The sequence below is a fragment of the Aeromonas sp. Y311-2 genome, assembly GCF_027706025.1.
GTDB classification, from domain to species: domain Bacteria; phylum Pseudomonadota; class Gammaproteobacteria; order Enterobacterales; family Aeromonadaceae; genus Aeromonas; species Aeromonas veronii.
This window is the reverse complement of record NZ_JAPDCL010000019.1, coordinates 54735-98143: the sequence shown is the minus strand read 5'-3', so window position 1 is coordinate 98143 and position 43409 is coordinate 54735. Positions and strand designations below refer to the sequence as shown.

The 43409-nt window shown below is 53.4% G+C and carries 37 protein-coding genes and 2 tRNA genes; 19 read left to right on the top strand and 20 right to left on the bottom strand.

What is annotated here, in order from left to right:
* Positions 1-767 precede the first annotated feature (767 nt).
* The 3 genes from OKC42_RS16835 to OKC42_RS16825 are packed head-to-tail and all read left to right on the top strand — an operon-like array spanning position 768 to position 3755.
* Complete coding sequence (locus OKC42_RS16835; RefSeq protein WP_270820295.1) at positions 768-1289, top strand: hypothetical protein; 522 nt, start codon at positions 768-770, stop codon at positions 1287-1289.
* Between the two features lie 46 nt (positions 1290-1335).
* Positions 1336-1827: a hypothetical protein gene (locus OKC42_RS16830; protein WP_157162468.1), complete on the top strand. Its 492-nt coding sequence runs from the start codon at positions 1336-1338 to the stop codon at positions 1825-1827.
* Positions 1815-3755, top strand: a complete 1941-nt coding sequence (locus OKC42_RS16825; RefSeq protein ID WP_157162467.1) for an AAA family ATPase — start codon at positions 1815-1817, stop codon at positions 3753-3755. Before OKC42_RS16830 ends, OKC42_RS16825 begins: the two co-directional genes overlap by 13 nt.
* Positions 3756-3883: 128 nt before the next feature.
* Here OKC42_RS16825 and OKC42_RS16820 read toward each other — a convergent pair whose 3' ends face one another.
* From OKC42_RS16820 to dnaB, 7 genes are all read right to left on the bottom strand, one after another.
* The gene (locus OKC42_RS16820) at positions 3884-4765 is read right to left on the bottom strand and encodes an FRG domain-containing protein (protein WP_157162466.1); all 882 of its coding nucleotides are present in this window, start codon (positions 4763-4765) and stop codon (positions 3884-3886) included.
* Between the two features lie 1174 nt (positions 4766-5939).
* On the bottom strand, positions 5940-7979 hold the full coding sequence (locus tag OKC42_RS16815; protein WP_157162465.1) for a hypothetical protein: 2040 nt from the start codon (positions 7977-7979) through the stop codon (positions 5940-5942).
* A gap of 3 nt (positions 7980-7982) precedes the next feature.
* Positions 7983-9731, bottom strand: coding sequence for a hypothetical protein (locus tag OKC42_RS16810; protein WP_270820293.1), 1749 nt, complete (start codon positions 9729-9731; stop codon positions 7983-7985).
* A complete protein-coding gene (locus OKC42_RS16805) occupies positions 9724-11004 on the bottom strand; it encodes a tyrosine-type recombinase/integrase (protein WP_270820292.1) in 1281 nt (426 codons plus the stop codon). The genes OKC42_RS16810 and OKC42_RS16805 overlap by 8 nt, the downstream gene beginning before the upstream one ends.
* A 69-nt stretch (positions 11005-11073) precedes the next feature.
* Complete coding sequence (locus OKC42_RS16800; RefSeq protein ID WP_270820291.1) at positions 11074-11445, bottom strand: secondary thiamine-phosphate synthase enzyme YjbQ; 372 nt, start codon at positions 11443-11445, stop codon at positions 11074-11076.
* Positions 11445-12518: an alanine racemase gene (alr, locus tag OKC42_RS16795; protein WP_203118731.1), complete on the bottom strand. Its 1074-nt coding sequence runs from the start codon at positions 12516-12518 to the stop codon at positions 11445-11447. The genes OKC42_RS16800 and alr overlap by 1 nt, the downstream gene beginning before the upstream one ends.
* Before the next feature lie 191 nt (positions 12519-12709).
* The gene (gene dnaB, locus OKC42_RS16790; protein ID WP_026035132.1) at positions 12710-14104 is read right to left on the bottom strand and encodes a replicative DNA helicase; all 1395 of its coding nucleotides are present in this window, start codon (positions 14102-14104) and stop codon (positions 12710-12712) included.
* 363 nt (positions 14105-14467) lie between these two features.
* Between dnaB and OKC42_RS16785 the strand changes: the two genes are divergently transcribed.
* Positions 14468-15328 (top strand): Tim44 domain-containing protein, encoded by an 861-nt coding sequence (locus tag OKC42_RS16785; RefSeq protein WP_236303093.1) that lies wholly within the window; start codon positions 14468-14470, stop codon positions 15326-15328.
* A 426-nt stretch (positions 15329-15754) separates the two neighbouring features.
* Here OKC42_RS16785 and slyD read toward each other — a convergent pair whose 3' ends face one another.
* Both slyD and OKC42_RS16775 read right to left on the bottom strand, forming a co-directional pair.
* Positions 15755-16426 carry a peptidylprolyl isomerase gene (gene slyD, locus OKC42_RS16780; protein WP_270820289.1) on the bottom strand — a complete coding sequence of 224 codons (672 nt, stop codon included), beginning with the start codon at positions 16424-16426 and terminating at the stop codon, positions 15755-15757.
* Between the two features lie 143 nt (positions 16427-16569).
* A complete protein-coding gene (locus OKC42_RS16775) occupies positions 16570-16773 on the bottom strand; it encodes a YheV family putative zinc ribbon protein (protein WP_005335287.1) in 204 nt (67 codons plus the stop codon).
* A gap of 39 nt (positions 16774-16812) precedes the next feature.
* Between OKC42_RS16775 and OKC42_RS16770 the strand changes: the two genes are divergently transcribed.
* The 3 genes from OKC42_RS16770 to OKC42_RS16760 all read left to right on the top strand — a co-directional run bounded on the left by OKC42_RS16770 (position 16813) and on the right by OKC42_RS16760 (position 19577).
* Positions 16813-17472 (top strand): hypothetical protein, encoded by a 660-nt coding sequence (locus tag OKC42_RS16770; protein WP_270820288.1) that lies wholly within the window; start codon positions 16813-16815, stop codon positions 17470-17472.
* Positions 17473-17624: 152 nt separating this feature from the next.
* Entirely contained in the window at positions 17625-18524 is a 900-nt protein-coding gene (locus OKC42_RS16765; protein WP_005335289.1) for a chemotaxis protein, read from the top strand.
* A 66-nt stretch (positions 18525-18590) separates the two neighbouring features.
* Complete coding sequence (locus OKC42_RS16760) at positions 18591-19577, top strand: hydrolase (protein ID WP_270820286.1); 987 nt, start codon at positions 18591-18593, stop codon at positions 19575-19577.
* Here the strand turns inward: OKC42_RS16760 and OKC42_RS16755 are convergent.
* Positions 19556-20707: a GGDEF domain-containing protein gene (locus OKC42_RS16755; RefSeq protein ID WP_270820285.1), complete on the bottom strand. Its 1152-nt coding sequence runs from the start codon at positions 20705-20707 to the stop codon at positions 19556-19558. The two genes, OKC42_RS16760 and OKC42_RS16755, sit on opposite strands and share 22 nt — an antisense overlap.
* Before the next feature lie 97 nt (positions 20708-20804).
* Here OKC42_RS16755 and OKC42_RS16750 point away from each other — a divergent pair, with 97 nt between their 5' ends.
* Genes OKC42_RS16750 through OKC42_RS16740 form a run of 3 tightly spaced genes read left to right on the top strand, consistent with a single transcriptional unit; the run spans position 20805 to position 22501 of the window.
* The gene (locus OKC42_RS16750; RefSeq protein WP_005335298.1) at positions 20805-21029 is read left to right on the top strand and encodes a YheU family protein; all 225 of its coding nucleotides are present in this window, start codon (positions 20805-20807) and stop codon (positions 21027-21029) included.
* A gap of 52 nt (positions 21030-21081) precedes the next feature.
* Entirely contained in the window at positions 21082-21951 is an 870-nt protein-coding gene (locus OKC42_RS16745) for a phosphoribulokinase (RefSeq protein ID WP_005335299.1), read from the top strand.
* Positions 21952-21967: 16 nt separating this feature from the next.
* Entirely contained in the window at positions 21968-22501 is a 534-nt protein-coding gene (locus OKC42_RS16740) for a DUF4136 domain-containing protein (RefSeq protein WP_005335300.1), read from the top strand.
* Between the two features lie 141 nt (positions 22502-22642).
* Here OKC42_RS16740 and OKC42_RS16735 read toward each other — a convergent pair whose 3' ends face one another.
* Together OKC42_RS16735 and OKC42_RS16730 are read right to left on the bottom strand one after the other, a co-directional pair.
* The gene (locus tag OKC42_RS16735) at positions 22643-22939 is read right to left on the bottom strand and encodes an MliC family protein (RefSeq protein ID WP_040067985.1); all 297 of its coding nucleotides are present in this window, start codon (positions 22937-22939) and stop codon (positions 22643-22645) included.
* 93 nt (positions 22940-23032) lie between these two features.
* Positions 23033-23437, bottom strand: coding sequence for an OsmC family protein (locus OKC42_RS16730; RefSeq protein WP_270820302.1), 405 nt, complete (start codon positions 23435-23437; stop codon positions 23033-23035).
* 300 nt (positions 23438-23737) lie between these two features.
* On the opposite strand from OKC42_RS16730, the gene crp reads away from it, so the two are divergent.
* The 4 genes from crp to OKC42_RS16710 all read left to right on the top strand — a co-directional run bounded on the left by crp (position 23738) and on the right by OKC42_RS16710 (position 27559).
* Positions 23738-24376, top strand: coding sequence for a cAMP-activated global transcriptional regulator CRP (gene crp, locus OKC42_RS16725; protein ID WP_005335304.1), 639 nt, complete (start codon positions 23738-23740; stop codon positions 24374-24376).
* A 125-nt stretch (positions 24377-24501) separates the two neighbouring features.
* Positions 24502-25302 carry a putative RNA methyltransferase gene (locus OKC42_RS16720; RefSeq protein ID WP_270820283.1) on the top strand — a complete coding sequence of 267 codons (801 nt, stop codon included), beginning with the start codon at positions 24502-24504 and terminating at the stop codon, positions 25300-25302.
* Positions 25303-25643: 341 nt separating this feature from the next.
* Positions 25644-26750 carry a porin gene (locus OKC42_RS16715; RefSeq protein WP_043820833.1) on the top strand — a complete coding sequence of 369 codons (1107 nt, stop codon included), beginning with the start codon at positions 25644-25646 and terminating at the stop codon, positions 26748-26750.
* 173 nt (positions 26751-26923) lie between these two features.
* Entirely contained in the window at positions 26924-27559 is a 636-nt protein-coding gene (locus OKC42_RS16710; RefSeq protein WP_088868584.1) for a murein L,D-transpeptidase catalytic domain family protein, read from the top strand.
* Positions 27560-27636: 77 nt separating this feature from the next.
* Here OKC42_RS16710 and OKC42_RS16705 read toward each other — a convergent pair whose 3' ends face one another.
* Entirely contained in the window at positions 27637-28068 is a 432-nt protein-coding gene (locus OKC42_RS16705; protein ID WP_005335309.1) for a universal stress protein, read from the bottom strand.
* A 189-nt stretch (positions 28069-28257) separates the two neighbouring features.
* Here OKC42_RS16705 and OKC42_RS16700 point away from each other — a divergent pair, with 189 nt between their 5' ends.
* On the top strand, positions 28258-29001 hold the full coding sequence (locus OKC42_RS16700) for a hypothetical protein (protein ID WP_270820301.1): 744 nt from the start codon (positions 28258-28260) through the stop codon (positions 28999-29001).
* A gap of 120 nt (positions 29002-29121) precedes the next feature.
* Here the strand turns inward: OKC42_RS16700 and OKC42_RS16695 are convergent, their stop codons facing one another.
* Entirely contained in the window at positions 29122-29574 is a 453-nt protein-coding gene (locus tag OKC42_RS16695; protein ID WP_005335311.1) for an RNA methyltransferase, read from the bottom strand.
* Between the two features lie 204 nt (positions 29575-29778).
* Here OKC42_RS16695 and OKC42_RS16690 point away from each other — a divergent pair, with 204 nt between their 5' ends.
* Positions 29779-30870, top strand: a complete 1092-nt coding sequence (locus OKC42_RS16690; protein ID WP_267512144.1) for a PfkB family carbohydrate kinase — start codon at positions 29779-29781, stop codon at positions 30868-30870.
* Positions 30864-31772 (top strand): pseudouridine-5'-phosphate glycosidase, encoded by a 909-nt coding sequence (locus OKC42_RS16685; RefSeq protein ID WP_267512143.1) that lies wholly within the window; start codon positions 30864-30866, stop codon positions 31770-31772. The genes OKC42_RS16690 and OKC42_RS16685 overlap by 7 nt, the downstream gene beginning before the upstream one ends.
* 86 nt (positions 31773-31858) lie before the next feature.
* On the opposite strand, the gene OKC42_RS16680 is transcribed toward OKC42_RS16685, so the two are convergent.
* The 4 genes from OKC42_RS16680 to OKC42_RS16665 form a co-directional block, all read right to left on the bottom strand.
* Positions 31859-32584, bottom strand: coding sequence for a carbonic anhydrase (locus OKC42_RS16680; RefSeq protein ID WP_267512233.1), 726 nt, complete (start codon positions 32582-32584; stop codon positions 31859-31861).
* Positions 32585-32934: 350 nt separating this feature from the next.
* Entirely contained in the window at positions 32935-34209 is a 1275-nt protein-coding gene (locus OKC42_RS16675) for an alpha/beta fold hydrolase (protein WP_267512142.1), read from the bottom strand.
* A 426-nt stretch (positions 34210-34635) separates the two neighbouring features.
* Positions 34636-34711 (bottom strand) — tRNA-Asn (locus OKC42_RS16670).
* Between the two features lie 8 nt (positions 34712-34719).
* Positions 34720-34795: transfer RNA gene (locus OKC42_RS16665), tRNA-Phe, on the bottom strand.
* A gap of 265 nt (positions 34796-35060) precedes the next feature.
* On the opposite strand from OKC42_RS16665, the gene rraB reads away from it, so the two are divergent.
* Complete coding sequence (rraB, locus tag OKC42_RS16660; RefSeq protein WP_026034893.1) at positions 35061-35396, top strand: ribonuclease E inhibitor RraB; 336 nt, start codon at positions 35061-35063, stop codon at positions 35394-35396.
* A 63-nt stretch (positions 35397-35459) separates the two neighbouring features.
* On the opposite strand, the gene OKC42_RS16655 is transcribed toward rraB, so the two are convergent.
* Positions 35460-37415: a sensor domain-containing protein gene (locus OKC42_RS16655; protein WP_005335328.1), complete on the bottom strand. Its 1956-nt coding sequence runs from the start codon at positions 37413-37415 to the stop codon at positions 35460-35462.
* A gap of 185 nt (positions 37416-37600) precedes the next feature.
* Here OKC42_RS16655 and OKC42_RS16650 point away from each other — a divergent pair, with 185 nt between their 5' ends.
* Positions 37601-38095 (top strand): hypothetical protein, encoded by a 495-nt coding sequence (locus OKC42_RS16650; protein ID WP_005335330.1) that lies wholly within the window; start codon positions 37601-37603, stop codon positions 38093-38095.
* 70 nt (positions 38096-38165) lie between these two features.
* Here OKC42_RS16650 and OKC42_RS16645 read toward each other — a convergent pair.
* Positions 38166-43409: VCBS domain-containing protein (locus OKC42_RS16645; protein ID WP_270820281.1), on the bottom strand; the 5244-nt coding region annotated here is incomplete at its 5' end.

The window sequence follows — 43409 nt, the reverse complement described above, 5'->3', positions numbered from 1 at the left end:
CATATCTGGAAAAGGTATTGGATTCAGGGCTGGCTGAATTGAAGTCAATTTAACAATATGTTCACGCTCTCGCCCTGCGAGTCAGAGCGGTTCATCGACTTTTAAATCTCATCAAGAAGTTAGGAAAGAAGACCTGTTACTGTGCAACTGAATTCATTGAAGACTCTGCAACCTTAACCGTTAACAATGGTCTTGCAACTATTGAAATAGAAGAAAATAAAAATTATTCAAGCGGATTAAGTTTCAATTCAGAAGCAATAAAAAATACAATTGTAGCTTTTTCTGATCAATACATAAGTCACCTTAATGATTCTAAGACTCTTGATTTTTCAATATTTTGTCATGCACAACTTTCAGATGAGAGAATAGACAATCAAACACTGCGTTTCGTTGCACCTAATTTTCCGTTAAGCCAAACAAAAACCACTAAGCTAAATATATTAAAAAAATTAGTAAAAAAAGAAACCTTAACATCAAATGAAATTGAAATTGCCAGACACCTATTTGTAGAAGAATATAAAACTCAATACGCTGTTTATGCTGACAGAGAAAAAAGAATAATAACTTCTTACGCTGGAAATTATAAAATAATATCTCAATGGGACAAAGACACCTTCTACTCATTTTTATCTTCCATTGATTTTATTATAACTGATTCTGATAATGATTCATATGATGATGAAGTTTTAAGATGTATTAAAGACTGTCAATTCTATGATCATCGACATTATGGCCTCGAGAGTATAATCCTTGGCGCCCTGGAAAGTTTGTTTGATCGAAACCAACAAGACGAACGAAAATTTGGCAGATTTGTTAGTCGTGAAATGGTTCAAGTAATATTCCTACAAGCTGCTTCAAATCAGAGTGAAATAAAACCTATTGATCCAGCATGGAAGGTATTCGAAACACTAGATATTAGTGATCAACGAAATCTAGAGGAAAAAATAACGGTTGTTTGCAATGACATCAAAGTAAAAAAAGTTCAACGTTTAAGCTTTACAGCCACAAAAGCAAGAACCAATGAAGAGTTATTCGGACAAGAGTATATAGCATTAAGATGCAATTTTTATGAATGGTGTAGTGATTATATTGAAAGTAATCTTTCACAATTAGAGTATACTACAAATGATTTAATGCATCATTTAGACCAGATGGTCGATTTATGTTACGAAAACATACAACAATTAAAAAAGACGTATCGAATGAGCATTGATGACAAACTAACGATCCGTGGTATAATCTTAACATTAGTTGATGATTGCTATTTGGCATTCGATGAAGATATATAACATGAATATAAACAAGAACAATGATAAGCTAAAGAGAATAAGTTTCGTGTCTGGTGAAGACTTCTATTTCTTAACCTATTTGATTATCATTTGCCTCAAAGAATTTTCTAATAAAAAATTAATATTCAAAGATCATAGAAAGCTAACATACCTGATGCAAATTATATCCAGTTCAACCGCAGTAAAAATATTAATAGAAAATCACAATGAAGAAAATTTAAAGCCTTTCGATAAAGAGTTTTTATTTGATATTTATGTGAAAGCATCCCTACACCAAAGAGAAGTATATAAAATAGTTAGAAGTCTTGAGAAAAATGGCGTGATTTCTGTTATTGATACAGATAAAGTTGATTGTTATAACATTCAAGTCATGGATAAAATGTGGTTAACCTCTTTTTTTGACACCAATATATTTGAAAAAGAGTTAAATAACTCAGCCATATTAAAATCTTATTTCAAATCTATAAACTCACTTGGGCTTGATGGTTTGATTGGAAAGGTCTTCATTAAGTACGGATTGAATCTATGGGCCAGCTAAAAATACATAAAATGCACTATGAGGGAAAAAGTTACAATTTCAGCTCCCCCGAACTAGATCGCTTTAAGATCAATATAATTGAGGCTCCTAATGGTTGTGGAAAATCCACTTTTTTCGATCTCATTTATTATGGTCTCGGTGGTAAAGTACCTCATTTTAATAGCACAGAAAAAGAAAAACATAAAGAAATAGTAAATGACAAATCAAATTTTGTCGAACTAGAGATTTTCTTAAACAATACCAAATTAAAATTAATAAGGAAAATTGGTGAAAATCTTATAACAATTCTCTCTGACGTTCCTTTTTTAAACAAAGAAAAAGAACTTGTCGATTTTTTATGTTTAGCCATCAATAGAAACAAATCTGAAGACTATATCTTTTCTGACTGGATTCTAGAAAAACTTAACATTCCTAGCATTGAAATTTTCCATGCAGGTAAAAATTTCAAGATAGGTTTTAATGACCTATTACGCCTCATATACCATAACCAAGGCTCGGATGTTAACGGCATATATAAGCCTGCGGATAATCAGAACTATGTTAGTGATTCGGTTTTTCTTAGGAAAGCTATTTTTGAAGTATTAATGGGGAAAACTTTAGTAAAGTTATATGAGGCTTATGGGATTCTAAAACGTAAGCAGTCTGAGCACGATAAAGCAAATGCAATACTTTCAGAATATAGAAATATTGTTTCAGATATGTACAAACAGCTTGGTTTTAAAGAGGTTATTAATGATTACCATCTAGCTAAAGAAATTGAAGAGCTAGAGTCAACCGTTGAAAACTTAATCGCATATCGGACAAAGAAATTAACATCTAAAATAAGTGAAAATGCGGGAATTGCTCACACACGGAAATTAAAGGAAGCATATGGCAGAACTGAGTTAAACATTATTGACTTACAGAAAAAAATTGATCTTAAGCTTAAGGATATTGACTCTCTTAGTCGTGTTATTCGGCAAACGAAGGAAGATGCATTTCGGCTTCAAAAAATAATTCATACCCATAGACAATTGGAAATGTTTACACCTGATACATGTCCATATTGCCTGAAGAATGTTGATAGACCAAGCGACAAATGCGTTTGCGGTCATGACATTGATGAAAATGACTATAGAAGATTTTTCTATGACCCTAGTGAATATTACACTTTACTCAAAAGCAAAGTTAAATCACTTGAAACAATGGAAATAGCGCTAAAAACAACCCGTAATGAACTCAAAGAGCTTGAGAGTGATTTTGAAAAATTAAATATAGAAAATATAAAAACAAAGAATGAGCTTTCAACTGCGCTAAGTGAAATAGAATATATAACAGATCTCGATGAGATCGATGATTTAGAAGATCTTCTACTTATAAAAAAAGAGAAAATTAGTAGTCTGAAGCAAGCTCTGTTACTTGAAAAAAACCTCCAAGCTTATCAAGGAGTGAAAGACTCTGCGAAAAAAGAAATGGAATATGCCAAGAATGATGTCGAAAGATTGGAGGCCTCATCAGAAGCTGAGCTTATAGAAAAGGTCGAGAGATTTAATACATATTACAATCGCTTTATGAAGGCATCATTAATTGACTGTAGAGTCGCAGAAATTAATAGTGATGACTACATGCCTCTAATCAATAATGGCGATTATAAAGAGGCTAGCGCAGCAGTTCACAAAAGATTTCTATACTATGTAACTCTGCTTCAGCTTTCACTTTTGGATGAAATTCCTTTTCCTCGGTTGTTATTAATTGACACTCCGGAAAATATTGGTATTGACAACATAAATTTGAATAGGATGATCGCCTGCTTGGATATGCTTGAAAACCCTAACAATTTAGACTATCAAGTAATATTATCTACAGGTAAAAATAAGTACCCTGAAACAATGAAAGATAACATTGTTATAAAATTGGATGACGATAGAAAATTACTTGATGAAAAGTAAAAAAATAGACCGCCTTGCGTGAAGGCGGTCTATGTTCCGTACTTCAATATAAAATAAGAGTGAACTCGGACCATTATTTTATTGAGAACGACATATATTCATATAATAGTATGGACTCAACATTTTTCTCATATAAATCTTGAAGCTGAATCTTTAGGTAGATTCCCCGTAAGATATCGAGCGGCTCTTTCAATATCAGGGAACATTGTTTTCTCATTGACACCAAGTTTGTCCAACTCTAAACGTATATTTTCTTTTGCATCTCCAGAGATATTGATACGTTCAATTTTTATACCCGCGTCACTACCCTCAATTATTTCTTCATCAAGACCAAAGGCAAAAAATGCGCCCGCCTGAGCTATAATACGCTTATTATTTTGCTTGGGCTTTACTAAAAATATAGTATTAAGATCTCTTGGGTTTATCTCAGGTAAGAAACCATTCTTCTCTTGGCGAATAAAATGGAGCAATCTTTTTGTCGGAGTAGTTTCATTAAATGCCTTTTGGTCAAGCTTTGGGTCTAGCCTAGATTTATATGCATCAGAAAGTCGAGCTAGGTTTGTGACACAACTGACAGTGTCACTGTCGAAATACTTTACTCGGCGCTTGGAGACACTGAGAACTATTACATGACCGTCCATTTCAACCGTCTTGGTTACTCGCCGCCCATTTCTAATGGTTGAGGTTCGCTTTTTCACACTTTCACAAGCAAAATAAAGAGCAACCAGAGGGTTCAATGAAACATCAAGCAGCCTCGTTGGGAGGGAGTAGTGTTGCATTCGCACTAATATTTCGAGAGCACTTGTATCGCCAGTGAAATCTTCGGGATGCGCTGCGATCAATTCACGAAGTAGAATATGTTCATTTTTCTTGATTGATGCCCCTCTAAATATTGAGGGTCGAAGTTGATAATCAACGCTCCCATGACCTCGATACGAAACTAGAGTACGCTCAGACGTAGTTCTCCCGAGGATTTTCTCTATAAAGTCAGATACGCTTTTGACTGTCATTGTCCCCTCAATTTATAAAATCCCACTCGCGAAAATCAATAAACATCAACTTTAAACAAATATAAAACCTAGCGTTTTTCCCTTCTTACTATTTATTGATATGCAGTATATCTTTTCCATATTCGCTTTAGCATAAAGCTGTCCGTGTAAACTAAATATTGCTATAAACGAAGAGCACTGACCAGTTATTAAGTTAACTTTTGGGATTGATGTCACTTCACACGATTAGTTGAGACTGCAACACTGGGTTCTAGCAGTGAGCCGCTGTGAATCAAAAATTGTAACACCTATACAACACTGACCAATCCATCGAAGTAAGAGCAGTGCTGACTCGGTTTGATAACGCAGCAACCATAACGGTATAGACAGCGATATAGGATAACAACCGGGCTGTATCCATTCCTATAGGCCGTTAGAGTGGCCATTACCATTCTCTGTTCCAGCCTGACGAAGGACTATCTGGTGGATCCGTACGGGGTTTGATATCGAGGCATAGTTCCAGTGAGGCGAGGATTTTGAACAATGTATCCAGCTTGGTTGACCCAGGGCAGAGCTCGAAACTGGAAACTGTGTCTTGCCTGATTCCTACCTTGTCGGCTACCTTGCCCTGAGACTGCTTTTGCAAAAGCCTAGCATCTTTGACATAGGCACTAAGTTGCTTAGCGCTGGTGACTTTCATAACTCGAACCATCCAATTATTGACACCATCCAACTTTACACGCTGTAGCAGGTATTTCAATTAATACACGCTATAACAGGTAGCACGTTAATCTAGCTAACACTAATCCTACAAACCAACTACAGTTCCCTCCTGAACTTAACCTCCTTATCCACTGAAAGGCGGCTTACTTCGTCTTTTAACTCCTCAATCAATGTCTGTTGAGAATGGCAAATTGACAGAAGATGATCTCGCTGTCTTTGGCAGTCTACAAGCCGTTGCTTTAACGTACGGTTGCGGCTCTTACCTAAAGAGGACTCGCTTGATGTTTTTTTCTCTCTGGCTGATGCCATATAGCCCTTGATGCGTTCGAGCAGTACGGGGTAACGCTCTATCCTCAGCGCAGAAGGGCTCTTGCCTGCCTCTCTAGCTACATTAGAGAGACTCACCGGTGTGCCAGTTGGTAGGTTTACTGGGCGCCCTTGCCTCAGGCGATCAAACGCGGCCTCAAAAAGCTCAACAGCCCGCTTTACTTCCTTCCCGCTCGATGACATCCAGATACACCTCTATGGCATGAATTTCTTGCTTAAGTGCCCCAACTCTCATACTGTCATTCCCCAGTCGCTCCAGAGCTTCCTGATGCGATTTACGTAGCTTCAATAGCTGCTCTTTATTCTTGCGCAAGAAAATCGCATCACCACAGATTCCCCCACCCCCACCCCCGGCACACTTCGAAACAGACTCGATACCACCGTATTCACACGCTCCAGGTTTCATACAAAAACCCAAGAGAGTTCTACGCGCTCCAACCTGGCCATCCCGAATTAGCTTCATTAACTTCTTCTCTTCACCTGCATCAACAAGATTAATGACCATCTCGACTCCCATCATCCTGCCGTGTGGCCTGACGTTATCGGTGTCGTTCTCAATCACATCCACCAAACGCTCATAAACACTGCTGTATGCCTCCAGCACGATTGCCGCCTGTGCCACAGAGTTCAGACGCAACCGAGAGTAATGCCTGCCATAATACAGCGTCATGTTCCGCGACAAGTGTTTCATCTGATGTTGAATAGTACTCACCGAAACCGATTGTGAGGCGAACATATTAACCGCTAGAGTACGTCTCAGTTGATGCATAGCAAAGCGCCAAGGCTTACCGACACCAAACCACTCACGTTCATGGAGGTTTGGTGTCAACGACAGAGCAATACGCGCATCATCTTCCGTGACAATCTGTATGCTTTCATCAAACAGCTTGAGTCCCCGGCGCATCACATTGTCATAATCTAGTGTCTGCTTGCTCACTAACCCACCATGACGTGCCAGCATGCAAGACACTTTACTGGAATTAGAAGACCACAGCTCTGTCGAGGGAAACAGTAAATATGGGTTAGCTCTGTCCTCATGCGATAGCTCGACATCTTCACGTAAAGCTAATAAGCGTAACTTAGCTATCGATACGCAGATATCAACGGCTTTTTTTACCGCATATGGCACAACCCATCGGGCATCAGAATCTTCATCAGTTTTCGTTGTTTCTCCGAGTAAGAAATACACGTCGCCCAGAGAGGGGTCATGCTCAACATGGAAACAATCACTCCGGAGTGACGCAGCTTCCTGCTTGCGCTGTAAACTGAAATTCAGAATGAATAAAATAGCTGCATCACGGACGAATGAGAGATATTTTGAAAAGGCGTGAGTACTGTAGCTGAAGTCATGGACAGATTTTTTCTCTGGCGTAAGCCATTTCCTGAATACATCCAGCAAATTGCGTTCAGCCAAAAAATCGTCAAAAGTACCGTCATAAACCACTCGAATGCTCTGGTGTAAGTGCCGCTCTGAGAAAGGAGATTGGTACTTGGCGGGCACCACATTTAGATTATGCACATACGCTTGGTGCATCCATCTGAAAGCATCCTCTATCGCATTTTGATGAGATTCAAAATCACTAAGGAGCTCATTCAGACGCTCTACTTGATAACTCCAAAGCCGAGGAGGAATATAAGGATGCTGTACCGTTTCATGACCTTGAACGTCTCTGGCAAGCAGTTTCAAAAAGGCATTGCTGGCAATGCAGAATCCCAGCTCATGTTCATACAGCTGAAGTTTGTGAAGCTGCGAAATACGATCCAATATTCTAGCCGACTGAAGTGAGTCTACAACTGCAGGAAATACAGCTGGAAACTTGTGTAGATCACTAATGGAAATACCGTGACAATCACAAACTAACCCAATTTTTACCAGCATGTCTACATAACTACGACAGCTCTTTATCCGTCCTGGGAAAATACCTGGGTGGTACATGACAAATAACGTAGCCTGCTTGATAAGCTCTAGATTACGCCTCGACAGACCATGCTTGCCAAAATGGAAACCATAATACCCAAATGCCGAGAAATCCCAATAGTCGTCACCATAAAATGAAAGCGGATTACCTTGTCTATCAATCGATACCGGCCAATCTTCTGGTGGAGGAAATGAAGGCGGACGATAAGACGCAGACTCTTTCGTCACCAGCGTCGTTGGCTCCATGAATTGTAGAATGAAATCCACCCTCTACGACTCCAAAAAGTCCAATACACTGGCCCAATCAGGGTGATAGTAACCTTCTGCCACCCGTATCTGCGCCTCATTCACCCACTGAGCACGTTCTTCACTCTCTTGCTCGAACCAAGCTATCTTGGCGTTCAGCCGATCAATCACCTTATCAGCTGGGAAAGTCTCATTCCTTATAACGCCTGCTGCTTCCAGTGTTTTAAGGTGCCTAAACGAAGCTAGCGACCAAATGTAATCGAAAGAATCAATGTCTCTCAAACTTTTGCACCACAGACATCCCGACTGGTTGATGCAATTTGGTGCCACAACCCCTCCTGGCCTGTTCTCGATTAACGTCGGCTCTCCAGAACAATGTCCTGCTATCAACGAGCTCTTCAAGAATCCCGTGTCAATTTGATCGTGGCGATGCCAAAAGCGCGTAATTTCGGCAGTTGCGCGTTGCTGGCTGGGAAGCTCATACTTATCCCTTAAAGTCTCCTTAACATGCTGTAGCATTTCAGCCGTTAACGTTAAATCCCCTCCCGACCGCCGTAAAAACCAGTTGGCGCGAGTGTGCCTTAGCATAATCGGCGGAATCCAAGGGATGCCATTTTTCAAGAGCAACTTACGCAGAGACAGGTATAAAACTCTGCTATCAGATGAAGGGTTCCCCCCCCTATCACAAGAAGGAAATAGTAGGTCAGAGCTAGGGAAAAAGTGATCGATGAACCTGAGGTATTCTTGAAGGTGTGGCTTGTAAGACTTATATATACTAAACATCACTTCGCCCCCCCGCCTCCGCTTAAATGCCCTAACTTGCCATTGGTCGCCTGCCGGTTTGTAACGAAATTCTGAACGAGTTAACGCTTGGGCTGTTGTAACGTTCATACCTGTTTGCGCGATGAAGATGAGAAACTCAGCTGTCACCCTGAGTGTGACGAGGTAACTACGCTTTGTGCCTGATATGTGCTCAACAGGTGCGCGCGATTTCTTAATTTGCTCGACGGAACGCCGTTGTGAAGCCGTTAGGTTCTCGCGGGGAGCGTACAACGCAGCATCATGAACCACTCGCGTTTTGTTGAGATTGATAACGACCTCGATATACTCACCCAATGGGTTCTGAAACGGGATCCTTAAAGGAAGTGGCCCCAGTACCGAATTTACCGAGATCCCTTTCGCAAGCGCTATCAGAAAGCGCCCCATATTGCACGTATCTTCGAGGTTTTGCTTATCAGCTACTCTACCTACCGCCTTTTTGGAAGATGGTGGACACACCAATCGGGTGCGCTTAACCAAAGCTATACTTGCCGGAATGCCAAGGATCTCACCAAAAATGGTAGAAAGGGTGGATGAATACTTGAATGCTGTCGTTTTTTTCAGTTCGGGTGGTGTTGCGTTACACCGCAAGAACAGATACTCACAGTATTCTAAATATGCCTCAACAAGGTTATCGAGCGTTACATCACATCCATTATGGTCGCAGAAGTCAAAAAACAGCTGCAAGCCCGCCAAATCACCTTCCACCGTTGCCAATGACCAGCCAGAAACCAACCTCATCTCAAAGAACTCTTTGATTTCAAGTACCAACGCCAACCGGTGCAGCTTTTCTGGATGCGTACCACTCTGTTCTATGCGGCGGAAAAACCACCGAGGATCCAGCGCCTTACCGTTACTGGCATACGGACGGATATACAGAAAGCGTCGTAGATCGAAACGAGCTTTGCTCCCTACGTTGTCATGCCGCACTCTCAAATCAGGGAGATTATTCATTGATCACTTCGTCAATCAGCATAGTGGAATGGGCAGCACGGCCAGAAAAGAAGTCAAAAAACTCGTCTGACAACTTTTCTTTGATTGGTTCATTTTGCACAAACCGGATGTACTTCCATGTAGTAGTTTCACTCTTATGGAACATAGCATCTCTGACAAAAGCGATCGCATCATCAGTGTGACTCACTGTTGACATACATAAACGCATGAGCTCCGTCCCGAAGGAGGCTCGGCTCTGGTGGAACTTTAACCGCTCAAACTCACCCAGACCCTCTTTCACAAGTTTTTTCCTGAGTTCGGACATAAGGCGTGTAAACGATGCCTCCTCGTATTTCTTCCCTCGAGTCGTCAAAAACAGCAACGTTTTGTTCTCTTGAGACGCTTTTGCCTGACGTAAAATACGCCTAGTACTCGTTGCGTAATTCTGTAGCAGATGCAGAAGGGGTAAAGGGACAAGCAGTTCACCACTGACGCCAAACTTCGTCTTAACCAGCGTCGGTGGGCCAATAGGTATACGTTGCAAATGGGAAATTGATGGATCGCCATGTGCCGATTCGAGTGTAGAAAGGCGCAGTGAGCGAATGGTCTCAATTCGAGCCCCCGTGAAAAAGCCGAGCGAGAACATCAAATAAAGCTCGGTCATACCCTTTGCCTCAAGAAACGCAAGTAATGTGCGGCGAGAGGTCTGATTTAAGGGCATTATCCCATCTTCAACAACAGAACCTGGTCGTTTACGGTTTGAGATCGTGAGATCGCTGGAGGTCACAGTGAGAGTTCGTGGCAAACCGACCAAAGAATGACTTCGAATAACCTTGTGTTGATCTTCCCACAAAGGTTGTTGCTCTAGCAGCCTTTCAGCCCTTGCCCATCGATAGAACGCCAGTACAGCACTAATACGAGCAGAGGCGGTACTAGGTGAAAGGCGACCTTTGTCACGTCTCTCAATGAGATTGCCACGGTAGCGGACTAGGCATCGTAGCTTTCTCTTTTGTGGGAAATAGCGCCAATCCAGACCTTCACATTCGAGAAACTCAGCATAGTCACGCAAGTGATTCATGAATGCGTTAACCGTCTCAATATTGCGCCCAGTCTCCAGCCGTTGGATAGCGTAGGCATTTGCCTCTAACCATGGCTCTCCATCCTGGCGAAAAATCTGCGGGCATTTATGGATAACACGTTGTTCTTCATCAACGACCCACGGTAACCCAAATTCATTCACCCCACTCAGATCTAGCTTCATGGGTTGATAATTGAATTTCTCTCGTATCGCCACGGTTCTACACCTATAAACATCCCTGTGATGTCAAAAGTTTTGTATGTCAGGTGTAGAGTGTCAAACCAATTATTCGGGTGTAAGCCAGATCCCCTGCCAGGTGCCGAGCGCCAACTGACCATCACGGATCGGCAGTTGCAGGCTCACCCCGAGCAGGGAGGATTTGATATGGGCGGGCATGTCATCCGCCCCCTCATAGGTGTGGCGATAGTAGGGGGCATCCTCCGGCGCCAGCCGGTGCAGATGAGCCTCCATATCGCTGCGCACGCTGGGGTCGCAATTCTCGTTGAGGGTGAGCGAGGCGGAGGTGTGTTGCAGCAGCAGGTGGGCCATGCCGATCCGGTAATCGGCCAGCATCGGCAGCTTGGCCACAAGCTCGTCCGTCACCAGATGAAAGCCCCGCGAACGGGGCTTCAACGTCAGTAGGCACTGCTGCCACATCAGACGTACTCCATAAAGACGCGGGAGGTGAGTTTGGTGATGAGCTCGTAGGGGATGGTGCCAATCTCGTCGGCTACCCGCTCCACCGGCAACCCCTCGCCCCACAGCACCGCTTCGTCGCCGGGCTTGTCGGTCGCGCCGGGCCCAAGATCGACCGTGCTCATATCCATGGAGACACGCCCCACCAGCGGCACGATGCGGCCGTTGATCAGCACGGAAGTGCCATTGGGCGCCATGCGCGGATAACCGTCACCGTAGCCGATGGCGATCACCCCGAGCCGGGTATCGCGCTCTGACACCCAGTTGGCGCCGTAGCCCACCGGCTCGCCCGCCTTGTGATCCCGCACCGCAATCAGCTGGGTTTTCAAGGTCATCACCGGCTGCAGGTCATAATCGGCCGCCACCGTGTTGGGAAACGGGGAGACGCCGTAGAGGATGACGCCGGGACGCACCCAGTCACAGTGGGAGTCCGGCCAGGCCAGAATGCCCGCCGAGTTGGCCATGGCCCGCTCGCCCGCCAACGGTGCGGTCAACTTGCTGAACAAGTCGATCTGCTCGCGGGTAGTGGGCTGCTCCAGCTCATCGGAGCGGCTGAAGTGGGTCATGATGTTGAACGGCTGCACCACGTTCTTGCACTTGCCGAGGCGCTCGATAAAGGCGGGCATCTCGTCGGCCCGCACCCCGAGGCGGTGCATGCCGGTGTCAAGCTTGAGCCAGGCCACCACGGGGGCTGGCAGCTCGACCTGCTCCAGCGCTTCGAGCTGCTCCCAGGTGTGAACCGCCGTCTGCAGGTTGTTGGCCGCCAGCACCGGCAGGTCATCGGCGGAGAAGAAGCCCTCCAGCAGCACTATGGGTTTGACCACGGCGCAGGAGCGCAGCATCAGCGCCTCTTCGATCCGGGCCACCGCATAGGCATCCGCATCCACCAGGGTGCGGGCGACCGGCAGCAGTCCGTGGCCATAGGCGTTGGCCTTGACCACAGCGATGATCTTGCAAGCGGGGGCGTGGCGCTTGACCACGGCGAGGTTGTGGCGCAAGGCCGCAGTGTTGATTTGGGCAGTAGCCGCTTTCATGGTTTTCCCTTACGAGGGCACAAATGGTCTCCCCCTCATCGGGCCGAAGACCGCCACTCACTTATCGTCGTCGAAGGCCGGACCGGCATAATTGTCGAACCGGGAAAACAGGCCCTGAGCAGCAGCCAATGACTGGCTATCGATCAGGGCAATCGTGGTAATGGCGAAACCGCCATCACCTTGGGTTTACATCAATAATCGTCGTCAAACGCCGGACCGGCGTAGTTGTCGAACCGGGAGAACTGACCCTGGAAGGTGAGACGCACACGGCCGATGGGGCCGTTACGCTGCTTGCCGATAATGATCTCGGCAATCCCCTTGTCCGGGCTGTCATCGTGATAAACCTCATCACGATAGATAAACATGATCAAATCCGCATCCTGCTCGATGGAGCCCGATTCACGAAGATCCGAGTTGACCGGGCGCTTGTCGGCCCGCTGTTCCAGACTTCGGTTCAGCTGGGAGAGCGCCACCACAGGGCACTGCAGCTCTTTCGCCAAGGCCTTGAGGGAGCGGGAGATCTCGCCGATCTCCAGGGTACGGTTGTCAGAGAGCGCCGGCACCCGCATCAGCTGCAGGTAGTCCACCATGATCATGGATAGGCCACCGTGCTCGCGCGCCACCCGACGGGCACGGGAGCGCACATCGGTCGGGGTGAGGCCGGAGGCGTCATCGATATACATCTTGCCCTTCTCCAGCAGCAATCCCATGGTGGAGGAGAGGCGTGCCCAATCCTCGTCGTCGAGCTGACCGGTACGCACCTTGGTCTGGTCGATGCGACCGACCGAGGCGAGCATACGCATGATGATCTGCTCGGAGGGCATCTCCAGCGAGAAGATAAGCACCGGCTTGTCGGCGGTGAGGGCCGCATGCTCACAGAGGTTCATGGCAAAGGTGGTCTTGCCCATGGAGGGACGGGCCGCCACGATGATCAAGTCCGAACGCTGCAAACCGGCGGTCATCTTGTCGAGATCGTTGTAACCACTCGATACCCCGGTCACCCCGTTGTGCGGGGTCTTGAACAGCTCTTCAATCTTGTCGACGGTCTGCTCGAGGATCAGCTTCAGGGGCTGGGGCCCCTCGTTGGCGCTGGTGCGCTGCTCGGCAATCTTGAATACCTTGCTCTCGGCAAGATCCAGCAGATCGCCGGAGGTACGGCCCTGTGGCTCGTAGCCTGCTTCGACTATCTCGTTGGCGACCGAGATCATCTCCCGCACCACCGCTCGCTCGCGCACGATTTCGGCGTAGGCGTTGATGTTGGCGGCACTCGGGGTGTTCTTGGCGATCTCCACCAGATAGGCGAAGCCACCCGCCTCTTCCAGCTGTTCGGAGCGTTCCAGCTCCTCCTGCAAGGTGATGAGGTCGATGGGGTTGCCCGCGTTGGAGAGGCGGGTCATGGCCTGGAAGATCAACCGGTGCGGACGGCTGTAGAAATCCTGATCGATAACCCGTTCGGCAACCCGATCCCAGGCATCGTTATCCAGCATCAGGCCGCCCAGTACGGACTGTTCGGCCTCAAAAGAGTGGGGAGGAACTTTCAGCTGTTGTGTCTTGGCGTCTTTTTTCGCCGTCACTTGCTCTGCCATACACATAAAAACCGCAGCGGGAAGGGGACGGGAATTTTACAAAAGAAAGCCAACTACGGCGAGCCCTATCTGGCGGCTCATACCATCATAAAGGGCCAAACCAGAGTCTGCTCTATCTTGACCATTTTGATTTTGCTTCGCATTTTGCGCTCCTTGCGACTCAATCTTCTGCTTTTCATCCGGTTTACTCCTCTTGTTTGACGCCGCATCGCGGCAACCTCGTTCATGAATAATTCATGCCAGAGGTGATATTGATGAATACAAGCTGCGACACAATTAGGGATAGGCAGCCTGCCATGCGCCTTGCTGAGCTTGCCAAAGCGGAGCATGCCCCACCCACAGACGAGAGTGAAAAGAGTCAAAATGAAAAAGATGCTGACCCTGTTTGCCGTGATCCTGGCCATTGGCCTGGGGGCACCTCACGCCGAAGCCAAGAAATTTGGCGGCGGCAAATCCTTTGGTAAAAGTTACAAAACTGCGCCGGCCCAGCCTGCGGCCAAACCGGTCGACAACAAGAATCCGACACTGAATGCCCAGACTCCGCCGAAAAAGAGCGGCATGATGGGTGGCCTGCTGGGCGGCCTGCTGGCTGGCGGCCTGTTTGCCTACCTGCTGGGCAGCGGTGCCTTTGAAGGTCTGCAAGGAATGGACTTCCTGCTGATCGCCCTGCTGGCGCTGGGTGCCGTCTTCCTGATCCGTACCCTGCGCAAGGGCAAGGTCGCGACGCCACAGCCACAACAGGCGGCCTATGCGGGCTATCAGCCACCGCAATCCGCGGCCCCGCAGCAATTTGAGCAGAGCAACAGCGCACCGCAAGCCACCGGCTTTGCCGACAGCGACGTGCCGTTCCGCCTGCCGCCAGGCTTTGACATGAACAGCTTCCTGGCCGGTGCCCGTGATCACTATCGCACCCTGCAAGAGGCATGGAACAAGAACGATCTGGAAAAGGTGCGCGAGTACGTCAGCCCCGAGCTGTTTGAGCAGCTCAAAGCCGAGCGCGCCGAACTGACTGGCGACCAGCACACAGAAGTGATGTACGTCGATACCCAGCTGGTACGCGCCGACTACGGCAGCGACTGGGCTCAGGTGAGCGTGCGCTTCAGCGGCCGCTACATGGACCGTCAGGAGCAGCTCGAAGAAGACATCAAAGAGGTGTGGCACCTCGAGCGCGATCTGGCCAAGAACAATGCCCCCTGGCATATCGTCGGTATCGAGCAGCTGTAAGGCTTCGCACCTATCAATTAGTCACTAGGCAATAGCCAGTCAGTTAAGCCTGACTGGCTATTTTTTTATGGGGCACAACGAGACCAAATAGAGACTGACGCTGGCTCGTTATAGCTGTTGGGGCATGAAGTAACTTGGTCATATTGTACTGATAATGACACCGATTTGATGACTCGTTTGCAGATGACGTTTGCGCTCCGCACAAAAGCCCCATCGCGGAACCGAGAGGGAATAATGTTGAGCATTAACCAAAAATAAGCTGCCCTGTTAGCTTGGGAAAAGCCGCGAGCCTATTTGACAGACATAAAAAATCCGAAGCCAGAACAACCGGCTTCGGATTTCATCATCCAAGGAGGAGCAATTAATGAGCATTAATTGCTCGGTATGACTCCTACGGCAGATTTCTTATCATCGGCATAGTCGTGATCAGTGGTGATGGCCCTTGCCACCACAACCGCCGCCACCGCAGCAGCCGCCGTGACCATGGTCGTCACCGTGGTCGTGGCCATGATCGTGACCGTGGCCAGCACCACCGCAGCAACCGCCGTGGTCGTGATCCTCATCGTGGTCGTGACCATGACCGCCACAGCAGCCGCCGTGATCGTGGTCATGACCGTGATCGTGACCGCAACCACCGGCACCGTGAACGTGGCCGTGAGCCAGCTCTTCGGCAGTGGCAGCGCGCACGTCCTTGATCTCGACCTTGAAGCCCAGGGTTACGCCTGCCAGCGGATGGTTGCCATCCACCTTGACGAACTCTTCGGACACTTCAACCACGGTCACCGGACGGTGGCCATCGTCGGTTTCAGCCACAAAAGTATCCCCTTCGGAGACTTCCATGCCGTCGAACAGCTCGCCTGGTACTTCTTGTACCAGTGTCTCGTCATATTCGCCGTAGGCCTGGCTCGGTGCCAGAGTCACTTCGAAGGCTTCACCTACCGCGCGACCTTCCAGCTCGGCTTCCAGGCCAGAGACCAGGTAACGGGTGCCGTGCAGATAGACCAGCGGCTCTTTGCCGACAGTGCTGTCGATGACTTCACCGTGCTCGTCGGTGACTGTGTATTCCAGCGTAACCACGCTCAGAGGAGCTACTTTCATGTCAGGATCCTGCGGATAGAAAAAAACGGGCTCAGAATACCCTAAAAAGCGGGCCGCGCATATGCCGTGCGGCGCCACCGCGTGACGAAAAAAACGGCAACAGCGTCAGCGAGGAGACCCGCATTCCACCCGCTGTTGCCTTATCAGGGGCGAAACACCCCGATCACCTCTTCCGCCTCGCGAGTCTGCTTGTCGACCTCGGCAGGCGTTTGTACCTGGGTATCGCCACAGGCGACGCAGGTCACCTTCTCGACTCCATGCTCCAGATACAGCATCATGTTGTCCAATTTGCCGCACGCCGGGCAGACTGCACCGGCAATGAAGCGCTTTTTACGTCTGGTTTCCATATTTGTTACCTCCAGGCAGCATCATATCAGGGTTTTTACATGCATCACGCCATCGAGTATCACCATTTTTCCTGCCAGGGCCTGCACGCCGGCAACCGCAAACGAACTCCGGTCGGGCAGCTGTTGCGGATCACCCGTGGCGCCGCGTTGCTGAGACTGGGCCAACATGAGCTGTTGCTGCCGGCAGGCAGCAGCTTCTGGCTCTGCGCCGATGCCCTCGCAGCCTTCAGCCCCCTCCGCGGTTGCGAGTACGATCAGCTGAATGTCTCTTTGCGCGTGGTTCAGCCGCAGCAGGCAGGCTGGCTGCAGGCCACGCCCCTGCTCGATGCCCTGCTCGACTCGCTGGCTCTGTGGCAACGTCCAAAAGAGTGGCAAGGGGCCTACGGTCAGCGACTGCAGGTGATCCTGGATGAGCTGCAACAGTGTGCCATCAGCCAGCAGGGTCACGGTGAGCTGCAAGCCTGCTGGCAAGCGCTGGCCAATGGCCAACCGGAGTCTCTGCAACTGTGGGCACAACAAGCCGATGCGCCGGTGGAAGGGAGTGAATTGCAACAACAGTGGCAGCTACTGCAGGCGCTCAGATTGCTCAAGGGCGGTAGCAAGCCCGCGCAGGTGGCCAGCAAGCTGGGTTATGCCGATGAGGCCGCGTTGCAAGCGGCCTGCCAGCAATGGGGCGTTGGCGAGGATGGCGTTCAATAACCGGACGCCGATGGAATACGCCAACGAAATTGGCTGAATGAGTCCAGTTTTTTGCCAGATGGTCGTTAACAAGGAAGGGCCATTCCCCCCGTAATCCTTTATGCTAGAGGCCTGAAGTGACTGCCAACGTTTCGACCAACAGGACATCTGCCATGACGAGCAAAGCCAATCAATCCCAGGGCATGTTGCTGTTTCACCTTTCAGCCAAACAATCCTTTGCCATCGGTACCCTCAAGGTGAAGGAGATAGTGCCCTACACCCAGCTGACGGCAATGCCCCACTCGCACCCGACCGTGTTGGGGGCCGCCAATATGCGCGGCTCCACCATTCCGGTGATCGACATGGCGATGGCGGTGGGCTATCGCCCCATCAGCAAGGAGGAGATGCCCCACTGCTTCATCATCATTACCGACTGCCGCCGCACCCTGGTGGGCTTTCTGGTGCGAGGCATCGACAAGATCACCGAGTGCAACTGGCGCGATATCGAATCGCCCCCCGCCTCTCTCGGTCACAATGTGTTCGTAACCGGCGTGACCCGGGTCAATGACCAGCTGATCCAGCTGCTGGATGTGGAGCTGATCCTCTCCCGGGTCTATCCGGACGATCCGAGCCACCTCTATCCGGTGCTGACCGATGTGCAGCGGGAGCGGATCAAGCCAATGCGGATCCTGCTGGTCGATGACTCCTCGGTCGCTCGCCGTCAGCTTATGGCCGCGCTGGACTACATCAATATCCCTTATGAGGTCTGCACCAATGGCAAGGATGCACTGACCCTGATGCAGACGCGGGCAAGCCAGAAGACCCCGATCGACATTCTGGTTAGCGATATCGAGATGCCGGGGCTTGATGGCTACGAGCTGGCCTTCGAGGTACAGAGCGACAGCAAACTGGCGGGGGCCTACATCATCCTGCACACCTCGCTCTCCAGCGAGATCAGTGTGGAGCGGGCCCATCAGGTGGGAGCCCATGAGGCGCTGACCAAGTTCGAAGCCAATGAGCTGATCCAGGCCATGCTGCGCGGCGCCGAACATCACGATCGCCTGCTGAAATAAGCCAATGACTGGCGGGAGGAACACGCCTCCCGTCCTCCTTATCTTCGACCCAGACCGACTGACCCCATGCTGACCGAGAGCCACTTCCACGCCCCCTGGTGGGCACGCAATCCTCATCTGCAGACCATATTGCCCAAATGGCTGCGCCGCCCCCCTGCCCGTTTTGTGGCGGAGCGGTTTGAACTGCAGGATGGGGACTTTGTCGACCTCGCCTGGAGCGGGGAAGTCAGCCTTGATGAACGGCCACTGATAGTGGTATTTCACGGGCTGGAGGGGAGCATTCACTCCCACTACGCCAAGGGATTGTTCGCCCACCTGCAGCAAGAGGGCAGAGAGGCTGTGCTGATGCACTTTCGCGGTTGCAGCGGCGAGCCCAATCGCCACCTGCAGGCCTATCACTCCGGCGCCATCGGTGATGCGCAGGAGCTGATTGCCGAGCTGAGCCAGCGCTTTCCGGGCAAACCGCTGATCGCCATCGGCTTTTCACTGGGTGGCAATATGCTGGTCAATCTACTGGCGCGGGCCTGTCCTGCGGCATTGAAAGCGGCGGTGGTGGTCTCGGCCCCGCTGCAACTGGCGAGCTGCGCCGAGCGGGTCAATCAGGGCTTCTCGAAGGTCTATCAGAACTATCTGCTACGCACCATGCGCCGCAACCTGCTCAACAAGATCAGCCAGCAGCAGAAAGCGAGTGAACGCTGGCAACCTCGACAAGTGGAGCAGATTGCCACCCTGCGCGATTTTGACGAGCTGGTCACCGCGCCACTGCACGGCTTTCACAGCGCCACCCACTACTACCAGAGCTGCTCGGGACTACCGCTGCTGACTCAGATCCCCATCCCAACCCTTATCCTGCACGCCGCCGACGATCCCTTTATGTCACACGCGGTCATTCCCCGGCCGGAGCAACTCTCGCCCACGGTGCGCTATGAGCTGAGCCAGCGCGGCGGCCATGTCGGCTTTCTGCACGGCATGCCCTGGCGGCCACGGTTTTGGCTGGATGAGCGGATCAGTCACTGGATTGCCGAACAGAGTCACTCTGCAACACAGAACTGATTGCGTCCCGACTCCTTGGCCCGATAGAGCGCCTGATCGGCCCGCTCCAGCAACTGGCTCGCCCCTTCACCGGAGACATTGCTGGCAATTCCCTGACTCACCGTCACCCAGGGGGCAACATCGGACGCCAGATGCTCCAGCTGCAGGCTGGCCAAGCCATCTTGCAGCCGCTGCGCCACGCTGGCCGCCGCCTGACGGTCGGTATTGGGCAGCAGCAGCACAAACTCTTCTCCGCCATAGCGGGCAACCAGATCAGATGGCGTGCGTACCGCACGGTTGAGCGCTTGTGCCACCTCCTTGAGACACATATCCCCCACCTGATGGCCATAGTGGTCGTTGAAGCGCTTGAAATAGTCCACATCGATCAGGATGAGCGATAGCGGAGCGCCGCTCTCCTGGCAATGGGCCAACGCGCGATCCAACTCGATATTGAAATGCCGCCGGTTGGCAACACCGGTCAGAGGATCTTGCTTGGCGAGCTGATCAAGTTGGCGCAGCAGCATCAGATTTTCATGCTCCCGCATGATCGCCAACTCAAACCAGCGGTGCAGCATGCGGCGGCCGACCTCCAGCGCAATCACGCCAAACAACACGCCAAGCAGGTAAATCTGGAGAAAATCGACGCGCAAAAAGAGCTCCAACCCCACACCCACCGTCATCGGGCCCAAGAGATAGCCATACAACACCTTGCGATCGGGATAAAACGCGATGAGCGCGGCCAGCAGGTTGAGCCGCATGATCCCGTTGGCATAGCTGACCCCTCCCCGCAGCTCCACCTGACCAATCGTGTAGATGTGCAGCGTCCAGAGTCCGCCCCATAGCACCATCACCAGTGCAGCCATCCGTAACCAGAGGCGGTCCTGCAGATGGTCACAAAACAGGCTGACAACAGGTAGCAGCAATAACACCACCATGACCAGGGCCAGCTCACTCTGAAAGCGCCAGGGCAAGCTGTCATCACTGGCTAGCCCGACCTGGCTGTAAACCTCGTAGCGTATCGAAAGAAACAATACCACCAGCCAGTTCAACAACCAGAACCACACCATGCCTCGGGCAATCGCCTCTCGACGTGCGCTGTCCAGATGCTCAGTCAGGGTTAACGGCGCGCTGCGCTGCGCTTCAGACAACATCTCTCAGACTCCGGTGAAAAGGTAAAAAGTGATTGCATTCGCGGGATTCAACACAACAATAGCCTGACGATCACCTCTTTTGCTGTGAGACCTTTAAATGATCATTCCCTGGCAAGAACTGGACGGCGACACCCTGACCAACCTGATCGAACACTTTGTGTTGCAGGAGGGAACAGAATATGGAGAGCAGGATGTACCGCTTGGCGTCAAAGTCGATGCAGTGAGAGAACAATTACAGCAAGGCAAAGCTGTCATCGTCTATAGCGAGCTGCACGAATCGGTGAATATCGTGATGAAAGACCGCTTCATCGAGCAGTCTTGACCCAACCGCAATCCGGACCTTATAACGGAATTCCCAAGGAAGAGAGAATCCCATGTCGGCCAAGCACCCCATTATTGCTGTTACCGGTTCGTCCGGTGCCGGCACCTCCACCTCCACCAACGCCTTTCGCTCCATGTTCCATCAACTGGGATATACCGCGGCTGTGGTGGAAGGTGACAGTTTTCACCGCTACACCCGACCGGAAATGGATGTAGCGATCCGCAAGGCGCGCGAACAGGGGCGTCATATCAGCTATTTTGGCCCTGAGGCCAATGACTTCGGGCTGCTGGAGAGCTTTTTTCAGGGCTATGGGCAGGATGGCAATGGCCAGTATCGCCGCTACCTGCACAGCTTTGACGAGGCGGTGCCCTTCAACCAGATGCCCGGCACCTTTACCCCCTGGCAGCATCTGCCCAGCAATACCGACCTGCTGTTTTATGAAGGGCTTCACGGCGGCGTGGTCACCGAGGATCACAATGTAGCGCGCCACGTGGATTTTCTGATAGGCGTGGTGCCCATCGTCAACCTGGAGTGGATCCAGAAGCTGATCCGCGATACCTCGGAGCGAGGGCATTCCCGCGAGGCGGTGACCGACTCCATCGTTCGCTCCATGGATGACTACATCAACTTCATCACCCCGCAGTTCTCGCGCACCCATATCAACTTCCAACGGGTGCCGACGGTGGATACCTCCAACCCCTTCAGCGCCAAGGTGATCCCGAGTCTGGACGAGAGTATGCTGGTGATCCGGTTTCGCGGTATCAAGCAGGTGGATTTCCCCTACCTGCTGTCGATGATCGATGGCTCATTCATGTCGCGGATGAACACCATAGTGGTGCCGGGTGGCAAGATGGGCTTTGCGATGGAGCTGATCCTGCGCCCGCTCATCCAGCAATTGATCGAAACCGGCAAAATAACCTGATTCAAAGGAGTTCACGATGCGGCTTGCTTATCTCTCTGTGGCACTGCTCGCCCTGCTTGGCGGTTGCAGCAGCGGGCCGGCGGCCCCCACGCTGGAGTCCGGCACCATGCTGGTTCGCCCGATGGGCAACTGGACCTATGGTGCAACCCCGCGCTACGCCCTGGCCGAACAGTATCAATTTGCCGGTGAGTTGGCGGAAGGGTGGCTGGAGCCGATGCAGCAGGCGGTAAGCCGGGAGCTCAATGGCAAGGGATGGCAGAGTGCACCGCTCGACGAGGCGGATCTGTGGGTCGCCATCGGCGTCGCGGGCGGCAAGGATATGAGTGATGGCGAGATTTTCGCCCGTCTTGGCATGACACCCGGGGTATATGCCTCGGCCAACCAGCGCAAAGGGTCGCTGGCCATCGTGCTGCTCGATCGCAAAACCCAGAAAGCAGTCTGGAGCAGCATCATCCAGCTGACCAGCGATGTGAGCATTGCAGACAGCCAGCGTCAGGCACTCAGCCAACAGCTCGCGGCTGAGCTGCTCAATCGCGTCCCCACCAACTAGCGTTTGCTTAGTGATAACGGATGGATAGAAAAACGGCTTGCCTCCCGGCAAGCCGTTTTTTGTGGTCTCAACCTCTTGACCCAATCCGGCCTAGGCCAGACCCGGACACAAAGCCGCACACCTTCAGCTATCTGTGGTCACCTATTTAAGTGTACAGGTCAGCAGCGTGACTCCTTTCTGGGTGAGGAGAGCCTGTTTGTCCTGATTCCAGAAGGTGGTGACGCTGTCGGAATATTTGGCGCCAGATTCAGACTCAACGCGCGCCAGCTTGTGATAAACCCCGGCATAGGGGAACTGCACCATGTCAGCCTGGGCATCATAGGTAACGGCCAGCATCTCTTCGCCACACTGGTATTGGCTGTATTGATACTGGGTAGGTTGCGGGCTGCTGCACGCCGCCAGGCCCAAAAGGGGAAGCAGAGCGATCAATTTTTTCATTGCACTTTCCTTATGTAATGGCTTTATGTCATGGCCTTGTGCAGTGGCCTTACTTAACGGCCTTATGCCAGGGTACCAACGAAACTATCGTTATCAAGCTTCAACAATTTGATAACTATGGGTAATTTGTACCGCTTTTTCCAACATCAGGGAAACAGAACAGTATTTTTCCATCGACAGAGCGACCGCTCTGGCCACCTGTTTCTCTGCCAATCCCTTGCCTGTCACCACGAAGTGCAGATTAATCTTCTCGAAAACCCGGGGCACGCTATCGACCCGTTCGCCACTGACATCGACATGGCATGCGGTCACCGACTGGCGCGCTTTTTCGAGGATGGAAACCACATCAATGGAGCTGCAGCCACCGACCGCCAGCAGGATCATCTCCATCGGGCTGGCCCCCTCACCGGGGTTGGCACCATCCAGGATCACCTTGTGACCGGATTCACTCTCACCCACAAACTTCATCCCTTCCACCCATCTGACCTTGGCTTTCATCTCGCACTCTCTCCTGTTAATCATGATGATGGATCCCTAGCATAACCCAGTCGCTTATCTCTGCCGAACAGGGGGAGTTGGGATGGAAATAGATCAAAATCAACATCTCCGACCTCTATCTTCCCTAGAATGGCCGAAGCGGCGCAGCAGGCATTACTCAAAGGGCTCTGTCAAAAGCCCGCAAAGCCTTGTCAGCACAGGCAAAGGCTCTTATCCTACTGCGACCAATACAAGGAATGGCAAGATTGGCAGCTTGCCCGGACGCACAAGTCCATAAAAAGACACTACAGAGGAATTCTCATGGTCATTGGCAAACCGCAAAGCGATCCCACCCTGGAATGGTTCTTGTCGCACTGCCACATTCATAAGTATCCCGCCAAGAGCACCCTGATCCATGCGGGTGAAAAAGCGGAGACCCTCTACTACATCGTCAAAGGCACTGTGGCCGTCTTGATCAAGGACGATGAGGGCAAAGAGATGATCCTCTCCTATCTGAACCAGGGCGATTTCCTGGGCGAGATGGGGATGTTCGAGGAGAACGAGAATCCCGAGCGCTCCGCCTGGGTTCGCGCGAAAGGCTCTTGCGAAGTGGCAGAGATCTCCTACAAGAAGTTCCGCCAGCTGATCCAGGTCAACCCGGACATTCTGATGCGTCTCTCTGGCCAGATGGCCAAGCGCCTGCAACACACCAGCCAGAAAGTGGGTAACCTCGCCTTCCTGGATGTGACCGGCCGGATTGCCCAGACCCTGCTCAACCTGGCCAAACAGCCGGATGCCATGACCCACCCGGATGGCATGCAGATCAAGATCACCCGTCAGGAGATCGGCCAGATCGTCGGCTGCTCCCGTGAAACCGTGGGCCGCATCCTGAAGATGCTGGAAGAGCAGGAGCTCATCTCTGCTCACGGCAAGACCATTGTGGTATTTGGCACTCGCTGATGACCCGTCCGCAGGCCTGACTGAGGCCTTGGGATAAAAAAGGCTGCTACGGCAGCCTTTTTTGATCCTCTCCCCTATAATCCCGAACGCCCTTCACTGTTCCGGCATTCGCCCAGAGAGTTACTATGCATCTTCAATGTCCCCGTTGCCGCAGTCCGCTCCATCTTCATGAAGCCTCCCAGGGCCGCTATTGCGACAACAAGCATCACTTCGATCCGGCACCGGAAGGTTATCTGGATCTCATCCCTGGCAAGAAAAACCCCAAAGACAGCGACAGCCGTGCCCTGATGCGCGCCAAGCACCATTTCCTGGAGGCCGGCCACCAATTGCCGCTGGTTGAGGCCATGGCCGGCCTGCTCGCTCCGCTGGCCTCACAAGAGCTGATCCATCTTGGGTGCGGTGAAGGCTATTACTGCCGCGCGCTGGCAGAGCGCCTGCCCGGCTGGCAGTTTGCTGGGGTTGATATCGCCAAGAACACCATCTTTGCCGCCAAAAAAGCGCAGCCGGACGGCCAGTTTGTCATTGCCGATCCCGCTCGCGCGCCGTTGCAACCGGGCTCTGCTCAGGTGCTGCTGGTCAACGATCTCAAGGTCAAGACCGAGCAGCTTGTCAGCTGGCTGGCCCCCGGTGGCTATCTGCTCTATCTGCAGCCGGGCCCGCGCCATCAGTGGCAACTGCGGGTCAGCCTCAATCCGGTGAGCATGGAACACCCCCTCAGCTGGCCAACCCTCGGCGGCCTGAATCCGGTGACTCAACAACGCTGCCAGTTCAGCCTCACCATGGATCAGGCCATGCGCAGCTTTATTCTGGAGACCAGCCGTCTTGGCTGGCGGGCAACCGGTGAGCAGCGTCACGCTTTCGCTCAACAGGGCCCGAATGAACTGGAACAGGATCTGCTGCTGACCCTGTGGCAAAAGCCCATCTGATCACTGGGGGGAGCCTTGCAAGGCTCCCGCCCGGTTTTTCCCGCACCGCCCCATTCTCCCCTGCGTGATCTAGCTCACAACTTGAGCCATCGACCTTGTTGCTCAGAACTGCCTTGATGTCAAAAAAGTCACTAGAAAATAATTCATTGAATTTAATCTCTTTTTATCTTGTCAAAAACCGTCACACCCAGACTTGATAACGACCTCGTCACCTCAATTAAACAACGATGGATTCAGGCCCAGTCAAGGTTGGGACGCCTACCGTGTGGCTATCGGACTATTTCCGATTTCACAGAACCGACAACAAGTTCGGAAGTGTTTACATCAGAGGAATAACGCATATGAAGAAGTCTGCACTGACTATTGCCATCTCCAGCCTGCTGCTGGCGAGCGGCGCCCATGCTGCTACCGTTTACAACCAGAACGATACCAAGCTGGAAATCGGCGGCCGTGCACAAGGTGCTTACTACGGTACTGACGACAACGGTTCCGAAGGTGACCAGAGCTACTTCCGTCTGCACGTTGCTGGCGAGACCAAGATTGCTCCCGAGATGAAGGCGTTCGGCTTTGCCGAGTACAACCTGCCGACTTCCGGTTCTGACAACGACGAGCTGCGTTATGCCTATGCCGGCATCAAGCACGACCGTTTCGGCGCCTTCAGCTATGGTCGTCAGGATGGCCTGTTCACCAAGGCCGTCAACAACTATACCGACGTTCTGCCTGAGTGGGGCGGTGACGGCCTGGGCAAAGATACCGAAGTATTCGGCACCGGCCGTACCAACGGTCTGGCCCAGTACATCTACACCTATCAGGGTCTGACTCTGGGTGCCCAGTTCACCGGTAACAACGATCCGCAAAACGCCGGTCGCAGTGCAATCACTGAATCTTTCAACGGCAACACCTACAACGGCGAAAGCTGGAATAGCAAAGGTTCTGCTGAAGGCTTCGCAGTATCTGCCAACTACGATTTCGATATGGGCCTGAGCCTGGGTGCTGCCTATAACCAGGCTGGCAAGACTGACGAGCAAGCTCGCTACGCCGCCTTCGGTGGCGACAAGGATGCCAAGCTGATGGGCTTCGGCGCCAAATATGCAACTGGCGACCTCTACCTGGCTGCAACCTACTCCCACGGTGAAGACCACCTGTTCGTCAACAACGGTTACGCCGAGAAGATGGATGGCTACGAAGCCGTTGCCCAGTACACCATCGGCAAGTTCAAGCCTTCTCTGGCCTACCTGCGCACTGACGTGAAAGACTCCGCTCGTGGTATCGATGATACCTACACCGAGTACGTATCTATCGGTGCCTGGTACAACTTCACCGAGAACTTCAACGCCTACGTTGATTACAAGCTGAACCTGCTGGACTCCGTAGATGGCAAGTCCACCAACTCTCTGGGCAAGAACACCGATGACGTAGTCGCGGTTGCCCTGCAGTACAACTTCTAAGTAATTGGAAGTCAGTTATACCCTGTGATACCAATGTCTACTGTTTGAATTACTTCCGGCCGCTCTGCGGCCGGTTTTTTATTGCGCCTTTTCAGCACCTTGCATATAACTATCGAGCGGATTGATGGCAATATCCGCGTCGTTGACAGGGAGTGACAAGGAGATATTCACGGATGAGACAAGCGCGCGGGAACATAGACTGGCAACGCGGATGGCTGCTGTTGCCACTGCTGTTGATATCGCTCATCTGGAGCAGTACGGCAGACGCCAGCTGGGATCAGAGCCTCTATCGTCAACTGGGTCTGGCCGGCAAGCTGGATAAACAGACCTTTCGTCAGGCCCTCAACAGTTATCAAACCGTGCGCCACAAACGCAAACCCATTCTCACCATCATCGATTACAGCAAGCCATCCACCCAGCGCAGGCTGTTTGTCATCGATATGAAACGCCACAAGCTGCTCTATCACACCTGGGTCAGTCATGGCCGCAACTCAGGTGAACTGGCCGCAAAACGCTTTTCCAACCAGCTCAACTCCCGCCAAAGTTCCCTTGGCGTCTATCGCACCGCAGAAACCTATCTGGGCAAGCATGGCTACTCCCTGCGGCTGGACGGGCTCAGCCCCGGCAAGAACAGCAATGCCCGCAAACGTGCCATCGTAGTACATGGCGCCGCCTATGCCAGCCCAACCCATTTGCGCAAATATGACAAGCTGGGCCGCAGTTGGGGTTGCCCCGCCCTGCCCAAAGAGCAGGCCAGAGCTATCATAGATACCATCAAGGGGGGGAGTGTCATCTACGCTCACGGCTAGCGGGCACAACACCAGAAAACGCAAGGCCAGCAATCGCTGGCCTTGTTTGTTACGCTTTTCACACTAAACGTGGCGCGTTATTGGCGCACCACCAGTACCGGACAGGGTGCATGACGCACCACAGACTCGGCGACACTGCCTACCAGCAGATGGCTGATACCGGAGCGGCCGTGGCTGCCCATCACGATCAGCTCAACCTCATCCTCCTTGGCCTGAATAACGATCTCATCGGCGGCGCGGCCAAAGCGAATATCAAAGGTGGCCGGGATCGGCAGGGTGGCAACCAGCTCTTTGAGCTGGGTTCTGGCCTGACGCTCCATCTCGTGGGTTATCTCGATGGCCGTCATATGAAGGATCTTGTAACTGTCAAAACCGTGCAGTTGATCAACCACGTGGATCAGCTTGAGCTGGGCCTGATGGCTCTGTGCCATGAAAACGGCATAGTCGAGTACCGCGCGAGACATTTGGGAAAAATCGACTGGACAGAGCAGAGTCTTGATCGATGGCATAATGCAGTCTCCTCTACTGATTGGGGTGCTATTGAATCTTTACTCGATCATAACGATCCGACCGCAAATAACCCTCGACCCTGTCGCAAAATGGAGATGCGGGATGTTTTCTCCGCCCGCCGCGATCAATGGCATGGTATAAATCAGGTGATAAATGCTCTCCTCACCCCTGCGAGGATAATGCTGACCATGCTGCGCATCGGTTGTTTGCTGCTTTGCTCTCTGTGTGCGATCACCCACGCTCGCACAGCCGATATTCACGTCTATTGCGATGGCTGGCCCGGTTTCTGCCAACCGGATGGCCGCGGTATCTATCTCGATCTGGTGCTAACCATCTACCAACCCCACGGCTATCAGATCGTGCCCCATATCGTGCCCTACAAACGTGCCGTCGCCATGGTAGCCAGGCAAGAGGGGGATATGGCGATGAGTGTCTATCTGGATGAGGTCAAGGGGGTCAAGCAGCCCCATCAGCCAGCCTCCGCCGATGATGTGACCGTCTTCATGCTCAAGCAGTGGCAGCCACAATGGCGGGGAGAGCGCAGCCTGGAGGGAGAGACCGTCCTCTGGCGGCGAGGATGGGTGCTGGATAAATATCTTCCGGTCACCATGCGATGGCACGAGATCGACAACCATGAGATGGCCCTGCAGCTGATTGGCAAGGGGCGCTATCGCTATTACCTGACCGCTGGCGTGCTCCATGCAGCCGATGAGACCCCGGCCAATATGTACCGCACCATTTTGCGCTGGATCCCGACTTACCCCATTTTTGCCGATACCGAACGGGGCGAGCGGCTACTGCAGCTGTGGGATCAGGAGATGGTGAATCTGATCCGTCGCGGCACGCTGGCCGAGATATATCGCAATTATCACCTCTATGAATACTACCGCGACTTTCTCGAGGAGCAGGCGGTCAAGGCCGGCGAAAACTGATCCCACCATAGGGGAAAGAGAAGGATGCCGCAGCCCCGTCAACAGTGACCACCGCCAGCAACCTGCCCATAAGCAACACCTTGTCCATTGCGGTTTGAGTCACCGTTGCCACGCCACAACTCAGGGTTGCCGGAACCCCTTCGCCAAGCGGTCATAGAGGATCACATTGACCGAGGCGGCCAGATTCATGCAGCCCTGGGTCGGCACATAAACCACATCTTTCACCGCGCCATAGAGGGCGGGATCGAGCGTACCATCCTCCGGCCCGAAGATATAAAAAGCGCGTTCCGGATGGACATAGTCGGGGAGCGGCGTGGCGCCATCGATCAGATCAACCACCACGGGCACGCATCCCTGCGGGATAAACGCCATCAGATCATCCACCCCGAGCAGCGGGATCTTCTCCACCATCTGCTTGGTATCAGTGGCAAAGCGGCGCGCCAGCTCGAAGCGGTTGCCGGTGTAGTAGACCTCATCCACCCCATAACAACCCGCAGCCCGCATCACGGAGCCGACATTTTCCGGAGACTTGGGATTGACCAGCCCCACGCAGCAGAATGCACTCTTTTCCATCATATCTCCTCATCTTGCGGCGGCCATTATAAGCCGTTGCAGGGCCACCGACCCGTTAAAAGTCCCATCCCCGGCTCAACCGCTTGCTAACCCAGCTTTGAATGTCGATTTTTTGTGCGCAAACCGACAAATTTTGTACAAGCCGATAGCCAGCAAACGTTTACCAGCAATAATGGACAAACGTTTGTAAATGGATGTTTGTCTATGACTGAGCGTGAACAAGAGATCCTCGCCCTGCTGCGTCAGGATCCCATGATTGCCCAGCAGGAGCTGGCCGATCGCCTTGGCATCAGCCGCTCCGCGCTGGCCAGCCACATCTCCAGCCTGATCCGGCAGGGATATGTGCAAGGCAGAGGTTATGTACTGCGGGAGGGCCCCTACGTAGTGGTGATCGGCGGTGCCAATATGGATATTTGCGGCACCAGCCACGACAACCTGCTGCTCGGCGACTCCAACCCGGGCAAGGTGCGCACCTCGGCGGGCGGTGTCGGCCGCAATATCGCCGAGAATCTGGCGCGGCTCGGCAGTGATACCCGACTGCTGACTGCAGTCGGCAACGACCAGTATGGCCACCATCTATTGGAAGTGAGCCAGCGGGCTGGCGTCGATGTGCGCCAGACTCTGGTGCTCGATGGCCACACCACCTCCTGTTATCTCAGCCTGCATGATGGCAGCGGCGAAATGAGCTGCGCCATCAATGACATGGCTATTATCGAGCAGCTCACTCCTGCCCGCCTGAGCCCACTCGGTGGCTTTCTCGGCGGTGCCCGGCTCTGGGTGCTCGATACCAATCTGGCCATCCATACCCTCGACTGGCTGTTCGAGCGGCAAGGTGAGCACGCCATCTTTGTCGATACCGTTTCGGTGGCCAAGGTGGAGAAGATCCGCCCCTGGCTCGGCAAAATCCACACCCTCAAACCCAATCGCAGCGAGGCTGAACAGCTGTGCGGCATGACCATCGCCGGGCCCGAAACTTGGCCAATGGTTGCCGCTTGGTTCCACCGCGCCGGGGTCAAGCGGCTGTTCCTCAGTCTGGGTGAACAGGGGATCTTCTACAGCGATGGCGAGCAGCAGGGCCACCTGCCGGTGCTGGGCAGTCCGGTGCTCAACGTCACCGGCGGCGGGGATGCCTTTATGGCTGGCCTCGCCCACGCCTGGCTGCAAGAGCTCGACATAGCCCAAACCACCCGCTTTGCCCTGGGCTGCGCCGCCCTCACCGTCAATTGTTCCGATACCGTTTTTTCCGGTCTGAGCAAGACCGCCGTTGACCGCATACTGGAGGAGTACTCATGCTGAACGCTTACCTCGATATCCAACCGGAAGTGGCTGCCGCGCTGGCCGCCGGCAAACCGGTGGTCGCCCTCGAATCCACCATCATCTCCCACGGCATGCCCTATCCACAGAACGTGGAGACGGCCCGTCAGGTTGAACAGGTGGTGCGCGATAACGGCGCCATTCCGGCGACCATCGCCATTCTAGACGGCCGCCTCAAAGTGGGTCTCGATGCCGGTGCGCTGGAAGCACTGGGCCGGGCTGGCCACGACGTGACCAAGTGCAGCCGCCGCGACATTCCGTTCGTGCTGGCGCGCAAGGGGATGGGGGCCACCACGGTCGCCTCCACCATGATCATCGCCGCCATGGCGGGGATCCGGGTCTTTGCCACCGGTGGCATTGGCGGGGTACATCGCGGCGCGCAGGAGACCTTCGATATCTCCGCCGATCTGCAGGAGCTGGCGCAAACGCCGGTAGCCGTAGTCTGTGCCGGTGCCAAGTCGATCCTCGATATCGGGCTGACCCTGGAGTATCTGGAGACCCAGGGCGTGCCGGTGATCGGCTATCAAACCGAGGAGCTGCCCGCCTTCTACACCCGCGAGAGCGGCTTCAAGGTCGATTATCGCCTCGATACCCCGGCAGCCATCGCCGAAGCGCTGCGCCTCAAGTGGGAGCTGGGACTGGCGGGCGGTGCCGTGGTGGCCAACCCCATCCCGAGCGCACACGCCATGCCAAAAGCCGATATCGACGCAGCCATTGCCCAGGCGCTCCATGAAGCGGACGAGCAGGGGATCAAGGGCAAGGCTTCGACTCCCTTCCTGCTGGCCCGTGTCTGCGAGCTGACTGGCGGCAACTCGCTGGCGGCCAACATCCAGCTGGTACTGAACAACGCGGCACTTGGCGCCCGGATCGCCGCCAGCCTCTGATCGCTCGCCGATACCTCGCCATGTAAAAGAGGGCCTCGCGGCCCTCTTGTTGTTTTTGCTATCTGAAGCGCTATTGCAACGCTGTGTTATTGCAGCACCACGCGCCCATTGAGCGGTTGCACCGGCCGGTTGTTGGGGTGGTGCATCACCGCCTTGAAGGTGTCGATCTGGGCCTGACTGACCTCGACTGGCTGCTTCATCACCAGCCAGCGCACTCCTTCCGAGCAGGGAGGCGTGGTGAGGGAACCGCTGAAGCGGTAGTAGTCACGGCTTTCGGGCAGCAGTTGCTCAGCAGAGAGCGGCGCCTTGAGGGCCTGGGTCTCCCCCACCTTGGCCGGTAATGCTCTCCAGGCTGCCGCCAGCGCCGGATTGGCCTTGCCAGCCTCGAACATCACCGCCACCACGGCGATCTCTCCCTTGTCACTGACGTGTACCAGATGCCCTTCCAGCGGATAGGATGTGCCCTCGATGAGGTTTTCACTCGGGGCGTGGAAATGGAACTGCTTGAGTTCAAACGTGGTGCCATCGAGTTGCAAGGTGCTACCCGGGGCATAACCGACCTGCACGGTATGACCGTTGTTGACCACTGTATTGCCACCCGCCTGATAGTGGAGTACCAGCGGGGCCAGTTTGGCCTCGACCAATCCGTTCAGGTCAACTGGCGACTGATTGCTGCCCGCACACTGACCAAACTCAGGGGTCAGCTTGGCCCAGTGGGCAGGCCCCGCCTCACCGCTATATTCCCAATGGGGGGTGGCAGCAAACACGACAGGGCACAGCAACAGGGAGCTGACCAACAGAGACTTTCTCATCATACATCCTTATCTTGATTGAAAAGCACGACCATCCCCTCCCCCGGATTGCGGGGCATGCAGAGATGGCATATCTGATACGCGGGATACAGAACATCAGAGCGACTTTCTAATGGTAACGAGCACGGGTTGGTCAATCGATTTGACCGCGGCTCAATACAGAGTCGTTTGGCAAGTATATGGTGAGGGATCGACAGAGACAGTGAAAGAGGGGGAAATTAATCAGCCGGCTATCCACTCATCCTCTGGCGGATACGGGGCAAGGTTCAGGGAGTCACGCTTTCATAACAACCATCCATCACAACCATCGCGGGAATCCGAGCTCCCGCGATGGTTGCCGATAACGGCAATTAACGGTCGCGATTCAACGCGATCAGACGATCAAGAATCGCCTCACCATCGGCACGCAAACCGTTGTGCTCATATTCATTGGTGATCCAGGCGCGACTGTTGCCAAGACCACGCAGAGTTTCGCGACTGTAGTCAAACTCCACATACATATCCTCGGCATAGACGGCGCAGGCTACCGGCACCTGGTTGCGGGCCAGCTGGGCCGGGTCATAGAGCGCCCCCCAGTCCGCCTTGTTGGCCAGCAGATGGGCCGCCTCTTTCAGGGGCAGCAACTCGCGGAACTGCTCGAACATCCAGGGGTAAACCATCTCGCCGGTGAAGGCGAAATCCTTGCCGGGCGCCCAGTTCACCGCAGGAAACTCCCCTCTGACCCGATCTGCCGCCCAGCGAGTCGCCTCCCCTTCGGCGTAGATAGCCTCGTGCAGGATGGCAAACAGCGGGTTGGTATTGAATGGCTGCATGCTCTGCACCTGATAGAGAAAGGCCGGGCTCAGCTTGTCGCCGATAAAGGCCTCTTCCAGCAGGTAATAAAGTTCCTCAAAGGCACCCGTAGCGCCGAGATCCAGCCCTTGCTGCTGGAACTGCTCCACCGTAAGGCGCTGGCCGTTGGGCAGTCGCACATCGTGCTGGTGCAGATGGTTGGCCAACCGGTTGGCAATCCCCTGAGCGTGGGGGAAGCGGGCGAAGAAGGCTCGGTTCTTGTCAGCCACCCGCTGATAGGTGGCGCGGTAAACCTCCTCGGCGCTGCGGCCAATCGGCGCGATGCCGCCGGTGATATAGACCTCCCGCAGGCTATCGGGGAAGAGCGAGAGATAGGTCAGGCAGCAAAAACCGCCAAAGCTCTGACCAAGCAGGCTCCAGCGATGCTTGGGGCTGAGCTCCTGCCGGATGAACTCGGCATCTTGCACTATGCTGTCGGCGCGAAAATGGCCGAGATACTCCGCCTGCTCAGCCGGGGTCATTTTGGCCAGACTATGCCCGTGAATGGGGCTCGACATCCCGGTGCCACGCTGATCCAGCAGCAGCACTCGGAACTCCTGCAACGCCCGCTTGAGCCAGCCACTGTTGGCCGTCGGACGCGGCGCCCCGAATCCCGGCCCACCTTGCAGAAACAGCAGCCAAGGCAACTTCTCATCGAGCTTGTCTTTACGGCAGAGGGTGCGGGCAAACAGGGTAATGCTGTCACCATCCGGCTCATCATGATCGAGGGGAACGGTAAAAAAGTGCGGCTCGCAATGAATGCCGTCCAGTACATAGCTCAAAGGGCTGTTCATCTGGGATCTCTCCGTCAGGATGGGAACATTATTGACCCCATCATAGCCCCGCCCAGCCACAGGGTCACTCCGGTTTTCCAAAATGTTAACAATGGATTAAAGGTCGAAACATCACCCGACCAGCAGCTCTTCAACAGTGCTGAATTAATTGTTTTGCAGGGGAGATTGACGCCATGGCGCCATTCAACAAAGATGGCTCGCCTGCACAGGAGTGCAGCCATTCAGGCCGACAAAATGGATAAGGGAATGTGATGAAACCGAAGTGGATCAGGGCCAGAAAAAGAGAGAAGAAGCCATGCCCTGGCAGCATGTTGCAGACCGGAATGCTGCTGTTCAGTGCCACCTGTGGCGCGACGCTCTTTTTGGCCGCATGCAACAGCAACTAGAAATGAAAAAGCCCGCTCGATTGAGCGGGCTTTTCGAATTTGGCTCCTCCTACTGGACTTGAACCAGTGACATACGGATTAACAGTCCGCCGTTCTACCGACTGAACTAAGGAGGAATTGTAATTGGTGCCCAGAGACGGAATCGAACCGCCGACACGGGGATTTTCAATCCCCTGCTCTACCGACTGAGCTATCTGGGCAACGGCGCGCATTAAACCCTTTCCAGCGCAGAGTGTCAACCATGATGGCACGATAAAAAGCGCGTTCGCTCAACAACCGAACGAAGCGGCCATTTATTATCCATTTCAGTCCTGTTTGCCGTACTTGCTGGCCTCTGAACACCCTGCAGGCTGCGCCAATATGATGGAAATTCGAGGTTCAGTGGGTCCGCCGCATTGAGCCGAATCCACTCTGCGAGTATGCTTTGCCGCAATGATACCGCCTGGAGGCAACATGAGTCTGAATATGCAAGAGTGGCGTGATGAGACCACCGAGATCGTCAACGAACTGCTGGCCGATGGCAGCAATCCCGATGCGGATTACGACATCGAGCACCACTTCGCCTGCCAGGATTTCGACCGTCTGGAAAAAGCAGCGGTTGACCTGTTCAAGGCCGGTTTTGAAGTGACCGATGCCGAAGAGATGGAACTGGATGACGGCGCCACCATCTTCTGCTTCGATGCCACCATCGAGTGCAAGCTGAATGTCGAAGCGATCGTCGCCGATATCGCCAAGATGCTGCCCATCCTGGAAAAATATGGGGTGGATTACGATGGTTGGGGCACCTACTTCCAGGATTGATCCTGCCTTCATCGTAAAACAACAAGGCCACCTTGCGGTGGCCTTGTTGTTTCTGACGATCTCTCACGCCAGATAGCTGGCAGCAAACTCCGCCGGCGGCAGGGGGCGACTGAACAGATAGCCCTGTAGCCGATCACACCCCGCCTCGGTCAGCCACAGCTGCTGCTCGGGTGTTTCCACCCCTTCGGCGGTGATCCGGATCCCCAGCTCATGACCCAACCCGATAACCGAACGCACGATAGCGGTGGTCGCGCTATTACTAGCCAACCCCTGAGTGAAGCTGCGATCCAGCTTGAGGGTCGCCACCTGCAAACGCGGCAGATAGGCCAGCGAGCAGTAACCGGTACCGAAGTCGTCGATGGCCAGCTGAAAACCGGCGGCGATCAGGTTGTCGAGGTTGGTCTCAATCTCGTCGGCATTCTCCATCAGTACCCCTTCAGTGATCTCCAGCTCCAGTTGACTGGCCTTGAGACCATGGCGAGCGATGCAGGCTGAGACCCGCTCACAGAGCGCCGGATCACGGAACTGCAGCGGCGAGAGGTTGATGGAGAGCACCATATCCGGCTGCGCAGTTTGCCACTGAGCCAGCTGGGCACAGCCCTGCTCCAGCATCAGCTGGCCCAGTTGACCGATGATCCCCATCTCTTCCGCCAACGGAATGAATTCGTCGGGGGAGATCATCCCAAGCTCGGGATGGGGCCAGCGACAGAGCAGCTCGGCGCCATGCAGCCGGTGGGTGCGGGTACAGATGATGGGCTGATAGACGGCAACCAGCTGGGCGGACTTGATGGCGAGCGGCAACTGGGCGGCGATCAACTGACGCCGCTTGAGCCGGGCATGCAGCTCGGGATCAAACAGGGTGCAGTACTGCTGCTGCCGTTTGCCCTGCGCCAGCGCAGCCTCGGCATGACTGAGCAACCGCTCGGCATCGCTTGCCCGCCCCTGGGCCAGCCCGAGAAACACCGGGATCTGGATGCGGTGATCTTCCACCTGATAGTGCTCCATCAACTGCTGCTGCAGATGCTGGCTCCACCCCTGCAATGGCTCGTTGAAGTCGGGCAACAACAGGCTGAAGTCATCGGCAGCGACCCGACAGAGCAGGGAACGCGGCGGTACCAGCTGCTGCAACCGCTTGGCCACCTGGCTCAGCAAGCGGTCGGCAATCCGGATCCCGAAGCGATCGTTGATCTCACGAAAATGGTGCAGATCGACCAGCACCAATGTGGCACTGCGTCCCCCAAGATGGCGGCTGGTCTGCAAGAACCGGGAGAGTTTGAGCAGCCCGGTCAGACTGTCGTAGTGCTGCTCCTGCTGCAACTGCGCCTGAGTGGTGCGCAGGCCTGTGATGTCACGCCCCAGCGTCAGGATCCCGAGGGAGTGGCCGTCACCATCGGGGACATCGACCCGGGTGATCTCCATGTGTCGCCCCTGCCCGCTGGCATCCAACAGACAGCACTCGCCATGACCCATCCCCTGCGGCGCCGCCAACCGGAACGGCAGTTGCTGACCCAGCACCTCATCCGCCCCCTGGCCGATAAAGTCAAGAAACGCCTGATTGCACTCCAGCAATACCCCGTTATGATCATCGAAACGGATCAAGTCAGGAATGGCATCGAGCAGAAAACGCTGCAACAACTGCTGCTTTTTGACCGTCTGTTCCAGGCTCTTGCGCTGGGCAATCTCGTTAACCACCCCGAACACTGCGCAAGCTTCCCCCTGCGGAGTGTAAAGAGGCACCTTGTGCACCTCCATCCAGCAGGTATTCCCGCCCCGGTTGCAATGAAGCTGCTGATACAGCATCGGCACGCCTCCGGCAAGCAGCTGCTCATCCTCACTGCGAAAGAGATCGCCCCAGGGCATATCTGCATCTGTCTTGCCGACTACCTCGGCAGGCGACTCCAGCTTGGCTTCACGGGCGAACTCACGATTGGCGAACAGGTAACGCCCATGACTATCTCGACAGAAGATACTCATTGGCAATTGGTCGATGATCTGCTGCAGCAGATCCGGGGTGAGCATGTTGGTCACAGGGGTGCTTATGGAGGAATTTCGAGCAAATCTATGATAGCAAACCAATTTTGTAAAGCACCCCGATCACCTCCCCATAACATCGAACGCTGGATGGTTGCTGACAGAGATTGTCGCTCCGGCGATAATAGGCGCCGGTTGGCCAATGGCCTGGTGATATGGACGAGAGAAACAAGATGAAAAAGATTATGGGGAGCGCATTGGCGCTGCTGCTGGTTGGTTGTGCTGGTGACAATAACGGCGGTGAGGAGTATCGCTACAACCCGCCAATTGCCAAGGCAACCAACAATACTCAGGAGATGGCGATCCCGGTGGATCTGGTGTGGGCTCGCGCCGAGAAGTGGTTCACCGATCACGGCCTCACCATCGAAAACAGCCAGCGTGGCTCCGGCCTGATGACCGCCAACGTCAACCAGTCAGCCGACGGGCTGGAGTGGCTGGACTGCGGTACCATGGGTTCCAAAGTTGCACTGGGCAACCCGAATCTGCAGATCAACCTGATCATCACCCAGAGCGGTAACAGCAGCGTGGCCACCGTCAACGTCAAGGGCAACACCGAGCTGTTCTTCGTTGAATCCTCAGGCGAGCGCGTACCGGCCCCGTCCATCAAGCCGGTCTGTGTCTCCCGCGGCACCCTGGAGCAGAGCCTGTTCGCCACCCTCGGCAACTGATTTCGCTTCCCTGCAAAGATAAAAAAAGCGGCAGATTACTCTGCCGCTTTTTTATTGTCCCGAGTTGGGCTTACTTGTCGATATCGAGCATGTTGTTGGTCAACATGTAATCGATCACCTGATTGGCCGTGGTGCCAGAACCGCCCGTCAGACTGTCGAAGGTATGGTTCATCAGCACAATCTCCTGAGTCACCGGCGCAGTACTGCTCTCCTTGACCTGCAGGTGCACCCCTTCATTGTCCTGGAACACCGAGAGCAGACTCTTCAGATCGGTCGTACTGTGAGAACCATCGTGATCCAGCAAATCGCTCAGATCCAGCTTGTCACCTTCCGCCTTGGAGAAGTCGACCACGTAGTCCTTAGCAACGCTACCCGCAGTGGTATCGCCCTGCAGCCAGGTGAAGGTATCGGCACCACCATCTCCCTTGAGGATGTCATTGCCAAGCCCGCCGACCAGAATGTCGTTGCCCAGACCGCCGCTCAGGGTGTCGTTGCCGGCGCCACCATACAGGGTATCGTTGCCGCTACCACCATAGAGCTGGTCATCGCCTAGACCACCGAGCAGCATGTCGTCACCGGCACCGCCGAACAGTATATCGTTGCCGGCACCACCATCGAGAATGTCGTTACCACCCTGACCAAACAGGATATCGTTGCCCTCCCCTCCAATCAGCACATCCGCCTTGTCATTGGTGGAGGACTGATCAAACTCGCTGGCATGGTCCGTGATGTAGTCATGGACCTGAGCAACGGTCACCGAGCCTGCGCTCAGCTTGCCGGCTACATACTGCTTGATGGCCGCGTAGCCTTCACCGTTGATGCCGGCAAAATGGATGGCATCCCCGAACAGAATGTCGTCACCGGCACCACCATCGATCCGGTCGCTTCCCGGCTTGTTGTTGATGGAGGTTCCCAGAATGGCGCCGGCCAGATCGTTGGCATTGACGCCCGTCATGATCACACCGTCAGAGTCATAGGACTTGAGATCGTTGTAGGAGATGTTGGATCCCAAGCCGATCGCCTCCACCTTCACGCCCATGCCGGTCAGCAAGGCAAAACCTGCCACCGCATTACTGATGGTTGTAGACGTGGAGTCCTGTCCGTTACCTGCCAAAGTGGAATAGGTGTAACCACCCAGACCATCAGGACGCATGTAGCCAATCTTGGAGGAATCACCCTTTGTATCAACTTTATAAACCACACCCTGAGCATCGATAATGGTATATCCACTGCTCTTGTAAACTTGACCAGGAACATAGCCGTTCTGCAACAGCTGATTGAGATAGACATCACGAGAATCATTCGGATAGTCATCAATCAGTGGGTTGCTACCTTCACTGCCCAGATAGTAAGTCGGCTTACCATCAGTGATGAAGTAGGTCAGGTTCTTGGCATTGGTGTTGCTCTGAGCGGTCGAACCGTTGAACCAGTTGGCCGTGGTCTTGAACACGTCTTCGTAGTTGGTACCGCCGCCGTTGTTCGAGCTGCCATCCATGCTGTCGAGAATCGCCTGCAACTGGCTAAGGGCATTACTGTCTTTCAGGTTCACGCTGACCGACTTGTTGGCCAGGGTGTCGAAGTCCACCAGGAAGATATTCACCTTGCCGGCCCCATCGGTGCCAGCGCTGGTCTTGAGACTATTAAAGACCAGCGCCAACTGGCTCTTGATGGTGTTCATGGCGCTGGTGCCGATACTGCCCGAGCTGTCGACCATAAAGGCGATGTTGTAGTTCTGGCCCGGCAGCACCACGCTGCCATCCAGATCCCCGACCACGACATTGTGCTCGCTGCCATAGGTGCGGTTTTGATCGCCCGGCTCCCCTTCAGTGGCGTTGAAGTAGCTCAGGCGGATAGAATCCTGATCCGATGCAGTATTTGTGTTATCTGTTACAACCTCCTTGGCAGTGGCTTCAACCTTGAGGTCAAGATTACCAGCTTGAACACCAGGAACACGCAGACTTAATCCTGTCAATTTCACATCCAACTCATTACTTCTCCACAGGCTGCTGCCAGCCGTTAGAGTAATTTTGCCATCGACATCAGCTGTGCCTAACAGTTGGCTACCGCTGTACAGCTGCGAACCTTGTGGCATATTGCTCAGCACTATGCTATCGAGCACTTCACTGCCATCGCGATCACTCAGGGAAGCATTCACCTCTATGGGGTAATCAACAACTGTGGGTTGTACCAAGGTCAATTCACCTGTGCCTTGATTGACCTGGTAGATACCATCAGCAAACTGGACATACTCAATGTCGTGAAGTGCCTTGGTCACACCAACGCCATTCTCCTTCACATAAAAATTGAACCAACGATCATTAACCGAGTAACCACTCCCTTTCTGGATTGCGTAGTCAGCACGATTACCTGTCAACACAGCAATATCACTACCTGCGCCGCCATAAAGACCATCATTGCCCAAACCAGACACCAATACATCGTTGCCATCCTCTCCATACAAAGAGTCACCCTGCACCGAGTTATTGCCAACCAGAACGTCATTTCCCCCCTTGCCATACAACATATCTCCACCGCCATGGGAACTGACAATGTAGTCATTGCCTGCACCACCATTGAGACTTTCCTGCTGGGTAGATTTATCACTTTGCGAGTTGGCAATAGACAGCGTTTCCTTGTTAAAGGCACCGGCTTGGAACTGACTTGTCGTAATTGCCAGAGTGGGAAAATCTGGATAAGCGGAAATACCGTTACCCATCAGACTGACGTTGACCATGGGTCTATCTGCCACCGCATCAATATCGATCACCAGCTTGCCACTGTTGCTCAAGTTGGCACCATCGCTGATCTGGTAACCAACGCTGGCGTAATCACCCTGCAAGTTGCCGGTCACGATGCCATTGCCATTACTGGCATTAGCACTCGACTCATTGAGATCAGGTACGAAGCGGAGGTGGCCGCTATCGATCTCGGCGTAGGAAATAAGATCCCCCACCTTCACAGCAGTCCACTGACTGGCTGCGTTGAGGTACTCCAGCTTACCGCTCAACGGCAGGGTGTTGATCAGCACGCTCAGGTCAGAGGCGGCCTGATCATCGCTGGCACCAAACTGAGCCCACTTCAGCACCAGCGGCGTGTCTTCCTTGCCGGCACTGTAGCCACCCGTGGTCACCGGCGTACGATCGTTGTCGATGATGGTACCGGTTCCATTCTTGTCGCCCACTGTCACCAGCAGAGTCTCGTTAGTCTCAACCAGACGATCGTTCACTGTAGGCACAGTAACCGTGAAGCTGGTCACCCCGGCTGGTACGCTCACACTCTTGCCATCGGCGCTCAAAGTCACACCATGGCTAAATATTGGTCTTCCCCAATCAGCGTTTGTTGCGGCATTCGTTCCTGTGCCGGCAATGGAGAAGCTGTACTGGGTCACCACATTGGTCGCACCGCTCAGGGTCACCACATGTTGCAGACTGGTACCTTCAAGCTCGCTGTCACTTGCTACATTTACCACCGCCGGTCGTACCAGCGGGCTGACAGCAAAGCTCCCTTGCGAGCCATCTTTATCGCGATCATATGCCATGAAGGTAAAGTCAATGTCGCCATCGTCCGGACGCTGCATCTCGGCATACTGGAAGAACTCCCATTTGCCGGTAGCAGGGGTGAACTCCAACTTGAAGACTAACTTGTTACTCTCATCATGCCCCAGCAGTGTATTGCTACCGCTATTGCTGATGGAGATACGAGACCCCGCGGCTGTCAATAAACCACGCTCAAAGTCTGTATCCTTGATGTCTAGCGCCATATGCCCTTTGCCATCCGCCCCCCATTGCGTTGCAACTGTACCCGAACCATAGGCAATCGCCTGCGGGGTAGAGGAGCCAAGGAACTCGATAGACTTGACGGTAAAGTCACTGTTATCTGAGGTATTGGTGTTGCCGTTGTTAGTAGCCTTGATCACCATGGTGTCAAAACCGCCCTGCTGCACCTGGAAGTTCTGGTTGTACTCTCCACCTACCGCATCCGAGCTAAACTTCAGTGTGGAGATCAGTACTCCTCCGCGGTAAAACTCCACGACACCACTCTCCTTCTCGCCACCAAACATCTGGCTGAACTTGATATTGGCGCCATAGGCCACGGTCCCCGGATCGAGCTTGACGATCAGCTCCTCGGATGCAGACTTTCCATTCCCAAAGAGACGGAAATCCACTTCATTGGCGAGGTTGTGATAAGGACTATCACCACTGGCAACACCAAGCCCAGCCGTTGAAGCATTGACATCTGCAGCAATAAGAGTTGAATCGGTCGCCGACTTGAACCCTTGGGCAGTGATCTTGAACCCGTCCAGATCAAGCTCTCTCTGGTTTGTCGTTGCCGAGTATCGAGTCAAATCAAACAGGCCGGTCAATACATTCGGTATGTCTGTCTTGGCAACGGAGACCACTTCAGCATTCTCGGCAATCGGGGCATCATCTTCGACAGTAATCGTCAAAGTCTTAGTCACAGACAGAGTCCCATCAGAAACAGACACATTTATCTTGAGATCAAGGGTGTCTTCCTGGGTGGTATTAGCATGATCCAACGGCTGCTTCAGGGTCACTTCATAACCCCAGTAACCTTTGCTACTAGCAACTGGCGCTGTCAGCTTAACCTCAAGAACAACGTTGTCCTTGCTACCGGCGTAGCCAATCAACGTTTTGCTGTCAGCATCCCAACTCCACTCGACCTTAACACCACCAGAATAAACTTGTTTATCACCATCATCGGTTGGCCATCCCAGTGAAACTGTCAAGTTGTTGCTGTCAACATCACCGACAGTAATCACTCCCTTGGCAACGATCTCATCAGTAGCATCTTTCTGGCCATCTTCACCCAATTCATCTTTCAGCCCACCAAGGAGACCTTCTTCGGAGACGACAACATCGTTGGAGATGTTCAGCGTCGGGGCGTCATTGGTGCCGGTGATGATGATGGTCACCGTGTGCGGTGTGCCATCGACACTCTGCACGGTGAAGGTCTCTTGCTTGGTCTCGCCTTTGCCCAGGTACTGCACCAGGCTGTTGTCGACGTTGTAGGTCCAGGTGCCGTCAGCCGTGATGCTCAGGCTGCCCAGTGCATCCGGACTCGCGGTGATGCTGGCCGCGTCGGTCTTGAACGCCACTTCATCCGCGCCGTCCACGTCGCTGATCTTCAGCTGGCCGCTGTCGCTCAGCAGGCCTGTGCTCGAGACGTTCAGGTCTTCGGTCACTTCACCCACAGCATCGCCGCTGATGATCGCCTTATCGTTGGTGCCTGTGATGGTGATGGTCACGGTGTGCTCGGTGCCATCCACGGACTTGACCACGAAGGTCTCGACCTT

Bases quoted from the DNA above. Each gene is read 5' to 3' on its own strand.
- OKC42_RS16695 (WP_005335311.1), bottom strand. From the start codon at position 29,574: ATGGAAAAGAGTGCATTCTGCTGCGTGGGGCTGGTCAATCCCAAGTCT.
- OKC42_RS16765 (WP_005335289.1), top strand. From the start codon at position 17,625: ATGACGAGCAAAGCCAATCAATCCCAGGGCATGTTGCTGTTTCACCTT.
- OKC42_RS16740 (WP_005335300.1), top strand. From the start codon at position 21,968: ATGCGGCTTGCTTATCTCTCTGTGGCACTGCTCGCCCTGCTTGGCGGT.
- OKC42_RS16785 (WP_236303093.1), top strand. From the start codon at position 14,468: ATGAAAAAGATGCTGACCCTGTTTGCCGTGATCCTGGCCATTGGCCTG.
- OKC42_RS16680 (WP_267512233.1), bottom strand. From the start codon at position 32,584: ATGAGAAAGTCTCTGTTGGTCAGCTCCCTGTTGCTGTGCCCTGTCGTG.
- OKC42_RS16745 (WP_005335299.1), top strand. From the start codon at position 21,082: ATGTCGGCCAAGCACCCCATTATTGCTGTTACCGGTTCGTCCGGTGCC.
- crp (WP_005335304.1), top strand. From the start codon at position 23,738: ATGGTCATTGGCAAACCGCAAAGCGATCCCACCCTGGAATGGTTCTTG.
- OKC42_RS16715 (WP_043820833.1), top strand. From the start codon at position 25,644: ATGAAGAAGTCTGCACTGACTATTGCCATCTCCAGCCTGCTGCTGGCG.
- OKC42_RS16755 (WP_270820285.1), bottom strand. From the start codon at position 20,707: ATGTTGTCTGAAGCGCAGCGCAGCGCGCCGTTAACCCTGACTGAGCAT.
- OKC42_RS16750 (WP_005335298.1), top strand. From the start codon at position 20,805: ATGATCATTCCCTGGCAAGAACTGGACGGCGACACCCTGACCAACCTG.
- OKC42_RS16690 (WP_267512144.1), top strand. From the start codon at position 29,779: ATGACTGAGCGTGAACAAGAGATCCTCGCCCTGCTGCGTCAGGATCCC.
- OKC42_RS16810 (WP_270820293.1), bottom strand. From the start codon at position 9,731: ATGAATAATCTCCCTGATTTGAGAGTGCGGCATGACAACGTAGGGAGC.
- OKC42_RS16800 (WP_270820291.1), bottom strand. From the start codon at position 11,445: ATGTGGCAGCAGTGCCTACTGACGTTGAAGCCCCGTTCGCGGGGCTTT.
- OKC42_RS16770 (WP_270820288.1), top strand. From the start codon at position 16,813: ATGCATCACGCCATCGAGTATCACCATTTTTCCTGCCAGGGCCTGCAC.
- slyD (WP_270820289.1), bottom strand. From the start codon at position 16,426: ATGAAAGTAGCTCCTCTGAGCGTGGTTACGCTGGAATACACAGTCACC.
- OKC42_RS16820 (WP_157162466.1), bottom strand. From the start codon at position 4,765: ATGACAGTCAAAAGCGTATCTGACTTTATAGAGAAAATCCTCGGGAGA.
- OKC42_RS16735 (WP_040067985.1), bottom strand. From the start codon at position 22,939: ATGAAAAAATTGATCGCTCTGCTTCCCCTTTTGGGCCTGGCGGCGTGC.
- OKC42_RS16675 (WP_267512142.1), bottom strand. From the start codon at position 34,209: ATGAACAGCCCTTTGAGCTATGTACTGGACGGCATTCATTGCGAGCCG.
- OKC42_RS16730 (WP_270820302.1), bottom strand. From the start codon at position 23,437: ATGAAAGCCAAGGTCAGATGGGTGGAAGGGATGAAGTTTGTGGGTGAG.
- OKC42_RS16825 (WP_157162467.1), top strand. From the start codon at position 1,815: ATGGGCCAGCTAAAAATACATAAAATGCACTATGAGGGAAAAAGTTAC.
- OKC42_RS16705 (WP_005335309.1), bottom strand. From the start codon at position 28,068: ATGCCATCGATCAAGACTCTGCTCTGTCCAGTCGATTTTTCCCAAATG.
- OKC42_RS16655 (WP_005335328.1), bottom strand. From the start codon at position 37,415: ATGCTCACCCCGGATCTGCTGCAGCAGATCATCGACCAATTGCCAATG.
- OKC42_RS16700 (WP_270820301.1), top strand. From the start codon at position 28,258: ATGCTGCGCATCGGTTGTTTGCTGCTTTGCTCTCTGTGTGCGATCACC.
- dnaB (WP_026035132.1), bottom strand. From the start codon at position 14,104: ATGGCAGAGCAAGTGACGGCGAAAAAAGACGCCAAGACACAACAGCTG.
- OKC42_RS16650 (WP_005335330.1), top strand. From the start codon at position 37,601: ATGAAAAAGATTATGGGGAGCGCATTGGCGCTGCTGCTGGTTGGTTGT.
- OKC42_RS16760 (WP_270820286.1), top strand. From the start codon at position 18,591: ATGCTGACCGAGAGCCACTTCCACGCCCCCTGGTGGGCACGCAATCCT.
- OKC42_RS16720 (WP_270820283.1), top strand. From the start codon at position 24,502: ATGCATCTTCAATGTCCCCGTTGCCGCAGTCCGCTCCATCTTCATGAA.
- OKC42_RS16775 (WP_005335287.1), bottom strand. From the start codon at position 16,773: ATGGAAACCAGACGTAAAAAGCGCTTCATTGCCGGTGCAGTCTGCCCG.
- alr (WP_203118731.1), bottom strand. From the start codon at position 12,518: ATGAAAGCGGCTACTGCCCAAATCAACACTGCGGCCTTGCGCCACAAC.
- OKC42_RS16685 (WP_267512143.1), top strand. From the start codon at position 30,864: ATGCTGAACGCTTACCTCGATATCCAACCGGAAGTGGCTGCCGCGCTG.
- OKC42_RS16710 (WP_088868584.1), top strand. From the start codon at position 26,924: ATGAGACAAGCGCGCGGGAACATAGACTGGCAACGCGGATGGCTGCTG.
- rraB (WP_026034893.1), top strand. From the start codon at position 35,061: ATGCAAGAGTGGCGTGATGAGACCACCGAGATCGTCAACGAACTGCTG.